The sequence below is a fragment of the Pseudomonadota bacterium genome, assembly GCA_023229365.1.
GTDB lineage: Bacteria > Myxococcota_A > Polyangia > JAAYKL01 > JAAYKL01 > JALNZK01.
Genome location: JALNZK010000038.1, coordinates 1 through 42,706 on the forward strand (window position 1 = coordinate 1; position 42,706 = coordinate 42,706).

38 protein-coding genes and 1 pseudogene are annotated in these 42,706 nt (G+C 69.0%); 19 read left to right on the forward strand and 20 right to left on the reverse strand.

Annotation, left to right across the window (positions count from 1 at the left end; translation table 11 throughout):
* The 3 genes from M0R80_15935 to M0R80_15945 all read right to left on the reverse strand — a co-directional run.
* Positions 1-342: hypothetical protein (locus M0R80_15935; protein MCK9461123.1), on the reverse strand; the 342-nt coding region annotated here is incomplete at its 3' end.
* Between the two features lie 77 nt (positions 343-419).
* Entirely contained in the window at positions 420-1,082 is a 663-nt protein-coding gene (locus M0R80_15940; GenBank protein ID MCK9461124.1) for a transglutaminase-like domain-containing protein, read from the reverse strand.
* The gene (locus tag M0R80_15945) at positions 1,079-2,851 is read right to left on the reverse strand and encodes an IgGFc-binding protein (protein ID MCK9461125.1); all 1,773 of its coding nucleotides are present in this window, start codon (positions 2,849-2,851) and stop codon (positions 1,079-1,081) included. The genes M0R80_15940 and M0R80_15945 overlap by 4 nt, the downstream gene beginning before the upstream one ends.
* A gap of 111 nt (positions 2,852-2,962) precedes the next feature.
* Here M0R80_15945 and M0R80_15950 point away from each other — a divergent pair, with 111 nt between their 5' ends.
* The 3 genes from M0R80_15950 to M0R80_15960 all read left to right on the forward strand — a co-directional run bounded on the left by M0R80_15950 (position 2,963) and on the right by M0R80_15960 (position 5,183).
* On the forward strand, positions 2,963-3,454 hold the full coding sequence (locus tag M0R80_15950; protein MCK9461126.1) for a cupin domain-containing protein: 492 nt from the start codon (positions 2,963-2,965) through the stop codon (positions 3,452-3,454).
* 88 nt (positions 3,455-3,542) lie between these two features.
* Positions 3,543-4,040, forward strand: coding sequence for a hypothetical protein (locus M0R80_15955; GenBank protein ID MCK9461127.1), 498 nt, complete (start codon positions 3,543-3,545; stop codon positions 4,038-4,040).
* A gap of 81 nt (positions 4,041-4,121) precedes the next feature.
* Positions 4,122-5,183 (forward strand): DUF362 domain-containing protein, encoded by a 1,062-nt coding sequence (locus M0R80_15960; protein MCK9461128.1) that lies wholly within the window; start codon positions 4,122-4,124, stop codon positions 5,181-5,183.
* 307 nt (positions 5,184-5,490) lie between these two features.
* Here the strand turns inward: M0R80_15960 and M0R80_15965 are convergent.
* A pseudogene (locus M0R80_15965) lies at positions 5,491-5,571 on the reverse strand (histidine biosynthesis protein HisIE).
* Positions 5,572-6,080: 509 nt separating this feature from the next.
* On the opposite strand from M0R80_15965, the gene gyrB reads away from it, so the two are divergent.
* Positions 6,081-8,516 carry a DNA topoisomerase (ATP-hydrolyzing) subunit B gene (gene gyrB / locus M0R80_15970; protein ID MCK9461129.1) on the forward strand — a complete coding sequence of 812 codons (2,436 nt, stop codon included), beginning with the start codon at positions 6,081-6,083 and terminating at the stop codon, positions 8,514-8,516.
* Positions 8,517-8,525: 9 nt separating this feature from the next.
* Here gyrB and M0R80_15975 read toward each other — a convergent pair whose 3' ends face one another.
* Positions 8,526-11,075, reverse strand: a complete 2,550-nt coding sequence (locus M0R80_15975) for a DUF3160 domain-containing protein (GenBank protein MCK9461130.1) — start codon at positions 11,073-11,075, stop codon at positions 8,526-8,528.
* 242 nt (positions 11,076-11,317) lie between these two features.
* On the opposite strand from M0R80_15975, the gene M0R80_15980 reads away from it, so the two are divergent.
* Positions 11,318-12,325 carry a radical SAM protein gene (locus tag M0R80_15980; GenBank protein MCK9461131.1) on the forward strand — a complete coding sequence of 336 codons (1,008 nt, stop codon included), beginning with the start codon at positions 11,318-11,320 and terminating at the stop codon, positions 12,323-12,325.
* A gap of 6 nt (positions 12,326-12,331) precedes the next feature.
* On the opposite strand, the gene M0R80_15985 is transcribed toward M0R80_15980, so the two are convergent.
* Both M0R80_15985 and M0R80_15990 read right to left on the reverse strand, forming a co-directional pair.
* Positions 12,332-12,910 carry an RNA polymerase sigma factor gene (locus tag M0R80_15985; GenBank protein ID MCK9461132.1) on the reverse strand — a complete coding sequence of 193 codons (579 nt, stop codon included), beginning with the start codon at positions 12,908-12,910 and terminating at the stop codon, positions 12,332-12,334.
* Positions 12,907-13,044: a hypothetical protein gene (locus M0R80_15990; protein MCK9461133.1), complete on the reverse strand. Its 138-nt coding sequence runs from the start codon at positions 13,042-13,044 to the stop codon at positions 12,907-12,909. The genes M0R80_15985 and M0R80_15990 overlap by 4 nt, the downstream gene beginning before the upstream one ends.
* A 147-nt stretch (positions 13,045-13,191) precedes the next feature.
* Here M0R80_15990 and M0R80_15995 point away from each other — a divergent pair, with 147 nt between their 5' ends.
* Positions 13,192-14,754: a response regulator gene (locus M0R80_15995; GenBank protein ID MCK9461134.1), complete on the forward strand. Its 1,563-nt coding sequence runs from the start codon at positions 13,192-13,194 to the stop codon at positions 14,752-14,754.
* Here the strand turns inward: M0R80_15995 and frr are convergent, their stop codons facing one another.
* Positions 14,755-15,312 carry a ribosome recycling factor gene (gene frr, locus M0R80_16000; protein ID MCK9461135.1) on the reverse strand — a complete coding sequence of 186 codons (558 nt, stop codon included), beginning with the start codon at positions 15,310-15,312 and terminating at the stop codon, positions 14,755-14,757.
* Between the two features lie 76 nt (positions 15,313-15,388).
* Here frr and M0R80_16005 point away from each other — a divergent pair, with 76 nt between their 5' ends.
* From M0R80_16005 to M0R80_16015, 3 genes are read left to right on the forward strand one after another with little or no spacing between them, the layout of a single operon-like run.
* Positions 15,389-16,849 carry a pyridoxal-dependent decarboxylase gene (locus M0R80_16005; GenBank protein MCK9461136.1) on the forward strand — a complete coding sequence of 487 codons (1,461 nt, stop codon included), beginning with the start codon at positions 15,389-15,391 and terminating at the stop codon, positions 16,847-16,849.
* Positions 16,850-16,896: 47 nt separating this feature from the next.
* Complete coding sequence (locus M0R80_16010) at positions 16,897-18,597, forward strand: nucleoside kinase (GenBank protein ID MCK9461137.1); 1,701 nt, start codon at positions 16,897-16,899, stop codon at positions 18,595-18,597.
* Positions 18,598-18,613: 16 nt separating this feature from the next.
* The gene (locus tag M0R80_16015; GenBank protein MCK9461138.1) at positions 18,614-19,570 is read left to right on the forward strand and encodes a prenyltransferase; all 957 of its coding nucleotides are present in this window, start codon (positions 18,614-18,616) and stop codon (positions 19,568-19,570) included.
* Positions 19,571-19,579: 9 nt separating this feature from the next.
* On the opposite strand, the gene M0R80_16020 is transcribed toward M0R80_16015, so the two are convergent.
* Complete coding sequence (locus M0R80_16020) at positions 19,580-20,128, reverse strand: ORF6N domain-containing protein (GenBank protein MCK9461139.1); 549 nt, start codon at positions 20,126-20,128, stop codon at positions 19,580-19,582.
* A gap of 112 nt (positions 20,129-20,240) precedes the next feature.
* Positions 20,241-21,194 carry a hypothetical protein gene (locus M0R80_16025; GenBank protein MCK9461140.1) on the reverse strand — a complete coding sequence of 318 codons (954 nt, stop codon included), beginning with the start codon at positions 21,192-21,194 and terminating at the stop codon, positions 20,241-20,243.
* A 133-nt stretch (positions 21,195-21,327) separates the two neighbouring features.
* Between M0R80_16025 and M0R80_16030 the strand changes: the two genes are divergently transcribed.
* The 5 genes from M0R80_16030 to M0R80_16050 are packed head-to-tail and all read left to right on the forward strand — an operon-like array spanning position 21,328 to position 25,663.
* On the forward strand, positions 21,328-22,155 hold the full coding sequence (locus M0R80_16030; GenBank protein ID MCK9461141.1) for an MBL fold metallo-hydrolase: 828 nt from the start codon (positions 21,328-21,330) through the stop codon (positions 22,153-22,155).
* Positions 22,156-22,159: 4 nt separating this feature from the next.
* A complete protein-coding gene (gene dnaX / locus M0R80_16035; GenBank protein MCK9461142.1) occupies positions 22,160-23,887 on the forward strand; it encodes a DNA polymerase III subunit gamma/tau in 1,728 nt (575 codons plus the stop codon).
* 50 nt (positions 23,888-23,937) lie between these two features.
* Complete coding sequence (locus M0R80_16040) at positions 23,938-24,276, forward strand: YbaB/EbfC family nucleoid-associated protein (GenBank protein MCK9461143.1); 339 nt, start codon at positions 23,938-23,940, stop codon at positions 24,274-24,276.
* A 5-nt stretch (positions 24,277-24,281) separates the two neighbouring features.
* Positions 24,282-24,872: a recombination mediator RecR gene (recR, locus tag M0R80_16045; protein ID MCK9461144.1), complete on the forward strand. Its 591-nt coding sequence runs from the start codon at positions 24,282-24,284 to the stop codon at positions 24,870-24,872.
* The gene (locus tag M0R80_16050) at positions 24,869-25,663 is read left to right on the forward strand and encodes a hypothetical protein (GenBank protein ID MCK9461145.1); all 795 of its coding nucleotides are present in this window, start codon (positions 24,869-24,871) and stop codon (positions 25,661-25,663) included. Before recR ends, M0R80_16050 begins: the two co-directional genes overlap by 4 nt.
* A 3-nt stretch (positions 25,664-25,666) precedes the next feature.
* Here the strand turns inward: M0R80_16050 and M0R80_16055 are convergent, their stop codons facing one another.
* The 7 genes from M0R80_16055 to M0R80_16085 form a co-directional block, all read right to left on the reverse strand.
* Positions 25,667-25,885 carry a hypothetical protein gene (locus tag M0R80_16055; GenBank protein ID MCK9461146.1) on the reverse strand — a complete coding sequence of 73 codons (219 nt, stop codon included), beginning with the start codon at positions 25,883-25,885 and terminating at the stop codon, positions 25,667-25,669.
* A 90-nt stretch (positions 25,886-25,975) separates the two neighbouring features.
* The gene (locus M0R80_16060; protein MCK9461147.1) at positions 25,976-27,634 is read right to left on the reverse strand and encodes a hypothetical protein; all 1,659 of its coding nucleotides are present in this window, start codon (positions 27,632-27,634) and stop codon (positions 25,976-25,978) included.
* 70 nt (positions 27,635-27,704) lie between these two features.
* On the reverse strand, positions 27,705-28,490 hold the full coding sequence (locus M0R80_16065) for a hypothetical protein (GenBank protein MCK9461148.1): 786 nt from the start codon (positions 28,488-28,490) through the stop codon (positions 27,705-27,707).
* A gap of 363 nt (positions 28,491-28,853) precedes the next feature.
* Complete coding sequence (locus M0R80_16070; GenBank protein MCK9461149.1) at positions 28,854-29,228, reverse strand: VOC family protein; 375 nt, start codon at positions 29,226-29,228, stop codon at positions 28,854-28,856.
* A 102-nt stretch (positions 29,229-29,330) separates the two neighbouring features.
* On the reverse strand, positions 29,331-29,678 hold the full coding sequence (locus M0R80_16075) for a type II toxin-antitoxin system HicB family antitoxin (GenBank protein ID MCK9461150.1): 348 nt from the start codon (positions 29,676-29,678) through the stop codon (positions 29,331-29,333).
* A gap of 2 nt (positions 29,679-29,680) precedes the next feature.
* Positions 29,681-29,929: a toxin HicA gene (locus M0R80_16080; GenBank protein MCK9461151.1), complete on the reverse strand. Its 249-nt coding sequence runs from the start codon at positions 29,927-29,929 to the stop codon at positions 29,681-29,683.
* A 77-nt stretch (positions 29,930-30,006) separates the two neighbouring features.
* The gene (locus M0R80_16085) at positions 30,007-32,148 is read right to left on the reverse strand and encodes a right-handed parallel beta-helix repeat-containing protein (protein MCK9461152.1); all 2,142 of its coding nucleotides are present in this window, start codon (positions 32,146-32,148) and stop codon (positions 30,007-30,009) included.
* 219 nt (positions 32,149-32,367) lie between these two features.
* On the opposite strand from M0R80_16085, the gene M0R80_16090 reads away from it, so the two are divergent.
* Positions 32,368-32,892 (forward strand): ORF6N domain-containing protein, encoded by a 525-nt coding sequence (locus M0R80_16090; protein ID MCK9461153.1) that lies wholly within the window; start codon positions 32,368-32,370, stop codon positions 32,890-32,892.
* A gap of 112 nt (positions 32,893-33,004) precedes the next feature.
* On the opposite strand, the gene M0R80_16095 is transcribed toward M0R80_16090, so the two are convergent.
* Both M0R80_16095 and M0R80_16100 read right to left on the reverse strand, forming a co-directional pair.
* Positions 33,005-35,050: a cation:proton antiporter gene (locus tag M0R80_16095; protein MCK9461154.1), complete on the reverse strand. Its 2,046-nt coding sequence runs from the start codon at positions 35,048-35,050 to the stop codon at positions 33,005-33,007.
* Positions 35,051-35,062: 12 nt separating this feature from the next.
* Positions 35,063-36,445, reverse strand: a complete 1,383-nt coding sequence (locus tag M0R80_16100) for an aminopeptidase P family protein (protein ID MCK9461155.1) — start codon at positions 36,443-36,445, stop codon at positions 35,063-35,065.
* 72 nt (positions 36,446-36,517) lie between these two features.
* Between M0R80_16100 and M0R80_16105 the strand changes: the two genes are divergently transcribed.
* From M0R80_16105 to M0R80_16115, 3 genes are read left to right on the forward strand one after another with little or no spacing between them, the layout of a single operon-like run.
* Positions 36,518-38,182 carry an ABC transporter substrate-binding protein gene (locus M0R80_16105; GenBank protein ID MCK9461156.1) on the forward strand — a complete coding sequence of 555 codons (1,665 nt, stop codon included), beginning with the start codon at positions 36,518-36,520 and terminating at the stop codon, positions 38,180-38,182.
* Positions 38,149-39,783 (forward strand): ABC transporter permease, encoded by a 1,635-nt coding sequence (locus M0R80_16110; protein ID MCK9461157.1) that lies wholly within the window; start codon positions 38,149-38,151, stop codon positions 39,781-39,783. Before M0R80_16105 ends, M0R80_16110 begins: the two co-directional genes overlap by 34 nt.
* Positions 39,780-40,802: an ABC transporter permease gene (locus tag M0R80_16115; GenBank protein ID MCK9461158.1), complete on the forward strand. Its 1,023-nt coding sequence runs from the start codon at positions 39,780-39,782 to the stop codon at positions 40,800-40,802. Before M0R80_16110 ends, M0R80_16115 begins: the two co-directional genes overlap by 4 nt.
* Before the next feature lie 72 nt (positions 40,803-40,874).
* Here the strand turns inward: M0R80_16115 and M0R80_16120 are convergent, their stop codons facing one another.
* Positions 40,875-41,432, reverse strand: a complete 558-nt coding sequence (locus M0R80_16120) for a DUF2284 domain-containing protein (GenBank protein MCK9461159.1) — start codon at positions 41,430-41,432, stop codon at positions 40,875-40,877.
* Between the two features lie 337 nt (positions 41,433-41,769).
* Between M0R80_16120 and M0R80_16125 the strand changes: the two genes are divergently transcribed.
* Positions 41,770-42,684 carry a transposase gene (locus M0R80_16125; protein ID MCK9461160.1) on the forward strand — a complete coding sequence of 305 codons (915 nt, stop codon included), beginning with the start codon at positions 41,770-41,772 and terminating at the stop codon, positions 42,682-42,684.
* Positions 42,685-42,706: the final 22 nt, after the last annotated feature.

The window sequence follows — 42,706 nt, forward strand, 5'->3', positions numbered from 1 at the left end:
GGTGTCGGTATCGGTGTCCGTGTCCGTGTCCGTGTCCGTGTCCGCGTCGGTGTCGGTGTCGGTATCCGTGTCCGTGTCGGTGTCCGTGTCGGTGTCCGTGTCCGTGTCGGTGTCGGAATCGCTGTCCGTGTCCGTATCGCTGTCCGTGTCGGTGTCGGTGTCGGAATCGGAGTCGGTATCGCTGTCCGTGTCCGAATCGGTATCGCTGTCCGTGTCCGTGTCGCCGTCGGAATCGCTGTCGGAGTCGGAGTCCGAATCCCCACCCGAGCCCCCCGCGGACTCGAGCCCTGCGCACGACGCCGACACGAAAAGACAAAGAAGAAGGAGCGCGCTCGTCTTCATGACCACCTCACAGTAGGACGAACATACTACCACTTATCGCTCGGCCTCGCGACGGCCACGGATGTCGGTCGCCGGGGTCACACGTACGTCTGCGGATAGGTCGCGCGGAACGACGCGACGATCTCGTCGTACGGGAGATCCTCGAACGCGCCGCGCTGGTTCACGTACTCCATGTGCCGGTTCTCGCGCAGATCGAACTCGTGGAAGATCGCGTCCGAGCGGCCGTCGAACTCGATCGGCCGGACGCCGTGGCGCGCGCACAGCGCCCGATCGAACGCCGGCGTCGCCTTCACCCAGCGATCCTCGAGGCGCATCTCCGCCAGGCCGTGCCAGATGAACACGTCGGTTTGCATGCGCGCGGCGAGCTCGGGTGTCGTCAGGTGGTTGCGGACGTCCGCGAACCGCAGGAGCGCCGGGATCCCCGCCGTGCGGCACGCCGCGACGAGCAGCACCGCCTTCTCGATGCAGAAGCCGTTCCCGCGCGCGAGCGTGGCCGAGGCGACGAGCTCGTCGCGCCGGAGGGCGAGGCGGGTCAGGAGCTTGTACTCGATCTCGTCGCGCACCGCGTAGAACAGGGCGACCGCCCGCTCGACCGGGGTCGCGGCGCCCGCAGTCCTGTCGCGGACGAACGCCGCCACCGCCGGCGAGCCGCTGTCGATGAAGCAGGTCGGGGCGAGCGCCGCTTCGCCCGCGCCGAGCGCGGCACGCCCATCGGGAACGGCCTGACCCCGCGAGGTCATTCGATCGGGATCTCGACGTCGTTGATCTCCGCGGCGCCGCCGCCGGCCGCGTAGCCGTAGGAGGCGTCGCGATCCGTGCCCCAGACGGTCAGGCCGAACGGCAGCTCGCTCGACGCGGCGTGCTGGCTCGTGTCGCAGTCCGCCACCTCGTCCACGCCGCCCCGGTACAGGGTGACGTGAGCGATCTCGTACCGGCCGTCGTCACCGACCGGGGACCATCCCGTCACCGTGCCGAGGCACGCGATCTCGACGTCGGCGAACCCGGCATCGCCCTTGACCCGGACGAGCGACACGCCCGTGATGCCGTAGGTCGGATCGGTGAAGAACGTATAGCTCGTGAAGAACTGCGCCGGCGGCACGAGCACGATCCAGTCGGTGTCGCCCTGCCCGCCCGGCTCGCAGAACCACCCGCCGTCGAAGCAGCCGCCGATGCAAGCGCTGATGTCGCCGGACATGTACTGGGTCAGCGAGAACGGGTGGTCGGCGTCCTGCGACCGCACGGCGAACCAGTCGCGCGTCTGGAACTCGACGACCTGCCCCTCGTCGAGGGCCGCGGGCGCGCCGCTCGGCGCCGCCGGATCCCAGACGAGCGCGGTCCCGTCCGCGACGCCGGTGAGCCTATACAGCACGCTCTCCTCGAGGAGACTCGCGAGGCGCGTCGGGATCCCCGCGCCGACGTAGTCGACACCCAACGCCTTGATAGGCGGGATCTGCTGGTGCGTGGAGTCCTGCGGGCCGCCGCTCCCGTTGTCGGCCGTGGCGACGGTGAGGTACGTGTCGCCCGTGTACACGCCGATCGGCTTGTCGCTGTCGAGGATCGCGCCGCTGAAGTTGCCGCTCGTGCTCGAGAGCTGGACGTAGTCGCCGCGGTTCAGGCTGTAGACCTTGGTGACGCCCGCCGTCGGGATCTCGATGGTGGACGAGGAGGTCACTGCCGTGTTCGTCAAGATCTGCACGTTCGTGCCGTCGTCGCGCGCGACGAACAGGATCCACTCCTGCATGCTGCTCGCGTGCGCGGCGAGCGCGAGGTAGTTCACGCCCCACGACGTGCTCGGGAAGATGAGCGACGCGGAGGGCAGGTAGCTCAGGGCGCCGCCGTACGGGAGGATGTCGTAGAGGGAGATCGGGACGTCGCTCTCGAGCTCGAACGCGATCCCCGAGTCCGATGCGGTGGCCGCGGTGTCGGCGAGGATCGCCGGCTCGACCGGGCACTCGAGCGAGTCGCCGAACGAGGTGATCGTCCCCGGCTCGTGGGAGAGGTACAGGATCGCCACCTGGTGGGGCGGGATCCCGTCGACCGGGATCGGATCGTAGGCCAGCGTGGCCCCGAGCCCGGTCGGGATGCGCGCGTGGGCGTGGGCGTCGTAGCTCGTGCCGTCGCGCGAGAGGGCGAGGACGGCGGGCGAGTCGGAGTTGTTCGCCACCATCACCGCGAAGCAGGCGCCGCGGTACGTCGAGGTGGGGCTCGCGTTCTGGAAGAAGGGCGGCGTCGGCAGCACGAACTCGCAGCCGACGTTGCCCGGGGTGTCGCCCTCGGCGTAAGCCTCGCAGTCGTACGGCGAATCCGTGTCCGAGTCGGAGTCCGCGTCGGAATCCGAATCGGAGTCGGAGTCCGCGTCCGTGTCCGTGTCGGAGTCCGTGTCGGAGTCCGTGTCCGCGTCCGACTGCGACCGCGCTCCGTCCACGCCCTCGCAGCCGCCGAGCACGGGCACAACCCCGAGCCCGAACGAGAGCGCGCACAGCCACAGGAGCCCTTTCCTTCCGCTCATCTTTCCCTCCTCGTCGATTCCGAATCCTCGCCGAGTGTACCACGCAATCGGCGCGTTTCCTCGACCCGAACCCCTGCTATCATACCGGCCGCACGACGCGAGGAACGCACCTTGAGCGACGACGTCGAGACCATCATACGGCGCCTCGGCCTCCGGCCCCACCCGGAGGGCGGCTACTACCGCGAGACGTTCCGGGCGCCGCTCGTCCTCGACGGCCTGCCCCACGGCGCGCCACGGAGCGCGTCCACGGCGATCTATTTCCTCCTGCCGGCCGGGACGTTCTCCGCGTTCCACCGCGTGCGCTCGGACGAGGTGTGGCACCACTACGACGGCGGCCCGCTCGCGCTCCACATCATCCGCGACGACGGCGCGCTCTCGACGATCCGGCTCGGGTGCGATCTCGCGGCCGGCGAGACGCCGCAGGCGGTCGTGCCCGCGAACGCCTGGCAGGCCGCGGAGCCGCTGGGGCGCCGGTTCGCCCTGTGCGGCTGCACCGTCGCGCCGGGCTTCGACTTCGCGGACTTCGAACTCGCGGATCGCGGCGACCTCACGGCGCGCTTCCCGGCGCACGCGGAGCTCGTCGCCCGCCTCACCCGCGGCTGAGCCGCGGGAATTACCTTCTGGAGAATCCTCCCGGCGCGAGCTATAGTCGGCGCCGTTCGTTCACCCCACAACGAGGACGGAGGCCGCCATGATCCGAGCGACGAGGACCATCCTGATATCATCCGCCATCCTGGCCGTGGCGACCGCGTGCGGCGGCGCCAAGGCGCCCGCTCCGGCGGCCGAGGAGGCGGTGGCGGTGTCGCCCCTCGCCGGCGTGTGGAAGCTGAACCTCGGCAAGTCGTCGATCCCCGCGGAGATGGCGCCCGTGGAGATGACGATGACCGTCGAGGTGGAGGGCGATCGCATCCGTGTCAGCGAGGAGTCGATGCAGGCGAGCGGGGATATCCAGACCGTGACCGTCGACGCGGCGTTCGACGGCGCGGCGCACCCGGTGGACGGCTCGCCGACGATCGACACGGCGACCTACAAGCTCGTCGATCCGCGCACGCTGGACATCGTCGACAAGAAGGCCGGCAAGATCGTCATGAAAGAACACTTCGTCGTCGCCGAGGACGGCGCCACGATGACGAATTTGATGACGAAGAAGGACGGCACCGAGATCGGCACCGCGCTCTACGAGAAGTGATTCGCGAATAACGCTCCGCCTTTACTTGCCGCATCGCACCCGCCGCGCTAGCTTTTCTCCAACACCGAGGAGGAGCTCACGATGAGACGCGACGACGACATCCTTCTGGGGCGCAGGGACGCGCTCAAGCTCGGCCTGGGCGCGGCCGCGGCGCTCGGCGCTATCGGGCTCACCCGCGGCGCCGGGGCGGCGCCGGCGCAGGGGCTGGCGGCAGGCGCGGGCGCGGCGGCGCTCACGGGCCCCGGCCACGTGGTCGAGGTCCACAAGCCCGGCATGCGGGGGCGCCTGTTCCCGTACCCGGACGCGGCGCGCGAGGCGGTGCACAAGGCGGTGACGACCCTCGCCGGCGAGGGCGACCTGGGCCGCGCGTTCGGGAAGTTCGTCTCGCCCGAGGATCGCGTGGGGATCAAGATCAACGTGCTCGGCGGGCGCCTCGCCTCCACGACGAAGGAGATCGCCGACGCGATCGTCGAGGGCGTGCGCGCGGCGGGCGTGCCGGACGCGAACATCATGATCTTCGATCAGTTCGGCGGCAACATGCGCGGCGCGCGCTACGTCTGGCAGGAGAAGCCAGGCCAGCTCCGCGTGATCAACCACGAGGTGCTCGGCTACGAGGACGCGCTGACGACGTGCGAGGGCGGCGGCAGGGGCAGGCTCGCGAAGACGCTCACCTGGTGCACCGCGGTGATCAACGCCCCGGTGCCCAAGGATCACGACACCGCCGGCGTGACGTGCGCGATGAAGAACATGGTGTTCGGCTGCGTGGAGCGGCCCCCCATGATGCACCAGCAGATCCACACCGCGCTGCCGCACTTCTACGCGCTCGACGCGATCCGCGGGCGCGTGCGGCTCGTCGTCTGCGACGGCTCGTTCTGCCTCTACGACGGCGGGCCCAAGCACAACCCTTCCGCCAGCGTCACGCACGATCGCGTCTACGCCACCACCGATCCCGTCGCCATGGACACGATCGCGCTCGAGATCGTCGAGAAGTACCGCGCCGAGAACGGGCTGAAGACGCTCGCCCAGGTACGGCGCCCCGCGACCTACCTCGCCCTCGCCGAGGAGATCGGCCTCGGCGTCGCGGATCGCGGCCGCATCCGCCTCGAGCGGATCGAGCTCCCCCCGTACACCCCGGCCTCTTGAGCCAGAGATGTCCCGCTCGCGGCTCGTGCCGGACGAGCGGGACGTCTCATAAGTAACGTGAATCGACTAAATCGTGGGCCGAGTCGGCGACCGTTTACCTGAACAGCGGAGGCTGAACGGGCGACGGCAGCGGCAGCGGCAGCGGCTTGGCCTTCGGCTTCTCAGAGACTACTTTTTTTTTTGCCACCTTCTTGGGGGCTTTCTTGACGGCCTTCTTGGCGACCTTCTTCTTCGCCGGAGCCTTCTTGGCGACCTTCTTCTTGGCCACCTTCTTCTTGGCGACCTTCTTCTTCGCCGGGGCCTTCTTGGCGACCTTCTTCTTGGCCACCTTCTTCTTGGCGACCTTCTTCTTCGCCGGGGCCTTCTTGGCGACCTTCTTCTTCGCCACCTTCTTCACGGACTTCTTCACGGTCTTTTTGGCCGGTTTGGCCTTTTTCGCGATAGCCATTTGGAACCCTCCCTGTTGGCTGACCTTGACTCGGATTATGTTGGCTAATCTCCGAGCTGTCAACATAAAAAAACCCGAATTTAGGCATAATTTATAGCACTATTAGGCGACATTACCTCTAATTGACGCTTAATTAGTTCTCAAGATTCGAAAATCAGTAGTTATTTCAATTATATACAAGCCCACCGGAAGAGCCTCTGTTTCCTGCAACAGGTAGGGACTTTTAACCTTTTCCTCGCCCGGTCATCGGTCACGCCCTCTGGGAAAAGTAGTCGAGAAGTCGATTTCCGATGAGCGATCGCTCGGATTCGGGTCATCGTAGGTCGGAACGATGCCTGACCGGGCGTTCCGCTGAGGGATAGTCAAGGTATACGTATTGAAAAAGAGCGGTGCAAAGGTATAGTGCTGCGGAGCTGAAAGGCGCGCCGTGTGCGCCTCGGGAGAACCTCATGAGCGACGACGAAAACGACACCCCGAATCCGGGCGACGACGGGTCCGCGCACTACGGTGCCGAGCAGATTACCGTCCTCCACGGCCTCGAAGCGGTGCGCAAGCGGCCGGGCATGTACATCGGCAACGTCGAGTCGCCCGACGGGCTCCACCACATGGTGTACGAGGTCGTCGACAACGCGATCGACGAGCACCTCGCCGGCTTCTGCAACCTCATCCGCGTCGTCATCCACTTCGACGGCAGCGTCTCCATCGAGGACAACGGCCGCGGCATCCCGACCGGGATGCACGAGGAGGAGGGGCGGTCGGCGGCCGAGGTCGTGATGACCACGCTCCACGCCGGCGCGAAGTTCAACGACGAGTCGTACAAGTACTCCGGCGGCCTCCACGGCGTCGGCGTCTCGGTCGTCAACGCGCTCAGCGAGTCGCTCACCATGGAGATCTGGCGCGACGGCCTGAGCTGGTACCTGGAGTTCGAGCGCGGCGCGCCCAAGGCGCCGCTCAAGCAGGTCGGGCCGACGAAGAAGCGCGGCACGCGCGTCACGTTCAAGCCGGACGCGGAGATCTTCCCGTTCACGGAGTTCTCGTTCGAGACGCTCTCCACGCGGCTGCGCGACCTGTCGTTCCTGAACGCCGGCGTGCGCATCGTCATCGTCGACGAGCGCGTCGAGGATCAGCGCCACGACTTCCACTACGAGGGTGGCATCAAGTCGTTCGTCGAGTTCCTCGGCCGCAACAAGACGCCGGTGCACGAGGAGGTGATCGCGTTCTCCGACAGCCGCGACGAGATCGTCGTCGAGGTGGCCCTGCAGTGGAGCGACTCGTACCAGGAGCACATCATGTGCTACACGAACGCGATCTTCAATCGCGACGGGGGCACGCACCTCACCGGCCTGCGCGCGGCGCTGACGCGGACGCTCAACGCCTGGGCCGTCGAGAACAAGCTCATCAAGGCGGACAAGGAGGGCTTGAGCGGCGAGGACGTGCGCGAGGGGATCACCGCGGTCATCGCGATCAAGCACCCGGATCCGTCGTTCAACAACCAGCCCAAAGAGAAGCTCATCAACAACGAGGTCAAGGGGATCGTCGAGAACGTCGTCAACGACAAGCTCGGGCGGTTCTTCGAGGAGAACCCGCGCGTCGCGAGGCTCATCCTCGAGAAGGCGGTGCTCGCGAGCCGGGCGCGCGAGGCGGCGCGCAAGGCGCGCGAGATGGTGACGCGCAAGGGCGTCCTCGACGGCGGCTCGCTGCCGGGCAAGCTCGCGGACTGCCAGTCGAAGGATCCCGCGGACTGCGAGATCTACATCGTCGAGGGCGACTCGGCCGGCGGCTCGGCCAAGCAGGGGCGCGATCGCAAGTTCCAGGCGATCCTGCCGCTGCGCGGCAAGATCCTGAACGTCGAGAAGGCGCGCCTCGACAAGATGGTCGCGTCGGAGGCGATCGCGAACCTCATCACGGCGCTCGGCACCGGCATCGGCGACGAGACGTTCAACTTCGACAAGCTGCGGTACCACAAGATCATCATCATGACCGACGCCGACGTGGACGGCGCGCACATCCGCACGCTCCTGCTCACCTTCTTCTTCCGGCACATGCGCGGGCTCATCGAGCGCGGCCACCTGTACATCGCGCAGCCGCCCCTGTACCGGGTCCGCAAGGGCAAGCGCGACGTCTACATCAAGGACGAGAACGCGTTTCGCGAGTTCCTCGTCTCGGCGAGCGCGGACACGATCGCGCTGCTCGACGACAACGGCGAGCCGCTCGCGGCCGAGCGCACCGAGGAGGCGATCCGGCTCTCCATGGCGCGCCGGCAGGTGCTCGAACGGATCGAGCGGTTCACGGACACGCGCATCGCGTCGGCGCTGTGCGCGGCGGACCTCGGGCGCGCGGACCTCGACGACATGGCCCGGCTCGAGGCGAAGCTGCGCGAGGTGAGAAGGCTCGTCGGGGCGGACGCGAACAGCGTGGCGGCGATCCCGGACGACGCCCACGGCGGCGCCAGGATCCGCGTCGTCACCGGCAAGAACGGCAACACGCGGATGCTGGAGTTCGATTTCGACTTCTTCTCGTCGCCCGAGTACCGCGACCTCCTGCGATCGCGGGATCGCGCGGCCGGGTTCGGGGCCGGGCCGTACACGGTGCGGAGGGGAGAGGAGCGCGTCGCGATCCAGACGCTCGACGAGCTCTGGCCGCTCGTCGACCACGCGGTGCGCCAGGGGCTCGGCATCCAGCGCTACAAGGGGCTCGGCGAGATGAACCCGGAGCAGCTCTGGGACACGACCATGAACCCGGACACGCGAACGCTCCTGCGGGTCACGCTCCAGGACTTCACCGAGGCGGACCAGATCTTCTCCATCCTCATGGGCGATCAGGTCGATCCGCGCCGCGAGTTCATCGAGGCGAACGCCCTCGCGGTGAGAAACCTGGACATCTGAGGCGCGCTCTCAGTCGAGCCACTCCGGGCAGCCGTGATCCGGATCGCTCGTGAGCATCTCGCGCCACTGCTCGTCGGTGAGGCGGTCGGTCATGTCGTGCTCGAACTCGTGGTAGGTGAACGCCGGCCCCACGGCCACGCCCCACTGGCCGCCGGGGAGCCGATGCGCCACGGCCACGTAGTCCAGGTAGCCCGAGCCGACCTCGAGCACGACCGCCTTGGCGGGCCAGGTGTGCACGTCGGCGACGAGCGTCGTCTTGAGCCGGTCCGGATCCGGCTCGTGCGCGTCGTCGTAGAGGCCGAGCCCGTCGAGGAGCCCGTTCTCGAGCGCGGAGATCGTCGCGCCGCTGCCGCGGATCCACCAGACGTCGGACGACGACAGCGCCCCGCCCTCGAGCTCGACGACCGAGATCTCCTTGGCCCGGGAGAGGAAGTCCGTCATCTGCTCGAGCGCGCTCAGCACCGCGCCGGACTCGTCGCTGAGGAGCTCGTCTCCTATGGCCAGGGCTTCGAGCCTGCGGGTCGCGGCCTCGAGGCGCGCGTACACCTTGGGCTGCGGCTCGACGTACTCGAAATCGTAGTCGGTGTCGGCGTCGGTGTCGGAGTCCGTGTCGGCGTCCGTGTCGCCCGTGTAGCTCTGCTTCACGTACAGGATCGTGTCGTGCCGCAGCTCCGCCCACGACGTGAGCCCGGTCTCAAGGCTCTTCTTCTCCCACGCGCCTGTGCGCATGAACGCGGGCGCGCCGGGATCGACGTCCTCGAACAGCCCCTCGAGGGCGTACAGCCACGTCCACGCCACGGACAGCCCCCACCTCTCGAGGTCGAAGCCGGAGAACTCGGCGACGAGCTCGCCCAGCTTCTCCGGGTAGCCCGCGTACGAAGCGAACCTCTCCGCCGCCAGCTGTTGGGCGAGCGCATTCCCGAGCACGGACGCCACGTCGATGCCGGAGGGCAGCCCGCGGCAGACATCCCAGTCGCCTCCCGCCCAAGCGGACTTGCAGACGCAGCGGGTCTCGGCCGGCGTGAGCGTCTCGGGATCGGTGTTCGCCGTGATCCCGCAGTCGGCCAGCGCGAGCTCGTAGCCCTCGGCGTCGGTCGTCTGGCTGGCGCCGACGTTGCCGAAGACGAGCTGGCCCATGGCATAGCTGTCCGGCAGGTACACCTGGCCGAGCAGCCGCAGCCCCTTGGTCGCGGAGCCGACGTCCGCGAGCGCGTTCAGGAACCCGGACAGGATCTCCGGATCATGGAGCTCGTCGACCGCCGCGTGGATCGGCTCGAGCGCGCCGGCGCCGTCGAGCGCGTCCAGGGTGAACGCCCCACCCATCGCCTGCACGACCGCGGCGTCCACCTCGGCGGCGTTCAGATCGTCCATGCTGCCGACGAAGGCGCCGATCGCGCGCATCGCCTGCCGCCAGATGTCGGCCGCCGGGATCGTCTCGCTCTCGAGCTCCACCTCGGCGTCCTTCAGGCTGTCGATGAGCACCACCGCGCCGCGGGTCGACTGATCGGATCGGTTGAGGAACGTCGCCCGGCCGAGCCACATCACGGCGCGGAAGTAGCGCTCCAGCTCCTCGTTGTAGGTGTAGTGGCCGCGCGGCTTGTACTGGGAGTAGTCCTCGCAGTAGCGCTCGCCGCACGGAACGTAGACCTGATCCTCTCCGCTGCCCTCGTACCACCCGCACGCGCCGTTCTCCGGGCTCGCGGCGCACGGATCGCACTCGACGCACTCCGGATCTCCGGCCGTGGAGTACTCCGGGCGATCGAAAAGGGGAGACCTCACGGCGGGCACGAGCTCCCCGTCGATCCAGAGCCCGAGGTCGGTCACCTGCTGGATCTCCTCCTCGGCGACGCCCCAGACCTCCATGACCCGCGCCGACCCCGGCTCCATGAGCGACTCGGCGACCTGCAGGTACGCCACGACGTCGAGCGCCGCCTCCTTCGTCGGCCCGGCCGGGAGCGCGTTGTACCGCTTCGCGGCCTCGGCCTTCGCCTCCCCGAGCATGGCGAGCACGCGCGGCCGCAGCGTCTCGAGCTCCACGCCGAGCAGGACGTTGTCGTAGAAGTTGTGGAACGTGTTGAACACCGCGTCCGACGTGAGGAGCACCCCGGGCTTCTCGGCGCCGCTCGCGACCGCCGTGAGCGCCTCGGCCATGAGCTCCGCGCTCGACACCGTGAGGCGCCGTGCGACGCCGTCCGCGCGCAGCTTCTCCTCGAGCTCGCCCGCCGCGTAGCCGACGAACCAGCCGGCCTGCTCCGCCTCCAGGATCTCGACCCCCGCGTCGGGGAGCTCCTGATCGCCGAGCGCCGGAGTCACCGCCGGATCGAGATCCTCGAGCGGCGGCATGTCGGCCTTCGGATCCGGCAGCGGCGTCGGGTCGAAGTCGAGATCCGTGGTCCCGAACGAGGCGATCGGCACGAGATCCCCTTCGACATCCGTGTCGGTGTCCGAGTCCGAAGAGCCGCCGGGCTCACCGCCGCCGTCGTCGCAGGCCGTCGCCGCCGCGAGACCGAGCGCCGCGAAGGCAGCCATCCAGATTCGCATCGTTGCGGAGCTCAACATCGTTCCCTCCCCTGGCTCGTGGGCCGCCACGTCGCCGGCCCGGGTTGCCGCCTCGATTGTGCAACGCTCGTGCCAATCGCGCCAGCCGATCCCCCGACCCCGATTCCCCCGGCTTCCCTGGCGCGGAAACGCTTCGTCTTCGGAAGCAGCTGCGCCACTTTGTGCCACGTCCGACGCTCCGGGCTTGGCGTCCGTCCGTTTTGCGCTTAATTGTCACCTTGGGGGCTGGAGGGCGATTCCGGATGAAGGCGTCCGTCGGGGAGATGATACGGATGAGCGTGGCGCTCGCGCGCAGCGCCATCCTGCGGCCGCGGCCGTTCCTGCTCTACCTGAAGCCCACGGCGCGCTGCGACCTGCGCTGCGCGATCTGCAACCGCTGGCAGGAGTCGAGCTCGAGCGAGGAGGAGCTCTCCCTCGAGGAGATCAAGGGCGTGCTCGCGAAGTTCCGCGCGGCGGGCGCCCAGATCGTCACGCTCTGGGGCGGCGAGCCGACGCTGCGCCGGGATCTGCCCGAGATCCTCGCCGAGGCGAAGCGGCTCGGCATGCGCACGTCGATGTGCACGAACTGCAACTCGCTCGCGAAGAAGGCGGACGCGGTGCTGCCGAACCTCGACACGCTCCTGTGCTCGCTCGACGGCTACGGCGAGGCGCACGACGCGCAGCGGGGCGTGCCGGGGCTGTTCGATCGCGTGCTCGCGGCGCTCGCGGCGGCGCAAAGGTTCCCGCACCTGCGGCTGAAGATCTGGGCCACCGTCCACTCCCGGAACGCCGGCCAGCAGGAGCGGCTCGCCCAGCTCGCCCGGGAGCACGGCGCCTGGATCGAGTTCTTCCCCGTGTCGCCGATCCCCGGGTACAACAACGAGACGGTGCCGGACGCGGCGATGCTCGCCGAGGTGTTCGCCGAGATCGCGCGGCTGAAGCGGGCCGGCTACCCGGTCTGGAACGCGGATCGCGTGATCGACAAGATGGCGCGCGGCGCGTCTTTCAAGTGCAACTTCGGGCACGCGGCGATCCACATGGATCACAAGGGGACGGTCTACTCCTGCGAGGATCCGGCCGGCACGCCGATCCACGTCTGGGGCCCGCACGCCGGGATCGACCTCGAGGAGCTGTACGCCTCCGCCGAGTTCCAGGCCGTCGCCAGGCGGCTCGAGACGTGCGGCCGCTGCAGCCTGCCCTGCGTCGTCGAGCTCGCCGACAACCTCACCGCCGACCTCGCGAGCATGTTCGTGCAGTCGGTGACGCGCTGAGCCGGATCAGATCTCCGCGAGGACGCCTTCGCGCACCGCCGCCCGCGCGCGCTTCAGCCGCGACTTCACCGCCCCCGCGGTCATGCCGAGCTTCTCCGCGAGCTCGCCTATCGGGATCTCGTCGACGTCGTGGGCGAGGAGGAGGCTCCGGTTCGGCTCCTCGAGCGCGTCGATCCCGCGCCCGAGCCGCGCGAGCCCCTCGAGCAGCTCGAGCTTGAGCTCCTGATCCGCGGCCGACGCGGCGGCGGGCGCGTCGGCGTCGAGCGGCACGTTGAACGCCGGGCTGTTCTTGCGGCCGCGCCGGAGCCGCGAGCAGGCCGAGACGACGATCCGGCGCAGCCAAGGCTCGATCGGCGCGTCGCCGCGGTAGGTGCCGAGGTTGTCGAGCGCCGCGACCATGGCGTCCTGGAAGGCGTCGGCGCCGCGCTCGCGATCGCCGCAGGTGAAGATCGCGAAGCTCTCGAGCCGCCCGGCGAAGCAGGCGACGACCTGGGTGAACAGCGACTCGTCCGCCGTCGCCTCGCGCACCGCCTTCGCAAAGTCCGGGCAGTCCCCGCGCCTCGTCTCGTTCGTTTCCGCCGTCATGCCGCCGGCCTCGCGAGGGCGACGCTGCCGAGCAGCGCGATCTGCAGCCCGACGCCCACGACCCAAGAGAGCCCGTTGCTCGCCCAGATGAGCGCCATCGAGCCCTCTGCACCGAACCCGCCGAATCCGTCCATGTGCCCTCCTCACTCGTCCTTGTGCTTCTCGTGGTTCCCGGGATCGCCGTCGCGCTCGAGCGTACCAGAACCCGGGCGCCGCGCGAACGTGCGGACTCACTTGCCACGCCTGGAAGATCTGCGGTATTTTACATTTCCGCGTGCGGAATGACGCTGCAATGGAACAACGAGGCCCTGGCGACCGCCACCCTGCGGTTCGCGCTCAACGCGTCGCGGGACGCGGCGCTCCTCGATCTCGTCGGTTCGCCTATCGCCGTCTTCGACGCGCGGGAGATCCTCTACGTCAACGCGGCGCTGTGCGACGCCCTCGGGCGCGGGGCGAGCGAGCTGAGGGGAACGTCGTTCGCGGCGTGGCTCGCGGACGAGAGCGCGGACAAGATCGCGCCGATCCTGGACGGCGCGGCTCGGCTCCACGACTCGGGCGAGCGGTGCGATCTCCACCTGCGCGGCGACGGCGGCGCGCGGCGCTGGGTGAGCTGCAGGCTCGCGACCGCCTCCTGGGACGGCGCCCCGGCGCTCGCGGCGTTCTTCACGGATCTCGAGAGCCGGATGCGCAGCCGCGCCGTGGAGGAGCACCTGCGCCAGTCGCAGAAGATGGAGGCGGTCGGGCGGCTCGCCGGCGGGATCGCCCACGACATGAACAACCTGCTCGGCGCGATCATGGGGTTCGCGTCCGTGATCCAGGCCGAGATGTCGCCGGCCGACAGGCTCCAGAGCGACGTCCGGCAGATCCTCGAGAGCTGCAAGAAGGGACGCGACCTGACGCTCAACCTCCTCGGCTTCGCCCGGCGCGGCAAGTACCGGATGGAGCAGTTCACGCTGAACGATCGGGCCGTCGAGGTGGTGAAGCTGCTCAAGAGCTCGATCCCGAAGAAGATCCGGATCGAGACCCGGCTCACCTCAAGGCCCCTGCCCGTCTACGGCGATCCCTCGCAGATCCACCACGCGATCATGAACCTCTGCCTGAACGCGGTCGACGCCATGTACGGCTCGGGGACGCTGATCGTCTCCACGGACTCGGTGCTCGTCGAGGACGGCGCGTCCTACTCTCCCGATCTCGCGCCGGGGCGGTACGCGCGGCTCCGGATCACGGACACCGGCGCGGGCATGGAGCCCGGGGTGATGTCCATGGCGTTCGAGCCGTTCTTCACGACGAAGCCGCTCGGCCGGGGCTCGGGGCTCGGGCTGTCGATGGTGTACGGGACCGCGGTGAACCACGGCGGCGCGGTGCTCCTCGAGAGCGCGCCCGAGCAGGGCACCGTGGCGACGCTGCTCCTCCCGCCGTGCGCGTACGAGTCCGAGTCGGTGCGCGTCGCGACCGAGCGCCGCACGCCGTCCGACGCCGCGCGGGCCACGGTGCTGCTCGTCGACGACGAGGGGATGGTCCGCCGCGCCGGCCAGCGGCTTCTGGAGAAGCTCGGGTACCGGGTGCTCGTCGCAGAGGACGGGCTCGCCGCGGTCCGGACGTTCGCGGCCAAGCGGGACGAGATCTCCGCGGTGATGCTCGACCTCATCATGCCGGTCATGGACGGCGCCGAGACGCTCGCCAAGCTGAAGGAGATCGATCCGACCGTGCCGGTGCTGCTCGCGTCGGGCTACAGCCACGAGGAGCAGGCCGACGAGCTGCTGAAGAAGGGCGCGAACGGCTTCATCCAGAAGCCGTTCGACCTCGCGACGCTGCGGTCGCGGATGGCGGAGCTGCTGGCGTGATCAGATCTCGGTGATCTCCTTCTCCTTGGCGGCGACGATCCGGTCCACCTCCACCACCGCGGCGTCGGTCATCTCCTGGATCTTCTTGAGCGCGCGCGCGACGTCGTCCTTGGAGGCGTCCCCGCTGCCCTCCATCTCCTTGAGCAGCGCGTTGCAGTCGCGGCGGTGGTTGCGCATCGCGACCTTCGACTCCTCGGCCTGCTTGTGGACCACCTTGACGAGCTCCTTGCGCCGCTCTTGGGTCAGGGGCGGCACCGGGATGCGGATGATCTCCCCGTCGCTCGACGGGTTCAGGCCGAGCCCCGCGGCCTGGATCGCCTTCTCGATGCCGGAGGCCGACGATCGGTCGAACGGCTTGACCATGATCAGCCGGGGCTCGGGCGTGGAGATCGTCGCGAGCTGGTTGAGCGGGGTCATCGTCCCGTAGTAGTCGACCCGAACCGAGTCGAACAGGCCGGCGTTGGCCCGGCCGGTGCGGACCCGGCTCAAGGCGTGCCGCAGCGACTCGTACGACTTCTCGGTCTCTTCCTTCATCGTCTTGTAGACCTCATCGATCATGGCTCATCCTCCTCGTGCGCGAAGACGGCATTCTACTTTGGGCCCGCCGGGTTGTCGATGGGTGTAGGATCCCGCCATGAAGACGAACACGTTCCCGTTGGAGCCGTCCGTCGAGGAGATCGACCGGATGCTCGACGAGACCCGGCGGCGGATCCTGACGTACTTCACCGAGCTCCCCTCCATGCCGGCGGATCGATCGCGCCTCGGCCTTGCGAAGGCGCTGGCGTCGTCGAGGGATCCGGCGTCCGCGCCCGACGCGCCGCGCGCCCTCGGGGAGCTCCTGGACGAGCTGTTCGCCGAGGTGTTTCCCCTGTCGCTGAACGCGCCCGGGGCCGGGTACATGGCCTACGTCCCCGGCGGCGGGCTCTTCGCCTCGGCGCTCGCCGACCTGCTCGCCAAGACGGTCAACAGGTACGTCGGCGTCAACTTCGCGGCGCCGCTCCTGTCGAAGCTGGAGGCGGACGTCGTCAAGTGGTTCTGCGGGATAGTCGGCTTCCCGGACTCGGCCAAGGGGATCCTGACGACCGGCGGATCGATCGCCAACCTCACGGCCGTGGTCGCGGCCCGCGCGAAGATCCTCGGGGAGGACGTCGCCCGGGGCGTCCTGTACGCGAGCGAGGAGACCCACCACTCGGTCTGGAAGGCGGCGCAGATCGCCGGGATCTTCCCGGGCCGGCAGCGCCGGATCCCGATCACGGACGGGCACGCCGTCGACCTCGAGCGGCTGCGCCGGGCGATCGCCGCGGATCGCGACCGCGGGCTGGCACCGTTCCTCGTGATCGGCAACGCCGGCACCACGGACACGGGGAGCGTCGATCCGCTGCCGGAGCTGCGGGAGATCGCCGACGACGCCGGGCTCTGGCTCCACGTGGACGGCGCGTACGGCGCGTTCTTCGCCATGACCGAGCGGGGCCGGGCGCGGCTGCGCGGGATGGCGGCGGCCGACTCCGTCACCCTGGATCCGCACAAGGGGCTGTTCCTCCCGTACGGCACCGGGGCGCTGCTCGTCCGCGACGGGCGCGATCTCGAGCGGCCGTTCCGCCACAAGGCCGCCTACCTGACCGAGGTGCTCGACGACGGCGCGCTGTGGGACTTCGGCGAGCTCTCGATCGAGCTGTCGCGGGAGGCGCGTGGCGTGCGGGTCTGGCTGCCGTTCCAGCTCTACGGCGCGGGCGCCTTCGCCGACGCCCTGGACGAGAAGCTCGACCTGGCGCTCCACCTCCGCGATCGCCTCGCGGGCGATCCGGACTGCCGGATCCCGCTCGAGCCCGGGCTGTCGCTGGTCGTCTTCCGCTACGAGCCCGCGTCCGTGCCGAAGGAGCGGTGGGACGATCTAAACGAGCGGATCCTCAAGCAGGTGAACGCCCTGAACCGCGTCCACCTCTCGGGGACGACGACCCGCGGCGAGTACGTGCTGCGTGCCTGCATCCTCTCGTTCCGCACGCACCGCGAGCAGATCGACATGCTCGTGGAGGATCTCGAGACCGCGAAGAGGGGATCGGTCTGCGATCTTTCTTCGGATCTCCTATCGGGGTAGGATTCCCCGTCCCGGGCGCCGGGGGGCGCACGACCACGGAGGAAGCCTTGACCGAAGAGACCGAGGACGTTTCCCGCCTGAGCATCTACGGCGACCTCGCCGACATCGAGTACCGCGGCAAGCGGCTCGAGGTGCCGCGCGGCACGACCGTCGCGCAGCTCATGGCGATGCACCCGTCCGAGCAGGATCACGAGATCGTGGGCGCGGTGGTCAACAACCGCGTCGTGTCGCTCGCGGCCGAGATCCTGCGCTCGGGCAGGGTCGAGCCGGTGCCGGTCTGGTCGCACCACGGCATGCGCATCTACCGCCGCCACCTCACGATGATGCTGTACGCCGCGTTCTACGAGCTCCACCCCGGGGCGACCATCCACGTGGGCCAGTCGATTTCCGAGGGGTACTACTTCGACGTGACGGGCGCGAAGGTCGACGCCGGTTTCCTCGCGACCCTCGCCGCCGCGATCCACGACACGGCGGCGAAGCGCCTGCCGTTCCGCTACCTGCGCGTGCCGGTCGAGGAGGCGCGGCGCCTGTTCGCCCGAAAGGGCGCGAACGTGAAGCGCAAGGTGCTCGACCTGTGGCCAACGTCCCACGTCGGGATCATGGGGCTCGGCGACTTCCTCGACTTCTGCCTCGGCCCGGTCGCGCCGCACACCGGCTTCTTCGACCAGTTCAAGCTCGTGCCGCTCGACGGCGACACGGGGTTCGTGCTCCAGTTCCCGGACCCGGGCGGCACGGAGGTGGTGCGCAACGAGGGGCCCCAGCCGAAGCTGTACGCCATGCACAAGATGGCGCGCGAGTGGAGCGAGCTGCTCGGCATCGCCCACGTCGGCGATCTGAACGAGGCGTGCATCGACGGCGGGATCCGCGAGGTGATCAAGGTCGCGGAGGGGCTGCACGAGAAGCGGATCTCCGACATCGCGGACGACATCCAGCTCAGCGGACGGCACCTGATCTTCGTGGCCGGGCCGTCGTCGGCCGGCAAGACGACGTTCGCGAAGCGCCTCTCGATCCAGCTCCGCGTGGCCGGGCTGCGCCCCGTGGCGTTGTCGCTCGACAACTATTACGTCGACCGCGAGAAGACCCCGCGCGACGAGAACGGCGAGTACGACTTCGAGGCGCTCCAGGCGATCGACCTCCCGCTCTTCAACGATCAGCTGCGCCGCCTCCTAAGGGGCGAGCGCGTGCCGACGCCCGAGTACAACTTCCAGACCGGCAAGCGCGAGTCCGAGAAGAGCTGGACGCCGATCCAGCTCCAGGACGATCAGGTGATCGTCTTCGAGGGGATCCACGGGCTCAACGACGCGCTCACGCCCGCGATACCGGCCGAGGAGAAGTTCCGCATCTACATCAACGCCCTGAACCCGCTCGGGATCGACGAGCACAACCGGCTGCACACCTCGGACACGCGGCTCATCCGGCGGATCGTCCGCGACCGCCACTACCGGGGCTACTCCGCCGCCCAGACGATCGCGTCGTGGCAGTCGGTGCGGCGCGGCGAGCGCCGGCACATCTTCCCGTTTCAGGAGTCGGCGGACGTGATCTTCGACACCTCGCTCATCTACGAGTTCTCCGTGCTCAAGGTGTTCGCGGACCGGTACCTCCTCGAGGTGCCGCGCGCCCACCCGTCGTTCGCGGACGCGTACCGGCTGCGCATGTTCCTCGCCTTGTTCGTGCCCGTGCTGCCCGGCGACGTGCCGAACACGTCGCTCATGCGCGAGTTCATCGGCGGGTCGTCCTTCTCTTACTGACAGGGAGGAGCGTTCGATGCGGGGGGAAAACGAGACGACGGGCCGGCCGGGCCCGATCAAGCTGTGGTGGATCGCAGCGCGGCCGTACTCGCTGTCCGCGTCCACGATGCCGGTGGTCTTCGGCACCGCCCTGGCGGTGACGATCGGCGGCGCGGAGATCCAGTGGCTGCGGTTCGCCGCGGCGTTCGTCGGCATGCTCCTGCTCCACCTCGGCGCGAACCTGATGAACGACGCGGTCGACTTCCGGCGCGGGGTCGACACGCGCGTGAACCCGGTGAGCGGCGCCGTGGTGCGCGGCTGGATCACCCCCTCCCAGGCCGGGCTCGCGGCGGCGCTGCTTTTCCTCCTCGGCGGGGCGATCGGCGCGTGGCTCGTGGCGGACGTCGGCAGGCCCGTCCTGTGGATAGGCCTCGTCGGCGTCGCAATCGGCCTCCTGTACTCGGCCGGGCGGTTCGGCCTGAAGTACCACGCCCTCGGCGATCTCGCGGTCTTCCTCGACTTCGGGATCCTCGGCGCCGCGGGCGCGTGGGCGGTCCAGACGGGCGAGCTGTCGTGGGTGCCTGCCGTGTGGGCGATCCCGATGTCGCTCCTCGTGATCGGCATCCTGCACGCGAACAACTGGCGCGACGTCGCGAGCGACGCGGCGGGCGGCGTGAAGACGATCGCGTCGCTGCTCGGCGACAGGCGCTCGGTGCACTACTACGCCTTCCTCCTGTTCGCGCCGTTCGCGATCGTGCTCGCCCTGATCGCCGGGAGCTGGCTCGGCGGCGTGGGCCCGCGGATGCCGCTCACGTTCCTCGTCACCTTCCTCGCGCTGCCGCTCGCGGTGCGGCTCATGCGGCGCAGCCTCGCCCGCAAGACGAGCCCGAACCCGCTCGAGTTCCTCGCCCTCGACGGCGCGACCGGGCAGCTCAACCTCGTGTTCGGGCTGCTCTCCACCGCCGCGCTCGGGCTTTCCGCCCTGTGCGGCTGAGCCGCGGGATCAGACCTCTGTTCCACCTGGGTTCCCTTCGGCGCTGAACCCTATCCTCCGGGCTGGGCGCGGCGAGGCGATTGCGAGCCCGCGAATGGCGGCGATGATCTCCTTGATAGAATCGTCGTGACCGTCGAGCCGTCGCTCGAGCTCGGAGAGTTTCCTCCCTATTTCGACGCCGGCGGACAACACCTCGCGCATCTTGACGAAGGCGCGCACGACGAAAATGCTCGTGCGGACGGCCTCCTCGCTGTTGAGGACATTGGCGGCCATGACCGCCCCGAGCTCGGTGAATGCCGTGGGCAGCACCGCGGAGTGCTTCAACATCCTGAACCGGTCGCATTTTGCGACCAGTTCGTCCCTCTCGGCCCGCGAGACAGCAAAGGCGAAATCGTCGGGGAAACGATGCCGGTTACGCTTGACCTGCTCGTTCAGTCGTTTAGTGGAGACACCGTAGAGCCGCGCGAGATCGGCATCCAATATCGCCCGTTTCTTCTGCAGCACTAAAATCAGATTCTCGACAAAATCATGGTCGGTACCGTCGTTTCTCTTTCGCATCGAATCCCTCCTCCTGGATCACCCACAGAACTGAATCGGCCGTTTCCGAGGAAGGTTGCGAAAAATCCGCGGTCGTGTCCGGCAAGTCGCGGAAGGGACGGGCGGCGGCGCCTCACTTCGGCGCGGGGATCAGGCTCGGCCTGCTGATCAGGTGCTCGACGTCGCCCACCTTCACGACCCTCGTTCGCGAGAACTGCTCCGCGAAGTCGTTCAGGAACAGCGACTTGCAGCAGTGGTTCCCCCACTGCTTCAGGACGTGGAAGAGCGTCATGCCGGTGGCGGCGAAGCCGGCCCGCGCATCCGCGCCGTCGTCCACGAGGCTATGGTAGCCGAGCTCGTCGAGCACCCGCCCGGCGATGCTCATCGTCTTCGCGGCGTGATCCTCGAGCAGCTCGCGCGCCGGCGTCGGGAACCTCCGCGAAAGGAGGTGCGCCCCGAGGATCGCGGGTCGATCCTCGACGGCGAACGCCACGAACTCCGTGTACAGCGCGAGGAACGACGGCAGGAGATCCCCGAGCCCCGCCTTGTCCTCGAACAGGGCGGAGTTGAGCCTCCGCATCTCCCGGATCCTCCGCGGCGGCAGGTGGATGAACGGCCTCGCGTGGATAACCGTGCGCTCGACGCCCGCGATCCTGCCCGTGTCGTCGACCTCGAAGGACAGGTACTCCTCGAGCGGCACGGAGATCACGAAGCAGGCGTCCTCCTCCCTCTCCCGGGAGAAGAGGTACTTCAACCCGCCCGCCTCGTACGACGGAAGCGCCGCGGTCCCGAGCCCGGGGAGCCTGTTGCCGAAGTTGGGGAGCCTGTTCAGGACGAACGTCCGCGTGGACCGCATCTTCCGCTCCAGCGAATCCACAAGAGCGATGGTCTCTTGGACGTCGGGGGGAAGAGGCACGGAATCGTCGTGCAACGTCCGCATCTTTCCGAGCATCACGCGGACGTAGGCGCCCCGGATCGCGTCGCGGCAGCACTCGACCTCGTGCAGCGCGAGCTGGAGCTGCGCGGTGTCGCTCTCCCCGGGGCGGGCGGATCTCGCGATCAACGCCTTGAAACCGGTGCCGTCCATGGTGGAAAATTACACCGGAGAATGGGATGCATCAACAACTCGGCGACGATTTCCCGACACCGGCAACTTGCACAGGCGGCGCGAATTTGGCTCTTCCCAATTCCGGGCCGGGCTCGTACCATCCCAACCCATGCTGCGCGTACGGTTTTGGGGGGTCCGAGGTTCCATCCCGACCCCCGGAAAAGACACGGTCGAAACGGGCGGCAACACGAGCTGCCTCGAGGTGCGGTGCGGCTCGCGCCTCGTCATCTTCGACGGCGGCACCGGGCTGCGCCTGCTCGGCAACGCGCTCATGAAGGAGCTCCCGGTGCACGCGGCGATGTTCTTCAGCCACGTCCACTGGGATCACATCCAGGGTTTCCCGTTCTTCACCCCGGCGTTCGTCCGAGGCTGCCGGTTCGACATCTACGGCGGCAAGAACCTCTCGTCGACCCTGTCCGAGACGCTCACCGGGCAGATGAACTTCCCGAACTTCCCGGTCACGCTCGACCAGATGGCCGCGACGATGGTGTTTCACGTGTTCGACGACGGGCAGATCGTGGATCTCGGCGACGGCGTCACCGTGCGCGGTCTCCTGCAGAACCACCCGGACGGCTCCTACGGCTACCGGCTCGAGTACGAGGGGAAGGCGATCGCGTACTGCACCGACACCGAGCACCGCGCCGAGCCGGACGCCCACGTGCTCGAGCTCGCGAAGGGGGCGGACGTCTTCATCTACGACGCGCAGTACACGCCGGACGAGTACGCGGGCGCCGTGGACAGGATCTCGAAGGTCGGCTGGGGCCACTCCACGTACGTGCAGGCGGCACAGCTCGCCCGGCTCTCGGGTGCGGCCCGCGTCGTGCTCTTCCACCACGATCCGTCCCAGAGCGACGCGGCCGTGGCCGAGAAGGAGCGCCTGTGCCGCGAGCTCTTCCCCCGTGCGGACGCGGCCCGCGAGGGGATGACGATCGAGCTGTAGCGCGATGGCCTACCTCGTACTGGCGCGCAAGTACCGGCCGCAGCGGCTCGACGAGGTCGTCGGCCAGGCCCACGTGACGCGGACGCTCGCGAACGCGATCCGCACCGATCGGGTGGCGCACGCGTTCGTCTTCTCCGGGGTGCGCGGCGTCGGCAAGACGTCGCTCGCGCGCATCCTCGCCAAGTCGCTCAACTGCGCGGCCGGCCCGACGATCGAGCCGTGCGGCACCTGCGACTCGTGCCGCTCGATCACGGCGGGCACGGCCGTGGACGTCATCGAGATCGACGGCGCCTCGAACAACTCGGTCGACGACATCCGCGAGCTGCGCGAGACCGTGCCGTATAGGCCGGCGATCGGCCGCTTCAAGATCTACGTCATCGACGAGGTCCACATGCTGTCGGTGAGCGCGTTCAACGCGCTGCTCAAGACGCTCGAGGAGCCGCCGCCGCACGTGAAGTTCATCTTCGCGACGACCGAGCCGCACAAGATCCCGGCGACTATCCTGTCGCGCTGCCAGCGGTACGACTTCCGGCGCATCCCGACCTCGGCGATCGTCGAGCGCGTCCGCTTCATCCTCGCCGCCGAGGGGATCCCGGCCGACGAGGGGGCGCTCGCGATCATCGGGCGCGAGGCAGAGGGGTCGATGCGCGACGCGCTGTCGGTGCTCGATCAGGTGCTCGCGGCCGGGAGCGACGGCGTGACCCAGGACGCGGTCGCGGAGCTGCTCGGCGTCGTGTCGCGGCAGGTGTACTACGACCTCACCGCCGCGGTGCTCGCCGAGGATCCGCGGCGCGCCCTCGAAATCGTGCGCGACGTGGACCTTCAGGGGTACGACACGACGACGTTCGCACGCGGCCTGCTCGAGCACCTGCGCAACCTGCTTGTGGCCGGCATCTGCGGCGGCGATCGGGAGCTGCTCGATCTGCCGGAGGACGAGATCGCGGAGCTCGCGGCCCAGGCGAGGTTGACCTCGGGCGACGCGCTGCACAGGCTGTTCAAGCACTTCGGCGAGGCGTACGAGGAGATCGCCCGCTCGTCGCAACCGCGCATCCTGCTCGAGGCGACGGTCGCGCGGCTCGCCCAGCTCGGGCGGCTCGTGCCCGCAGCCGAGCTCGTGGAGCGGCTCGAGGCGCTCGCGGCCGGCAGGCCCGGGCCCAAGGCCCCGGGCGGCGGCGGGCAGAGGCCCAAGACCCAGGCCAGGCCCTCCCCCGCGCCGTCCACTCGGTCCACCGCGTCCACTCCGTCCACTGCGTCCACTCCGTCCACTCCGCCCTCCGCTCCGCCCTCCAAGGCGTCGGGAACCGACGCCCTGCACGACGACGTCGCGTGGGCGAAGCTGCTCGAGGAGTTCGGGGCGGCGAGCCCGGCCAAGTCGTCGATCCTCGAGCGCTCCGAGCCGGGGCCCGAGAGCCGCGGCGATCTGCTCGTGCTCCTGTTCGACGAGCGCGACGGGTTCACGGCCGAGCGGGCCAAGGAGCAGGCGTTCTCGGGCGAGCTCAGGCGGTTCCTCCGCGAGCGGCTCGGGCGCGACGTGCGCCTCGACGTCCGGCTCTCGGATCTCGGCGGCCGCACGACCGTGGCGCGGGAGCGGCTCGCGCGGGAGGAGATGCTGCGCAACCGCGAGGACGAGGCGCGGGAGCACCCGGTGGTGCGCGGGGCGCTCTCGGCGTTCGGCGGTAGGATCGCGAAGATCGCGGTCGCGGGCGCCGCGCCCAAGCCGCCACGGGATTGAGCCGCCCGCGCGGGGCGTGTTAGGTTGGCCGGAAGAGGAGGATCACGAGCATGGCGAAGTCCAAGGGTGTCGCGTTTCGCGGCGGGTTGTCCGACCTGATGAAGCAGGCCCACAGGATCCAGGAGAAGCTCGAGAAGGTCAAAGAGGAGCTCAAGACCCAGACGTGGACCGCCGAGGCCGCGGGCGGCAAGATCAAGGTGACGATCAACGGCGCCAAGGAGATCACCGCGGTCGTCGTCGACAAGGATATCGTCAACCCCGAGGATCTCGAGACGCTGCAGGACGTCCTCGTCTCGGCCGTGAACGCCGCGATCAAGCTCGCCGACGATCAGATCAACGCGGCGACCGAGGCGATCACCGGGAACATCCGCATCCCCGGGATGCTGTAGCGCCCATGTCGGGCGCCATCGCCGAGCTCGCCGATCTGCTCGCCAGGCTGCCGGGCATCGGACGCAGGTCCGCGACCAGGCTCGCGTTCCACCTGCTCAAGGCGAACCCGGACTACGTGCGCCGGCTCGGCGAGAGCGTCGGCGCCCTGCACGATCGCGTCAAGCGGTGCGCGATCTGCGCGAACGTCGGCGACGACGATCCGTGCGCGATCTGCGCCGACGGGGGCCGCGCGGGCCGCGCGATCTGCGTGGTCGAGGGCGTGCCGGATCTCTGGGCGATCGAGGAGGCGGGCACGTTCCGCGGGCGGTACCACGTGCTCCACGGCCTGCTCAAGCCGATCGACGGGATCGGGCCGGCGGAGCTGAACCTCGCGACGCTCGCGGATCGCGTGGCGCGCGAGGGCGTCGACGAGGTGATCGTCGCGACGCGTCCGTCGGTCGAGGGCGAGGCGACGGCGCTGCTCGTCAAGCAGACGCTCGCCGGGCTCCGCGTGCGCGTCACGCGGATCGCCTCGGGCGTCCCGCACGGGAGCGAGCTCGAGTACGCGGACGGGCGCACGCTCATCCGCGCCCTCGACGACCGGAGGGAGCTGTGAGTATCCGCGCAGGGACGCGGATCGCCGCAATCGCCCTCCTCGCGCTCCTCGCCGCCGCGTGCGGGCCGGTGCCGCGGCCGGCCGACGCCTACGCGACCGCGCCGGATCTGCTCGCCGACATGCTCGCTTTGCGCGGCCGCGTGAAGTCGCTGCGCGCGTCGGGCCGCATCGATCACTTCGGCGAGCAAAGGGTGCAGGGCAAGATGCTCGCGTTCGCCGAGCCGCCGGACCGGCTGCGCGTGGATCTCGTCTCCCCCCTCGGATCCACGCTCGCGGTGCTCACGGTCGCGGCGGGCGCGTTCTCCATGTCCGACGAGCGCGAGGGCAGGTACTGGAACGGTCCCGCCGAGCCGTGCAACATCGCGCGCCTCATCCGGATCCCGCTCCCGGCCGAGGACGTCATCCGCGTGCTCGCGGGCTCGACCCCGCTCATCGAGGGGCCGAGCTCGGTGACGTGGGACGAGGCGGGCCACTACGACGTGCGGATAACGGGCGAGGGCGGCGCCTCGCAGCTCGTCGAGATCGGCCCGGATCGGGACGTGCTGCCGCTCATCCGCTCGCGCATCGTGCGGGACGGAGAGACCGTGCTCGACATCCGCGCCGATCGCTGGGGGAAGGCCGGCGACGCGCACGTGCCGTTCGAGATCCGCGCGGCGATGCCCCTCGAGAAGGAGGAGCTGCTCGTGCGCTACGACGAGGGCGGGGTCGAGACGAACGCCGAGATCCCGGCCGAGGCGTGGATCCACGTCTTCCCGGACGGCGCGGCGATCGAGCGGGTCGACTGCGAGTGACGATCAAAGGTGCCCGTCGACGGCGAGGATCGTGAAGATGATCATGTAGATGATCGTGCCGATCCCGCCGATGATCATCCCGAGGATCGCGAACACCTTGCCGGACTGGGTCCCCTTCGACTTGGCGATCTGGACCAGCCCCACGATCGACAGGATCATCCCCACGAGGGTGACGAAGAAGCTCAGGATGAAGCCGATGAGCGCGAGCTTGTTGAGTTTCATTTCGCGTCCTTTCGCTGGCCCCGCGCGGGGGCGCCGTGTTCCGATTGCTTGCCGAGAAGGCTACACCCAAACGCAAGGGAAAGGCAGCGGCTACTCCGTCGGCGGGCCGATCGTATCGAAGCGCATGAGGAAGATGTCGGTGTAACCGTCAAGCGGGAGCTCGACGTCGTCGTCGTGGCCGGAGGTGGCGACGAACGGGTCCCACTCGTAGGTCCCTGTAAACCACAGCGACTCGCCGCCGAGCTGCGCGCCGCCGAGGACGTAGTCGGTCCCTTCGCTGCCCATTCGGTGCATCCACTGGATCTCGCCTTCAGGGGAGAAGCTGACCAGCGCGACGTCCGCTGCGGCGAAGAAGCTGTCATCTGCGCCAGCAGAGGAGGTCATCGAGATCAGATCTCCGTCTGTCCCCTCGAACTCGAGGGTCCCCGCGAAGGGGAACGCGGCGATCATCCCCCCGTCCGGCATCGCGACGATCTTGAAGTTCGGTCCGCCATACTGCCCCACCGTCGCGATCTCGTACCACTCCAGCGCGCCGTCGTCGGCGCGGTACTCGGCCACGGCGATCCCCCAGCTGTCGGACCACACGCCATCGCCGTCGAGATCCGAGGGCAGGCCGAGATTCGCGTACAGGCCGATGTGACCGTCTTCCAGCAGCTCGATCCCAACGCCTCCAACGCCTTTGGCACCCAGGTCGTGCGCCCACTCAAGCGATCCGCTCGCGTCGTACCGAGCGAACGAGATGCAGAATGACGTGCCCGGATCGCCCGGCGGACAGTCCATCGCCGTCTCGTTCGGCTCGCCGATGCCGAACCGTTCGCCCAACTCGTACATGGTCGCAGCGATCACCGCTCCATCGGGGAGTGGAACGACGTTGTTTGCGCCGTACATCTGCATGTCGGCGCCGCCGATGCGCACCGCGCGCTCCGCGGTTCCGTCCTCGCCGAACCAGGCGAGGAACCCGTCCCAGTCGTCATCCGGATCCGAGGAGATCTCGGTCGCCTCGCCGGGCCAAGCCGTTCCCTTGAACAGGCCGCTCGCCAGAAGCCGGCCGTCCGCCAGAGCGTGAACGGTCCAACCCTCCATGGAGGCGGACCAGACCTCGCCCGACATCGGGATCCCGGTCGCCCACGACAGGTCGCCGTCCTCCTCGTACCGGGCGATGTAGGCGTTCCGGCGGTAGCCTTCCAACACCAACGTCGTTTCATTGGGCTCGCCCTCTCCGAGCACCAGTTCCTCCCAGTCGTGAAAACCGATAACGACTGCTGTCCCGTCGGCCAGCGCGACGACGTCCGTTGCGTGGGCGCTGGCGACGTTGACGCCGTACCCTCCGATCCGGCGCGCCCACTCGAGCGCGCCATCGGGTCCGTACCTCGCGATGAAGCCGTTCGACCAGTCGACCATCTGATCCGAGAAGACGGTCTCGTTCAATTCGTCTTCGCCGAAGACCGCCGATCGGAATACCTGCCCGACGACGAAGACCGAGCCGTCGGGGAGCGGCGCGATTGAGCTGCCCAGCTCCAGCAGTGTCCACCCGGGGTTTTCCTCGATGCCGCTGCCAGCGCGTGTGGCCCAGGCGAGCTTCCACCCGGGCATCTCGGTCGCGGTGGAATGAGATTCGGTGTCGGCGCCGCCGTCCGGAGAGCCCGCGTCGTCGAAGACCCGCGGAGCGCTCGTGCATCCGGCGAGCCAGAGACCGGCCAGCGACACCGCCATGACCTCGACAACCCGCATGAATCCACTCGCTTCCATCGTAACGCCCCATCGGGCCGCCCGCCACCGACGAGAAGCACGCGGACGGCCCGATTCGAGCCGATCGATCTCAGGCCGGCGGGCAACCGCCGTAATGGACCTCCACGTAGTAGTAGTAGCCACCGGTCCTGTAGCGCCACCGCACCATGTGATCGTCGTCTTCATCATCCCAGTCGTAGGTGAAGTTGCCGCCTGACATCACGAAACCCGAGTCCCCGAAAATGTAGTACTCGTACCCGCCGGATATCGCGCCGCAGTCCTCTTCATCCTCAATCCATCCAGAGGTTCCTGGCGGATGATACCGACCATCGTAGTAGGCGTCGCAGAAGTTGAAGCTGGCCGTGGACCGCGCGTACGCTTCGATCTGGTACGCGTTGTCCGGCTCGTCGCACCCCGGATCGTGATCGGCCGCGAAGAGGTTCCACCGAGAACACCGAGCCAAGCCGCCGTAGCAGTCCGTTCCGCCGTACTCGATCCAGCCGTAGTAGCTTCCGGCGATCGTGTAGGTCACCTGCGTCGGGGAGAGGTCGTCCCGCCACACCGTCACCGAATACGGAAACATGAGGTGGATGACGAGCCCCAGCGTACCCTCGCCGCCGACCGACTCGGCCCACATCTGCCCGCCGTACTCGTCGAGCCACACGTCCCACTCGGTCCCGAACTCGTCGACGTAGTTGTCGACCCTCTCCGCATACTCCTTGGCCAGCTCGGTGTCGACATTCCCCTCCGCGTCGACGTACGGCGTCTCGTCACCGGACACGACAGCGTCGTCGAGCTCCGTCCCGACCGCGAGCGCGCTCCACGTCGCGCAAGCGAGCGCGATGAGCACCTGAACCTTCACCCTGTGCTTCTGCATCTCACTCCTCCTTCAATCGGGCCCGTTCCTTCGGCCCTTTCACAGACGCGGCCCCCTGCCGCGCCGTGATCTCTCGCACCGGTTCGGACTGCGCTTTTTTCGTGAATATGAAGAGATCGGGCGGGATCGGGAGGCTACGAGATCGTCGGCCCCCCCCTCGGATCGCGAGGAGATCGACGCTCGGGCGCGCCGTCCCTGCTCGTGACGGCTGCCGCTCCCGGACGGATGATCGCGAAAATTCTCACGTGGCCCCCCAGAGATCCGATGTGTAGACTATCGATCTTGCCAGAATATGTGTCAAGCGTTACGTGCGTACGGGATCGAACGGCGGCGGCATTCGGGGTAAAACCCGCGGCGGCGGCTCTATCTTTCGATCTGCGACGCGGTGATCACGTTGCCGTCCGGGTCGAGGAACTTGAACATGCGCATCCCCTGCCCCTCGTCGCGGAAGTCGACGACGTCGCCCTTGAGGAAGACGCCGCTGCCCGCGAGGTACGCGCGGAACGCGTCCAGATCCGGCACGCGCAGGGTGACGAACTCGTTGCGGGGGAGCTCGCTTCCTGCGGCGATCCGGTTCAGCGCCACGAAGGAGTCCTTGACCCCGGGCACCGCGAGCTCGGCCCAGCCCTCGGACTCGTAGTCCTTGCGGAAGCCGAGCACCTCCGTGTAGAAGCGCAGCGCGCGATCCCAGTCCGTGACCCACAGGAACGTCAGCGCGTGATCGTACGTCGGTTTCATCTCCTCACCTCTCCTCGCTCTTCGGGCTCCCCTGTCCCCGTTATCTAGCACGGCGCGCGCCCTTGAACAGCCCGCAAGGTGCTGTTTTCCGCACGGTACGGATCAACGGGCGAGCTTCTCGCTCGCGATCCGGTTCAAGGAAACGTTGGCCTCGGCCGCCTCGATGGCGAGGCGCCGGTGTGTCTCCGGAGGGACGCGGACCTTGAACACTCCGCTGAATGCCCGCATGGCGAGCGGTTCGGGGGCGGGCGCTCCCTCCTCTTCGAGAACGGCGATCGCCTCCTCGGCCAAGCGCCGGATCCCCTGGAACGCCTCGTCCGGATCCTCGTCGAGCCAGCTCAGGCCCGGCATCTCCGCGCACGTGCCGACGTACTCCGCGTCCTCCTCGGACCACCGGACCCGGTAGGTGTACTTGTCGACGCACGCGTTTCGCTTCTTCTTCGATGCCATGATCAACCTTCCTTCTCCGCGATCGCCTTGAGCACCTGGCGCACCTGATACGGCTTCGCCATGCCGGCCGCGCCGCGCTGGATGTTGACGAGCGGTGCGCTGGCCACGCCGGTTCTGTAGATGCGATGGCTTGAGCCCCGCTGCCGGGCTTCGCCGAAGTGGAAGGCGCAGACCTTGCAGAGATCCTCGTACCGCACTCCTTGCGGATTGCCCGCCATCGCCGCGATCAGCTTTTCGACCCTGCTCGTCATCCCAATCCAAACGGTGTCATTAATGGCACCATACGTCAAGCGCCGGGAGGCCTGCCGGTCGCGCCGCATCGTCGCGGTTAGAAGAGGCTGGAAAGATCCTCCAGCAGCGAGCGCCGCAGAACGCGAGCGGAGATGCCCGCGGCCGCGCAGCCGCACGAGCCGTCGTCCGCGCCGGAGTCGTCCGCGTCCGCGTCGACATCCGTATCGACGTCCGTGTCGACATCCGTGTCCGAATCCGAGTCCGAATCCGAATCCGTATCCGCGTCGACGTCCGCGTCCGGGCCGACGCCGCCCAGCTCGTAGGCGCCGATGTCCGGCGCCGCCCCGACGTAGTGGTCGTTCACGCCCGGGATCGGCTCGCCCCGATCCACCGCCGCGCTCGACTCCTGCAGATCGTAGTCGCCGCCCGGGCCGTCGACGAACCCGGGCTCCGCGCCCAGGCAGTGCTCGCAGAGCCCGGTCCCGCCGTAGTACGCGTCCACGGAATCGTAGTGCGCGCCGTCGAAGGCGACGAGCCCGTCCCCGGTCGAGTGCAGGAGGTCGTAGTCCTGGTAGAACGGCTCGAGCCCGGTGTTTTCGTAATAGAACGCGTCGCCGGCGCCGACCCAGATGTTGTTCTTCAGGTGGACGGCGGTCCACCGCGAGTCGTCGGTGACGCCGAACGCGGCCTGCCCAGCCTCGTAGGTGACCGCCGTGTTGTGGTAGACGAACACGTCCCCCGACGGCCGCGGATCGTCCACGTTGAACTTGAGCGCCCGCGTCATCCAGTCCGAGCCCGGCGCCACGTTCCGCAGGTCCACCATCAGGTTGCGGACGACGTAGGTCGGGCCGGTCGCGGCCGGGGCCGCGGAGACGCCGCACAGCGATCGCTCGAACCGGTTCAGCGCGATGCGGACGTTGGAGCAATCGCCGTCGGTCTCGATGCCGTCGTCCCCGAGCCGGAAGAAGGTGTTGGCGAGGACGTCCGCGTTGTTCGGGCGGGCCATCGGCTGGTCGCCGCAGGCGCGCATGCCGTCGAACGAGTCGTGGACGTAGTTATGGTAGAAGACGATCCCCTGCCCGTCGTACTCGTCGTCCACGGCGAGCGCGCCGCTCTCCATGCCGCCCTGCGCCTTGACCGCCGCCCACGGGAACCCGGCGAGCCCGACGTCCGAGAACTCGTTGTCCGTCACCGCGAGATCGTCGACGTCGTTCTTCACCCAGATGCCGGGCATGACGTGCTCGAAAGCGCAGCCCGCGATCCACACGCCGTGCGAGCCGTCGCGCACCATGATCCCCTCGGAGTACTCCTCGCCGCCGTAGGCGCGGATGTGGAGATCGCGGATCACCACGTTCGGCGCGCCCTCCAGCCAGAACGCCCGGCCCAGGTCGGACACTTCGATCTCGTGGCCAGCGGGCGCCGCGTCCCCGGGGAGCCGGAGGTAGACCGTGTCACCGTCGAAGAAGAAGCCGCCGGCCGTGCCCTCCGTGAGCGCCTGAAGATCGGAGAGGCTCTCGTAGCGCCACAGCCGCACGTCGTCGACGGCCACGTACCGGGTCTGCGCGACCGGCGCGCTCCACACGCCGCCGCCCTCGTCCGCCCACGCGCTCGCCTCGCACAGCGCGGGGGAGGCCCCGGTCAGGACGACCTCGCCGTCCCCGGCCGCGCGGATCGTGAAAGGCGCGACGTCCGTCCCGCCGCCCGTGACCGTGACCTCCTCGTGATACTCGCCCGCGTGGATCAGCACGGTGTCCCCGGCCGACGCCGCCGCGACCGCCGCGGCCACGGTCGCGAACGGGTGCTCCTCGCTCCCGTCGGCGCCATCGTCGCCGTCGACCGCCACGTGGATCGCGCCGCCCGCGGACTCGGGGATCGCGAGCGACCGCGTGACGCCGTCCGCCGTGAGCACGCCGTTGGTCACGCCGTCCGGATCCGCGAGCGTCACCCGGAGCGCGTAGTCGGTTCCGTCCGGCAGGAAGAAGGCGCTGCCCACGAACCGCCCGTCACCCGCGCGCGACAGCGGGTGCGCAGCGGCGAAGCCGGCACCGTCCGCGTCGACCTCCAGCGCCGCGGTCGCGTCGCCGTCGGCGTCGCCCGTGTACGTGACCATGACGCCCGCGTTGTGGAACGTCGCGTGCGCCTCGATCGAGACCCCCGTGATCGCGTCCTGCGCGACCGCCGGCAGCGGCAGGAGAACCGCCGCGAGCAGCGGAACGAAAGCCAGTCGTTTGGAAATCATGAACGCCCCCTTTTGTCGGTAGATCCACATTCTGCACCGTGGAGACGAGCTCCGCGGTAAAAAAAACGACTGCGCCGAAAAGGGCCTCACCCGGCGGAAACACCGGCGGCCGTGCCTTCCGCCAGGCGCCACCGCCACCGCAAGACACGAAAACCCAGGTGGAACGAAGCGCGGTACCTGGCGCGGAGATTGCTCCCGAAGATTCCAGGAGGGCTTGCAATGGTTCAACCCGAGCTTGTTCCGCTCGAACATGTCGAGCGAGTCATCCTGGTTTTGCGCGGCCGTAAAGTGCTGCTCGATGAAGACTTGGCGTTCTTGTACGGGGTGGAGGTTAAAGTCCTCAACCAAGCCGTCAAACGGAATTCGGAGCGCTTCCCGGAAGACTTCATGTTTCATCTGACACCGGAGGAGGTCGATCGTCTAAGGTCACAAATTGTGACCTTAAAGACGGCGGGGCGCGGAACACACCGAAAATATTTGCCTTTCGCGTTCACCGAGCAAGGCGTCGCGATGCTGTCGAGCGTGCTGCGCAGCCCGCGCGCGGTGCAGGTGAACATCGAGATCATGCGGGCGTTCGTCCGCCTGCGGCAGATGCTCCTCGCGAACGCGGAGCTCGCAAAGAAGCTCACTGCGCACGAAAAGAAGTGTGACATCCAGTTCCGAGCCGTGTTCGACGCGATTCGCGAGCTTCGTGCTCCGCCCGTTCCCCCGAAGAAACCGATCGGATTCGACTCGACTCGCTAGCCACGCGACGGCTGCGCCGAAAAGGGCTCTGCCCTGGAGTCGAGGCCAACGGCCTTTCCGCCGCGAATGCGGCGTCATTCTTGCCGCGGGGCTCGCCCCCGCGGGGATCGGCTCAGCCGTCTCCGCCCTCTTCTTCCCCCTCCGCCTTGGGCGGCGGGATCGAGTCGCGGCGGCCGGTCTCGAGGAGCCACCTCGCGGCGCGGCGGGCCGGGCCGGAGCCGACGATGTACACGACGTCCTCCGGTGCGAGCGGCAGGTTCGGATCCGGCTCCTCGATGAGCGCCCCGGCCCTGCGGATCGACACGATGAGCGCGCCGGTCACCTCGCGCAGCTTGAGCCCCGCGATCGACTTGCCGCTCGCGAACGCCCCCTCCCGGACGAGGAACCGTTCTACCTTGAGCTCGGCGAGATCGTCCATCTCGCCGGCCCTCGAGCGCGGCACCGTGAGGCGCCTCGCGCTCGCGTGGGTCTTGGCCCGGACCTCGCGGATCCGCTCGTCGATGACGTTGCGCGCCACGCCGAGATCGCGCAACACGCGCACCACGATCTCGACCCCGGCCTCGACCTCCTGCACCACGACGTCGCTCGCACCGAGCGTCTTGAGCGTCCCGTGGTCCGAGAGGAACCGACACCGGAGAATGACCGGCGTCTCGGGCGCGTACAGCTTGATGGCGTTCACGGTGGTGCGGGCCGCGCGCGGATCGTTGATCACGACGACGACCTGCCGCGCGAACTCCACGCGGGCGTGGGCGAGCGCCTCCCGGCTCGTCGCGTCGCCGTAGTACACCGGCTCGTTGGCGTCGCGCGCGCGGCGCACGGTCTCGGCGTTCAGCTCGAGCGCGAGGTACGGGAAGCCGCTCTTGTTGAGCGCCTGCGCGAGGAGCTGGCCGGTGAACCCGTAGCCGACGATCACGACGTGCCCCTCGAGCCCCGTGTGCTCCTGCGCCGGCTCGTCGATGCCGCGCGCGCCCAGGGCCCGGGCCAGCGGCCGCAGGAGCGCCTCCCCGGCCGTGAGGTGCGGCGCCGCTCGGACCGCGAGCGGCGTCACGAACATGCTGATCACGCCGGCCGCGAGCACGATCGAGCTCTCCTCGGCCGTGGCGAGCCCGACCTTCTCGCCGAACTGGATGAGCACGAACCCGAACTCGCCGAACTGGGCGAGCCCGACGCCCGTGAGGAACGCCGCGCGCGCCGGGAACCGCATGAGGAGCGCGGTGAGCGCCGCGAGGATCCCCTTGCCGACGAGGAGCACGCCGAGCACGAGGCAGACCGCCCCCGGGTGCGCGAGGATCACCTTCGGCTCGAACAGCATGCCGAGCGAGACGAAGAAGATGCTCATCAGCACGTCGCGCATCGGCAGGACGTCGCTGAACGCGCGGTGCCCGTAATCGGTCTCGGCGATCACGAGACCGGCGAGGAACGCGCCGAGCTCGAGCGACAGCCCGGCCGCCGACGTGAGCCAGGCCGTGCCGCCGCACACGGCGAGCACCGCGAGCACGAACGTCTCCCGGTTGCGGCCCGCGTCGACGAGGGAGAAGAGGCGCGGCACGATCAGCTTCGAGAGGGCGATCGCCGCGACGACCATGGCGGCCGCCTTGCCGAGCGCGATCCCGACGTCGAGCAGCGCGCCGGCGTTCCCCGAGGAGCCCGACGTCGCGAGGATCGGGATGATGAGCACCATCGGCACGACGCAGAGGTCCTGGAACACGAGGGTTCCCATCACGAGCCGGCCATGCGGCGCGTCCACCTCGCCGCGCTCCGACAGCGCGCGCAGCACGATCGCGGTGCTCGACAGGGAGAGCGCGAAGCCGAACAGCAGCCCCTTCTGCACCGACAAGCCGAACGCCAGCGAGAGCAGCAGCACCGCGCCGACCGTGAGCGAGACCTGCAGGAGCCCGCCGAAGGCGACGAGCTTCCAGATGCGGCCGAGGCGCGACAGGGAGAACTCGAGGCCGATGGAGAACAGCAGGATCACCACGCCGACGTGAGCGAGGTTCTGGATGTTCTCGCTGCTGCCGACGAAGCCGAGCCCGAACGGGCCGATCAGCGCGCCCGCGGCGAGCAGCCCGGCGATCGACGGGAGGCGCAGCCGCTCGAACAGCACCGAGACCACGGCACCCACGCAGATGACGACGACGATGTTCTCGAGGATCCCCATCGCGCCCGTTCGCTAGCGCCGCATCGCGCCTTCGACTTCGGCGACCCTCTTGGGGATCGGCTTGCCGAGTACGCGGCAGCCCTGCGCTGTGACGAGGATGTCGTCTTCGATCCGCACGCCGCCGAAGCCGCGGTACTTCTCCACGGCCGCGTAGTCGATAAAGGCCGCGTGCCTCTTCTCGGCGGCCCACCTGTCGATGAGCGCCGGGATGAAGTAGATGCCGGGCTCCACGGTGAAGCAGAAGCCGGGCTCGAGCCTCTTGGCGAGCCGGAGGAACGCGAGGCCGAACTGCCCCGACCGCTTCTCGCCCCTCGGGTAGCCGACGACGTCGCCGAGATCCTCCATGTCGTGCACGTCGCCGCCGAGCATGTGACCGAGCCCATGGACGAAGAAGAGCGCGTGCGCGCCGGCCGCGACCGCTTCCTCCGGATCGCCGCGCATGATCCCGAGCTCGACGAGCCCCTTGGCCATCGTCTTCGCCGCGATGAAGTGCAGATCGCGGTTCGAGACGGCCGGCGAGGCGGCGGCGATCGCCGCGGTCTGCCCCGCGAGCACGGTCTCGTAGATCCCGCGCTGCTGCTCCGTGAACCTCCCCGAGACCGGGAAGGTCCGCGTGATGTCCGAGCAGTAGTAGCCGGGCGGCGCCTCGACGCCGCTGTCGATCACGAGGAGATCACCGTCGCGCATGACGTTTCGGTACACCTCGTTGTGGAGCACCTCGCCGTGGATCGACACGATCGGCGGGAACGACTGCGGCATGTCGTGGGAGAGCGCGACGCCCTGGATGGCGCCCGCCACGATCGCCTCGCGGATTCCCGGCCGGATCGTCCGCATCGCGACGTCGTACATCTCGGCGCTCACGGCGAGCGCCCGCTCGATCTCCGCCACCTCGGCGTCGGACTTGATCGACCGCTGTGCGGCCACCGCCATGGCGAGCTCGGGGCACGCGCCCTTCGCGACCTCTTCGCGCGGCACGCCGAGGCGAGCGGCGAGCAGGATCTCCTCGCCGCCTCGGTACGGCGGCAGGTAGCGGATCGCTTTGCCCCCCTTCTTGAGCGCGGCGAGCGCGGCCGGGAGCTCGTCGGTCGTCGCCGTGCGCTCGATCCCGGCGGCGTCCGCGTGGTCCGCCAGCACCGGGTGCGGGCCGTGCCAGACGAGATCGTCCGGATCCTCGGCCGGACCGTAGAGCGTCGTCTCTCCCCCCGGCGCGACCAGGAGCGCGAAGCCCGGCAGATCCGTGCCGGCGTAATAGAGGAACTGCGAGCTCTGGCGGAACGGGTAGCCGTTCGCCGCGTAGTTGCGCGGCACGTGCTCGTTGCCGGAGATGAGGATGGCCCCGTCCGGGACGGCGGCGCGGAGCTTCGCTCGTCTCTCTTGGAAGGTCTTCGCGTCCATGCTGGCTCCTTGGGTTCTATCCGACGGCCGGAAGTGTACCAGGAAGCGCGGGCGAGATATACCTGTGGGGCCATGACACGGTGCGCTCGTAAGACGATCGTCGCGGCCTTTGCGCTCGCCGCAGCCGCCCTCGCGGCCTCGTGCTTCACGACCGGCGAAGGCGCGAGCGAGGTCGGGAGCTCCGCGTGCAACTGTCCGCCCCTCACCGAGCCCGGCGGGCGCTCGGTCGAGGATGCCGCGCCCGCGAGCGGCGGCACGGTGACCATCGCGATCACGACGGAGCCGAGCACGCTTTTTTCCATGTACTCGGCGGACGCGACGGCCGAGCAGATCGCGGATCACGAGCTGATCGAGGCGCTCACCGTTCTCGATCCGGCGTCGGGCGAGGCGGAGCCCGAGCTCGCCGCGCGCTGGGAGAACGAGCCCGGCACCGGCCTGTACACGTTCCACCTCGTCGAGGGTGTGCGGTGGCACGACGGCGCGTCGTTCTCCTCCGCCGACGTCGTGTTCACGTTCGATCAGCTGCTCGATCCGGCGGGCGGCGCGCTGCTGCGCGCGGACTTCCTGGACGTCCGCGAGGTGGTCGGCGTCGACGACGTCACCGTGACCGTGCGGCTCGATCGCGACAGGCCGGATCTCCCGGTCGCCCTGTCGCGGATCCCGATCCTGCCCAGGCACGTCTTCGGCCAGGAGGCGGTCGCGACCCACCCCGCGGCGCGGGCGCCCGTCGGCACCGGGCCGTTCCGCTTCGCCTCCTGGGAGCGGGGCGAGCGGATCGTGCTCGTGCAAAACCCCGAGTTCCGCGGCGCGGCCCCGCGGGTCGACCGCGTCGTCTACCGCCTCGTGCCCGAGCGGCACGTCGCGCTCGATCTCTTCCGCGGCGGCGAGGTGGACGTCGTGCCCGGCATCGGCGGCGCCCGCCTGGACGCCAAGGCGCTCTCCGCCGGCCGCCGTGTCGCGTACCCGCTCGAGTCGTTCGTCGGGATCGTCTACAACGCGGCGAGCCCTCAGTTCCGCGACGCCGCGACCCGACGCGCTTTGGGCCTCCTCCTCGATCGCGAGGCGATCCGGTGCTCGGTGCTGCGCTGCCTCGCCGAGATCGCGCTCGATCCGTGGCCGCGGCCGCGCGACGGCGCCCCCGGTGCGACCGCGAGCGCCTACGATCCGGTTGCGGCGCGGCGCCAGCTCGACGCCGCGGGGTGGCGCGACGGGGACGGCGACGGCGTGCGCGAGCGGGACGGCACGAAGCTCGCCTTTCGGCTGCTCGTGCCGGACACGGATCGCGACGCGCGGAGGTGGATCACGCTGTTCGAGGCCGATCTCGAGACGGCGGGGATCGCGACCCGCGTCGCGGCCCTCGGGTGGGGCGCCTACACGAGTAGGTTGCGCGCGCACAGGTTCGACGCCGCCGTCGTGACGTTCTCCAACTCGCGGCCGTTCGATCCGCGCCCGCTGTTCCACTCGGCCGAGGCGTCGGGCCTCAACTTCGGCGCGTTCGCGGAACGGGAGATCGACGCGGTGCTCGACGAGCTGTCGGCCGCGACGGCGCCCGAGAAGCGGGCCGAGATCGAGGCCCGGCTGACCCGGCTCCTCGGCGAGACCCAGCCGATGACGATAGCCTTCAGGCCTGCCGAGGCGATGCTCGTCCGCGACACCGTGCGCGGCGTGCGCATCCGCGGCGAGCGGCTCGACGAGCGCGCGTTGTGGATCGATCCGTCGAAGAGGGACCGCCCGTGATCCGGTTCGCGTTCCGCCGCCTGCTCGCCATGGTGCCGACGGTGCTCGGCATCTCGCTCGTGACGTTCGTGCTCGTGAACCTCGCGGTGGGCAACCCGGACACCTCGGGCGCCGGCGGCAGCGCTCTCGACGGCGAGACGGCCGAGGAGCAGGGGCGGACGTACGGCCTGCACCTGCCGCTCTTCGTCAACCTCTCCATCGAGGACGCGCGGACCCGAACGGAGAGCGACATCCGAAAGCTCGGGGACCCCAAGAAGCGGGAGCCCGCGATCCGCTCGCTCGCCCGGACCGGCGGGGCGGCTTTGCCGTACCTCGCCGACGCGCTCCCGAGGCTCAAGGGCGAGAGCCTCGCGGCCGCGCTCGAGGTGCTCGAGGCCGTGGCCCCGCACCTCGGCCTCGCGGACGCGGTCGCCGCGGCGCCCGACAAGGCCGCGTTCTGGATCCGTTACTTCGACGTGTACGGCTCCGATTTCACGACGGTGCGCGCGTCGCGCCTGGTGCGGCGCTACGTGCGCCGGGACGACCGCCTCGCCCTCGCGGAGCTCACGCGGCTCGACACGTTCTGCCTGCCGGCGCTCATGGCGGCGATCGCCGAGGATCACCCGGCGGCCACCTCGGCGCGCCTCGTCGCCCTCGCGTCGGCGATCACCGGCCGGGAGGATCCGCTGGATCCGAGGGCGCCGGCCGCGGCGCGCGAGCAGGTGCTCGACAGGTGGGGCGAGTGGTGGAGCCGAAGGTACGATCTGTACACCGCGTTCGAGGGGTGGCAGCGCGTGACGGGCGCCGTGACCGAGACGCGCTACTTCTGGTGGCTCAGCCGCGTCGTCACCTTCGACTTCGGCGTGTCGGTCCGCGACGGGCAGCCGATCCGGGACAAGATCCTCGAGCGCGCGCCTGTCACCCTCCTCCTCTCGTTCCTCGCCCTGCTCGCGGCCTACTGCGTCGCGATCCCGCTCGGCACGTTCTCCGCGTTCCGCCGCGACTCGCGGTTCGACCGCACGGCGACCATCGCCCTGTTCGTGGTCTACTCGCTGCCGGCGTTCTGGATCGCCATGCTGCTCCTCAGGTACACGGGCGGCATGGGGCACCTCGAATGGTTCCCCTCCCAGGGGCTCTCGAGCCCGGGCGCGGACGCCTGGCCGCTGGCGGAGCGCGTCGCGGACACGGCGCACCACCTCGTGCTCCCGGTCCTCTGCCTCTCGTTCGTCTCCATGGCGATGCTCGCGCGCTACCAGCGCGTCGGCATGCTGCGGGTCATCGAGCAGGATTTCATGCGCACGGCCCGTGCCAAGGGGCTGTCCCAGCGGCAGGCGATCCTCCGCCACGGCCTGCGCAACGGCCTCATCCCGGTCGTGACCGCGCTCGGCGCCCAGCTTCCGTTCCTGATCAGCGGCTCGGTGGTCATCGAGCGGATCTTCGGGATCCACGGCATGGGCTTCGAGACGTTCGAGGCGATCCGCGTGAGCGATCACGCCTGGCTCGTCGCCGTGGTCACGGTGACCGCGATCCTGACGATCCTCGGCATGCTGCTCGCGGACGTCGTGTACGCGGTCGTCGATCCGCGGATCGTGCCCGGGCGGCGCGGCGGGAGGGGCGCATGACGGGCGGGCGCGACCGGGGCCCGCGGCGCGTGGGCTGGGTGCGGGAGAGCCTCGAGCGCTACTTCTCCCGGCCGACGAACGTGATCGCGCTGGGATTCCTCCTGCTCGTCGCGGCGATCGCGCTCGGCGCGGACTTCCTCGCGTCGGACAAGCCGATCGCCTGCCACCTGGGCGGGCGGCTCTACCTGTTCCCCAACCTCGTCGAGCACGAGGAGCTCGCGGACCTGGACAACCAGGCGATCGAGGCCGAGATCGCGCGCCGGGGCGGGTTCGCGGTGCTGCCGCCCATCCCCTACGGCCCGAACCAGGTGAAGGTGCTCGGGGGCGTGGGCTGGCTCGAGGCGCCGAGCGCCTACCACCTGCTCGGCACCGACGACAGCGGCCGCGACGTGTTCGCCCGCCTCGTCCACGGAACCCGCTCGGCCGGGCTCGTCGGCGTTGGCTCGATGATCCTGTCGACCCTCCTCGGCGTGCTGCTCGGCGCCCTCGCCGCCTACTTCGGCGGGTTCGCCGACCGCCTCGTGCGCATGCTCGTCGAGTCGCTCAGCGCGTTCCCGGCGTTCTTCCTCATCCTCGCCGTCCAGGGGCTGCTCGGCGTCGCGAGCCCGCTGCAGCTCATGATCGTCATCGCGGCGACGCGCTTCACCGACGTGGCACAGGTGACCCGCGCCGAGGTGCTGCGCACGGTCAACGAGGAGTACGTCGACGCGGCCCGCGCGCTCGGGCTCAACCACGCGCAGATCCTGTTCCGCCACGTGCTGCCCGGCGCGTTCGGCCCGGTGATCGTCTCCGCGACGTTCGGCGTGGCGGGCGCTATCCTGATCGAGTCCACGCTGTCGTTCCTCGGCTACGGCGTGCTCCCCCCGACCGCGAGCTGGGGCCAGCTGCTCGCGGACGCGTTCGACAACGACGGCTGCTACTGGCTCGTGGTCTTCCCCGGCGTCCTCCTCACCGCGACCGTGCTGTGCGTGAACCTGGTCGGCGAGGGGCTGCGCGAGTCCGTGGACCCGGGGGAGTGAGGCTCGCGTTTTCGTGAGCCGCCCGTTTCGGGCCGAAACACTTCAGCTGACACGATCCCCGATCCCCGCGGCCTATCGCACGAGCAGGATGGCGTAGCGGTTCTGTAGGTCGTCGATCGAGGTCTTCACCTCGATCGGGAGGCCGACGCTGCGGGCCGTCGAGAACACGTCCACCGCGAACGCCTCGGGCGTAGGCCGTGCGAGCGCGGGCTGGGCGCACTCGGCGCGCGTCGGGGCGCACTTGGCGCAGAGGTGGCAGGTCGCGAACACGAGGACGAACGCCCGCTCGTACCCGGCGAGGAACACGTCGCGCTCGAGCGCGAGGAGGTCGCGCGTCTGCTCCATCGACCACCTGCGGCGCTCGATCTTGTCCGCGCACCGCGTCTCGAAATGGAGCAACGCGCCGAGCTCGTACCCGTCGAAGAACGCGCGGCACTCGGCCACGCTCGGCACGTTCGGCGGGCAGCACGCGCCCTTCGCGTAGCCGCCGCAGCCGAACCGGCACTTCATCCGCACCCACTCGGCGACGGCGATCCTCTTCGGATCGAGCCAGCGGGAGTCCGCGACGCCCCGCGCGGCGAGGAGCCCGCCGACGAGCTTTCGGTCCTTGGCGAAGGTCGGTTTCGTCATGCCGCGATGATGCGCCGCTTCGGCCGCGGCGTCCACGGGTTCGGCCTCGCGGATCTACGAGCCGAACGCCTTCGCGGCTTCCAACGACATGTTCCGCGACAGAGCCCGCCCCCTCAGGCTTTCCCTCGTTTCCAACGGGGCTTCTCCGAGGAAAGCCTCCGCCGCGCGGCGATGAGGCTCCTGGCGCAGGTGGATCCGCCGCATTTGTGGGAAAGAAAGAGAGAAAAAGAGGGGTCAAACCTTATCACTTGTCACTTGGCGCTGGCCGTGTTAGTCAAAAAAGAGGGGTCAAACCTTATCACTTGTCACTTGGCGCTGGCCGTGTTAGCGGTTCCCCATGGCGCGCAAACCGCGGCTCGACTTCCCGGGAGCCTGGCACCACGTGATGCACCGCGGCGCGCGACGGGCGCCGATCTTCCGCGACGACGGCGACTGCGTGCGCTTCCTCGGAATCCTGGAGGACTGTCTGCACCGGTTCGGCATCGAGGTCCACGCGTACGCGCTGATGCCCAACCACTACCACCTCCTCCTTCGCTCGGTCCGCGGCAACCTCTCCCGGGCGATGCGGCACCTGAACGGCGTTTACACCCAGGCGTCGAACCGGGCCCGGCGCTGGGACGGCCCCTTGTTCCGCGGGCGCTTCCACAGCCAATCGCTCGTCAGCGAGGCGCAGCTGCCATACGTGCTGGCGTACATCCACCTGAACCCATTGCGCGCCAACTTGGTGACCCGGCTGACGTCGGACTGCTGGACGAGCCACCTGGCGTACACGGGCAGACAGTCCGCTCCCGAGTGGCTCTCGCGCGGCTTCTTTCTCTCGCTGTTCGGTGACAGCGAACGGCTGCACGAGTACGTGCTGGACCTGCACCGCGGTCGGCTGTCCTGGCCCGAGCGGATGGCGCTCGACACGGGCTTCCTGCCGACGCTCGAGACGGCTTTGAGTGAACGGCGCGCCGGAGACTCGGCGAGGCGGCTAAAAACCGGGAACGAAGTGCTGGAGGCGGTGCGCCGCGCGACCGGTGCAAGCCTCGCAGAGATACGGACGGCGCGGATGGGTCCGCGGGCGAACCCGGCGCGGCGGTTCGCGGCGTGGGCGTTGGCCCACCGCACGGACCTGACCCGGCGAGAGATCGGCCGGCTGCTGAACATGACCACTCGACAGGTGCACAACGTGGTCAACCGATGGTCGGAGAAAGACGCTCGGCTCACCCGCTGGCGCGCCGAGCTGGACGTAGAAGAAGTAAGTGAATAGTGAACACTCTTGACCCCATTTC

What these genes read in the sequence shown, in the direction of transcription:
- M0R80_15940 (MCK9461124.1), bottom strand. Translation starts at nt 1,082, where the DNA reads ATGACCTCGCGGGGTCAGGCCGTTCCCGATGGGCGTGCCGCGCTCGGC.
- M0R80_15945 (MCK9461125.1), bottom strand. Translation starts at nt 2,851, where the DNA reads ATGAGCGGAAGGAAAGGGCTCCTGTGGCTGTGCGCGCTCTCGTTCGGG.
- M0R80_15955 (MCK9461127.1), top strand. Translation starts at nt 3,543, where the DNA reads ATGATCCGAGCGACGAGGACCATCCTGATATCATCCGCCATCCTGGCC.
- M0R80_15960 (MCK9461128.1), top strand. Translation starts at nt 4,122, where the DNA reads ATGAGACGCGACGACGACATCCTTCTGGGGCGCAGGGACGCGCTCAAG.
- gyrB (MCK9461129.1), top strand. Translation starts at nt 6,081, where the DNA reads ATGAGCGACGACGAAAACGACACCCCGAATCCGGGCGACGACGGGTCC.
- M0R80_15975 (MCK9461130.1), bottom strand. Translation starts at nt 11,075, where the DNA reads ATGTTGAGCTCCGCAACGATGCGAATCTGGATGGCTGCCTTCGCGGCG.
- M0R80_15980 (MCK9461131.1), top strand. Translation starts at nt 11,318, where the DNA reads ATGAAGGCGTCCGTCGGGGAGATGATACGGATGAGCGTGGCGCTCGCG.
- M0R80_15985 (MCK9461132.1), bottom strand. Translation starts at nt 12,910, where the DNA reads ATGACGGCGGAAACGAACGAGACGAGGCGCGGGGACTGCCCGGACTTT.
- M0R80_15990 (MCK9461133.1), bottom strand. Translation starts at nt 13,044, where the DNA reads ATGGACGGATTCGGCGGGTTCGGTGCAGAGGGCTCGATGGCGCTCATC.
- M0R80_15995 (MCK9461134.1), top strand. Translation starts at nt 13,192, where the DNA reads ATGACGCTGCAATGGAACAACGAGGCCCTGGCGACCGCCACCCTGCGG.
- frr (MCK9461135.1), bottom strand. Translation starts at nt 15,312, where the DNA reads ATGATCGATGAGGTCTACAAGACGATGAAGGAAGAGACCGAGAAGTCG.
- M0R80_16005 (MCK9461136.1), top strand. Translation starts at nt 15,389, where the DNA reads ATGAAGACGAACACGTTCCCGTTGGAGCCGTCCGTCGAGGAGATCGAC.
- M0R80_16015 (MCK9461138.1), top strand. Translation starts at nt 18,614, where the DNA reads ATGCGGGGGGAAAACGAGACGACGGGCCGGCCGGGCCCGATCAAGCTG.
- M0R80_16020 (MCK9461139.1), bottom strand. Translation starts at nt 20,128, where the DNA reads ATGCGAAAGAGAAACGACGGTACCGACCATGATTTTGTCGAGAATCTG.
- M0R80_16025 (MCK9461140.1), bottom strand. Translation starts at nt 21,194, where the DNA reads ATGGACGGCACCGGTTTCAAGGCGTTGATCGCGAGATCCGCCCGCCCC.
- dnaX (MCK9461142.1), top strand. Translation starts at nt 22,160, where the DNA reads ATGGCCTACCTCGTACTGGCGCGCAAGTACCGGCCGCAGCGGCTCGAC.
- M0R80_16040 (MCK9461143.1), top strand. Translation starts at nt 23,938, where the DNA reads ATGGCGAAGTCCAAGGGTGTCGCGTTTCGCGGCGGGTTGTCCGACCTG.
- recR (MCK9461144.1), top strand. Translation starts at nt 24,282, where the DNA reads ATGTCGGGCGCCATCGCCGAGCTCGCCGATCTGCTCGCCAGGCTGCCG.
- M0R80_16055 (MCK9461146.1), bottom strand. Translation starts at nt 25,885, where the DNA reads ATGAAACTCAACAAGCTCGCGCTCATCGGCTTCATCCTGAGCTTCTTC.
- M0R80_16060 (MCK9461147.1), bottom strand. Translation starts at nt 27,634, where the DNA reads ATGGAAGCGAGTGGATTCATGCGGGTTGTCGAGGTCATGGCGGTGTCG.
- M0R80_16065 (MCK9461148.1), bottom strand. Translation starts at nt 28,490, where the DNA reads ATGCAGAAGCACAGGGTGAAGGTTCAGGTGCTCATCGCGCTCGCTTGC.
- M0R80_16070 (MCK9461149.1), bottom strand. Translation starts at nt 29,228, where the DNA reads ATGAAACCGACGTACGATCACGCGCTGACGTTCCTGTGGGTCACGGAC.
- M0R80_16075 (MCK9461150.1), bottom strand. Translation starts at nt 29,678, where the DNA reads ATGGCATCGAAGAAGAAGCGAAACGCGTGCGTCGACAAGTACACCTAC.
- M0R80_16080 (MCK9461151.1), bottom strand. Translation starts at nt 29,929, where the DNA reads ATGACGAGCAGGGTCGAAAAGCTGATCGCGGCGATGGCGGGCAATCCG.
- M0R80_16085 (MCK9461152.1), bottom strand. Translation starts at nt 32,148, where the DNA reads ATGATTTCCAAACGACTGGCTTTCGTTCCGCTGCTCGCGGCGGTTCTC.
- M0R80_16090 (MCK9461153.1), top strand. Translation starts at nt 32,368, where the DNA reads ATGGTTCAACCCGAGCTTGTTCCGCTCGAACATGTCGAGCGAGTCATC.
- M0R80_16095 (MCK9461154.1), bottom strand. Translation starts at nt 35,050, where the DNA reads ATGGGGATCCTCGAGAACATCGTCGTCGTCATCTGCGTGGGTGCCGTG.
- M0R80_16100 (MCK9461155.1), bottom strand. Translation starts at nt 36,445, where the DNA reads ATGGACGCGAAGACCTTCCAAGAGAGACGAGCGAAGCTCCGCGCCGCC.
- M0R80_16105 (MCK9461156.1), top strand. Translation starts at nt 36,518, where the DNA reads ATGACACGGTGCGCTCGTAAGACGATCGTCGCGGCCTTTGCGCTCGCC.
- M0R80_16115 (MCK9461158.1), top strand. Translation starts at nt 39,780, where the DNA reads ATGACGGGCGGGCGCGACCGGGGCCCGCGGCGCGTGGGCTGGGTGCGG.
- M0R80_16120 (MCK9461159.1), bottom strand. Translation starts at nt 41,432, where the DNA reads ATGACGAAACCGACCTTCGCCAAGGACCGAAAGCTCGTCGGCGGGCTC.
- M0R80_16125 (MCK9461160.1), top strand. Translation starts at nt 41,770, where the DNA reads ATGGCGCGCAAACCGCGGCTCGACTTCCCGGGAGCCTGGCACCACGTG.